General features: G+C 73.6%; 43 protein-coding genes (2 of these 43 running past the window's edge). 17 read left to right on the top strand and 26 right to left on the bottom strand.

Translation table 11 applies throughout. The features are described from left to right. Together S1361_RS24020 and S1361_RS24015 are read right to left on the bottom strand one after the other, a co-directional pair. Positions 1-2,072: the 5' portion of a DUF5682 family protein gene (locus S1361_RS24020; protein ID WP_243769277.1), read on the bottom strand. 757 nt of this gene lie to the left of the window's left edge; only the first 2,072 of its 2,829 coding nucleotides appear in the window; it begins with the start codon at positions 2,070-2,072; the stop codon falls past the left edge of the window. Next, complete coding sequence (locus tag S1361_RS24015) at positions 2,069-3,199, bottom strand: ATP-binding protein (RefSeq protein ID WP_208033837.1); 1,131 nt, start codon at positions 3,197-3,199, stop codon at positions 2,069-2,071. The genes S1361_RS24020 and S1361_RS24015 overlap by 4 nt, the downstream gene beginning before the upstream one ends. A 132-nt stretch (positions 3,200-3,331) precedes the next feature. On the opposite strand from S1361_RS24015, the gene S1361_RS24010 reads away from it, so the two are divergent. Beyond that, complete coding sequence (locus S1361_RS24010) at positions 3,332-4,690, top strand: SWIM zinc finger family protein (protein ID WP_208033836.1); 1,359 nt, start codon at positions 3,332-3,334, stop codon at positions 4,688-4,690. A gap of 50 nt (positions 4,691-4,740) precedes the next feature. Next, the gene (locus tag S1361_RS24005) at positions 4,741-6,579 is read left to right on the top strand and encodes a DUF5691 domain-containing protein (protein ID WP_243769276.1); all 1,839 of its coding nucleotides are present in this window, start codon (positions 4,741-4,743) and stop codon (positions 6,577-6,579) included. On the opposite strand, the gene icmB is transcribed toward S1361_RS24005, so the two are convergent. Then, positions 6,555-6,977: a coenzyme B12-dependent isobutyryl CoA mutase small subunit gene (icmB, locus tag S1361_RS24000; RefSeq protein WP_208033835.1), complete on the bottom strand. Its 423-nt coding sequence runs from the start codon at positions 6,975-6,977 to the stop codon at positions 6,555-6,557. The genes S1361_RS24005 and icmB overlap by 25 nt on opposite strands. 224 nt (positions 6,978-7,201) lie before the next feature. Between icmB and S1361_RS23995 the strand changes: the two genes are divergently transcribed. Both S1361_RS23995 and S1361_RS23990 read left to right on the top strand, forming a co-directional pair. After that, complete coding sequence (locus S1361_RS23995) at positions 7,202-8,053, top strand: esterase/lipase family protein (RefSeq protein ID WP_208033834.1); 852 nt, start codon at positions 7,202-7,204, stop codon at positions 8,051-8,053. A 303-nt stretch (positions 8,054-8,356) separates the two neighbouring features. After that, a complete protein-coding gene (locus S1361_RS23990) occupies positions 8,357-9,853 on the top strand; it encodes a M23 family metallopeptidase (RefSeq protein ID WP_243769275.1) in 1,497 nt (498 codons plus the stop codon). A gap of 180 nt (positions 9,854-10,033) precedes the next feature. On the opposite strand, the gene pcrA is transcribed toward S1361_RS23990, so the two are convergent. After that, positions 10,034-12,520 (bottom strand): DNA helicase PcrA, encoded by a 2,487-nt coding sequence (gene pcrA / locus S1361_RS23985; protein ID WP_208033832.1) that lies wholly within the window; start codon positions 12,518-12,520, stop codon positions 10,034-10,036. A gap of 470 nt (positions 12,521-12,990) precedes the next feature. Between pcrA and S1361_RS39350 the strand changes: the two genes are divergently transcribed. Continuing rightward, positions 12,991-14,610: a C40 family peptidase gene (locus tag S1361_RS39350; RefSeq protein WP_243769274.1), complete on the top strand. Its 1,620-nt coding sequence runs from the start codon at positions 12,991-12,993 to the stop codon at positions 14,608-14,610. 19 nt (positions 14,611-14,629) lie between these two features. Here S1361_RS39350 and S1361_RS23970 read toward each other — a convergent pair whose 3' ends face one another. Continuing rightward, positions 14,630-14,983: a hypothetical protein gene (locus S1361_RS23970; protein WP_208033831.1), complete on the bottom strand. Its 354-nt coding sequence runs from the start codon at positions 14,981-14,983 to the stop codon at positions 14,630-14,632. 461 nt (positions 14,984-15,444) lie between these two features. Here S1361_RS23970 and S1361_RS23965 point away from each other — a divergent pair, with 461 nt between their 5' ends. Then, positions 15,445-16,512 (top strand): C40 family peptidase, encoded by a 1,068-nt coding sequence (locus S1361_RS23965; RefSeq protein ID WP_208036737.1) that lies wholly within the window; start codon positions 15,445-15,447, stop codon positions 16,510-16,512. Between the two features lie 37 nt (positions 16,513-16,549). On the opposite strand, the gene S1361_RS23960 is transcribed toward S1361_RS23965, so the two are convergent. Continuing rightward, on the bottom strand, positions 16,550-17,278 hold the full coding sequence (locus S1361_RS23960) for a LuxR C-terminal-related transcriptional regulator (protein ID WP_208033830.1): 729 nt from the start codon (positions 17,276-17,278) through the stop codon (positions 16,550-16,552). After that, positions 17,275-18,564 carry an ATP-binding protein gene (locus S1361_RS23955; RefSeq protein ID WP_208033829.1) on the bottom strand — a complete coding sequence of 430 codons (1,290 nt, stop codon included), beginning with the start codon at positions 18,562-18,564 and terminating at the stop codon, positions 17,275-17,277. Before S1361_RS23955 ends, S1361_RS23960 begins: the two co-directional genes overlap by 4 nt. Positions 18,565-18,777: 213 nt before the next feature. On the opposite strand from S1361_RS23955, the gene S1361_RS23950 reads away from it, so the two are divergent. Both S1361_RS23950 and S1361_RS23945 read left to right on the top strand, forming a co-directional pair. Continuing rightward, entirely contained in the window at positions 18,778-20,220 is a 1,443-nt protein-coding gene (locus tag S1361_RS23950) for a PspC domain-containing protein (protein ID WP_208033828.1), read from the top strand. Further along, on the top strand, positions 20,207-20,431 hold the full coding sequence (locus tag S1361_RS23945; RefSeq protein WP_208033827.1) for a hypothetical protein: 225 nt from the start codon (positions 20,207-20,209) through the stop codon (positions 20,429-20,431). Before S1361_RS23950 ends, S1361_RS23945 begins: the two co-directional genes overlap by 14 nt. On the opposite strand, the gene S1361_RS23940 is transcribed toward S1361_RS23945, so the two are convergent. Continuing rightward, on the bottom strand, positions 20,422-20,949 hold the full coding sequence (locus S1361_RS23940) for a DoxX family membrane protein (RefSeq protein WP_208033826.1): 528 nt from the start codon (positions 20,947-20,949) through the stop codon (positions 20,422-20,424). The two genes, S1361_RS23945 and S1361_RS23940, sit on opposite strands and share 10 nt — an antisense overlap. Positions 20,950-21,075: 126 nt before the next feature. Then, positions 21,076-22,356, bottom strand: coding sequence for a hypothetical protein (locus tag S1361_RS23935; protein WP_208033825.1), 1,281 nt, complete (start codon positions 22,354-22,356; stop codon positions 21,076-21,078). A 188-nt stretch (positions 22,357-22,544) separates the two neighbouring features. Here S1361_RS23935 and S1361_RS23930 point away from each other — a divergent pair, with 188 nt between their 5' ends. Beyond that, the gene (locus tag S1361_RS23930) at positions 22,545-23,459 is read left to right on the top strand and encodes a DUF4429 domain-containing protein (protein ID WP_208033824.1); all 915 of its coding nucleotides are present in this window, start codon (positions 22,545-22,547) and stop codon (positions 23,457-23,459) included. On the opposite strand, the gene S1361_RS23925 is transcribed toward S1361_RS23930, so the two are convergent. Continuing rightward, entirely contained in the window at positions 23,452-24,246 is a 795-nt protein-coding gene (locus S1361_RS23925) for a class II aldolase/adducin family protein (RefSeq protein ID WP_208033823.1), read from the bottom strand. The two genes, S1361_RS23930 and S1361_RS23925, sit on opposite strands and share 8 nt — an antisense overlap. Before the next feature lie 149 nt (positions 24,247-24,395). On the opposite strand from S1361_RS23925, the gene S1361_RS23920 reads away from it, so the two are divergent. After that, the gene (locus tag S1361_RS23920) at positions 24,396-24,863 is read left to right on the top strand and encodes a pyridoxamine 5'-phosphate oxidase family protein (protein WP_208036736.1); all 468 of its coding nucleotides are present in this window, start codon (positions 24,396-24,398) and stop codon (positions 24,861-24,863) included. Positions 24,864-24,872: 9 nt separating this feature from the next. On the opposite strand, the gene guaA is transcribed toward S1361_RS23920, so the two are convergent. After that, positions 24,873-26,453 (bottom strand): glutamine-hydrolyzing GMP synthase, encoded by a 1,581-nt coding sequence (gene guaA / locus S1361_RS23915; protein ID WP_208033822.1) that lies wholly within the window; start codon positions 26,451-26,453, stop codon positions 24,873-24,875. A 283-nt stretch (positions 26,454-26,736) separates the two neighbouring features. Between guaA and S1361_RS23910 the strand changes: the two genes are divergently transcribed. Next, positions 26,737-27,012: a chorismate mutase gene (locus S1361_RS23910; protein ID WP_208033821.1), complete on the top strand. Its 276-nt coding sequence runs from the start codon at positions 26,737-26,739 to the stop codon at positions 27,010-27,012. A 583-nt stretch (positions 27,013-27,595) separates the two neighbouring features. Here S1361_RS23910 and S1361_RS23905 read toward each other — a convergent pair. From S1361_RS23905 to S1361_RS23890, 4 genes are all read right to left on the bottom strand, one after another. Beyond that, on the bottom strand, positions 27,596-29,401 hold the full coding sequence (locus S1361_RS23905) for a GMC family oxidoreductase N-terminal domain-containing protein (RefSeq protein WP_208033820.1): 1,806 nt from the start codon (positions 29,399-29,401) through the stop codon (positions 27,596-27,598). A gap of 42 nt (positions 29,402-29,443) precedes the next feature. Then, positions 29,444-31,057 carry a succinic semialdehyde dehydrogenase gene (locus S1361_RS23900; RefSeq protein WP_208033819.1) on the bottom strand — a complete coding sequence of 538 codons (1,614 nt, stop codon included), beginning with the start codon at positions 31,055-31,057 and terminating at the stop codon, positions 29,444-29,446. Positions 31,058-31,194: 137 nt separating this feature from the next. Then, positions 31,195-32,163, bottom strand: coding sequence for a serine/threonine-protein kinase (locus S1361_RS39905; protein WP_208033818.1), 969 nt, complete (start codon positions 32,161-32,163; stop codon positions 31,195-31,197). Positions 32,164-32,242: 79 nt separating this feature from the next. Next, entirely contained in the window at positions 32,243-33,145 is a 903-nt protein-coding gene (locus tag S1361_RS23890; protein WP_208033817.1) for an MBL fold metallo-hydrolase, read from the bottom strand. A 71-nt stretch (positions 33,146-33,216) separates the two neighbouring features. Here S1361_RS23890 and S1361_RS23885 point away from each other — a divergent pair, with 71 nt between their 5' ends. Further along, positions 33,217-34,128 (top strand): AraC family transcriptional regulator, encoded by a 912-nt coding sequence (locus S1361_RS23885; protein ID WP_208033816.1) that lies wholly within the window; start codon positions 33,217-33,219, stop codon positions 34,126-34,128. Here S1361_RS23885 and S1361_RS23880 read toward each other — a convergent pair. The 5 genes from S1361_RS23880 to S1361_RS23860 all read right to left on the bottom strand — a co-directional run bounded on the left by S1361_RS23880 (position 34,115) and on the right by S1361_RS23860 (position 44,450). Continuing rightward, complete coding sequence (locus tag S1361_RS23880; protein ID WP_208033815.1) at positions 34,115-35,719, bottom strand: serine/threonine-protein kinase; 1,605 nt, start codon at positions 35,717-35,719, stop codon at positions 34,115-34,117. The genes S1361_RS23885 and S1361_RS23880 overlap by 14 nt on opposite strands. Before the next feature lie 53 nt (positions 35,720-35,772). Then, positions 35,773-37,470 (bottom strand): protein kinase domain-containing protein, encoded by a 1,698-nt coding sequence (locus S1361_RS23875; RefSeq protein ID WP_208033814.1) that lies wholly within the window; start codon positions 37,468-37,470, stop codon positions 35,773-35,775. Between the two features lie 109 nt (positions 37,471-37,579). Continuing rightward, entirely contained in the window at positions 37,580-39,493 is a 1,914-nt protein-coding gene (locus S1361_RS23870) for a serine/threonine-protein kinase (RefSeq protein WP_208033813.1), read from the bottom strand. A gap of 162 nt (positions 39,494-39,655) precedes the next feature. Beyond that, complete coding sequence (locus S1361_RS23865) at positions 39,656-42,265, bottom strand: protein kinase (protein ID WP_208033812.1); 2,610 nt, start codon at positions 42,263-42,265, stop codon at positions 39,656-39,658. 133 nt (positions 42,266-42,398) lie between these two features. Beyond that, on the bottom strand, positions 42,399-44,450 hold the full coding sequence (locus S1361_RS23860; RefSeq protein ID WP_208033811.1) for a serine/threonine-protein kinase: 2,052 nt from the start codon (positions 44,448-44,450) through the stop codon (positions 42,399-42,401). Positions 44,451-44,621: 171 nt separating this feature from the next. Between S1361_RS23860 and S1361_RS23855 the strand changes: the two genes are divergently transcribed. Further along, complete coding sequence (locus tag S1361_RS23855) at positions 44,622-45,677, top strand: serine hydrolase domain-containing protein (protein ID WP_208033810.1); 1,056 nt, start codon at positions 44,622-44,624, stop codon at positions 45,675-45,677. A 150-nt stretch (positions 45,678-45,827) separates the two neighbouring features. On the opposite strand, the gene S1361_RS23850 is transcribed toward S1361_RS23855, so the two are convergent. Further along, the gene (locus S1361_RS23850; RefSeq protein WP_208033809.1) at positions 45,828-47,534 is read right to left on the bottom strand and encodes a glycerol-3-phosphate dehydrogenase/oxidase; all 1,707 of its coding nucleotides are present in this window, start codon (positions 47,532-47,534) and stop codon (positions 45,828-45,830) included. Between the two features lie 281 nt (positions 47,535-47,815). On the opposite strand from S1361_RS23850, the gene S1361_RS23845 reads away from it, so the two are divergent. Next, a complete protein-coding gene (locus S1361_RS23845; protein WP_208033808.1) occupies positions 47,816-49,024 on the top strand; it encodes a nucleotide sugar dehydrogenase in 1,209 nt (402 codons plus the stop codon). 454 nt (positions 49,025-49,478) lie between these two features. On the opposite strand, the gene S1361_RS23840 is transcribed toward S1361_RS23845, so the two are convergent. From S1361_RS23840 to S1361_RS23825, 4 genes are all read right to left on the bottom strand, one after another. Then, positions 49,479-50,603, bottom strand: a complete 1,125-nt coding sequence (locus S1361_RS23840; protein ID WP_208033807.1) for a GuaB3 family IMP dehydrogenase-related protein — start codon at positions 50,601-50,603, stop codon at positions 49,479-49,481. Positions 50,604-50,719: 116 nt separating this feature from the next. Further along, positions 50,720-52,228 (bottom strand): IMP dehydrogenase, encoded by a 1,509-nt coding sequence (guaB, locus tag S1361_RS23835; RefSeq protein ID WP_208033806.1) that lies wholly within the window; start codon positions 52,226-52,228, stop codon positions 50,720-50,722. 163 nt (positions 52,229-52,391) lie between these two features. Then, positions 52,392-52,979, bottom strand: a complete 588-nt coding sequence (locus S1361_RS23830) for a sigma-70 family RNA polymerase sigma factor (protein WP_121787335.1) — start codon at positions 52,977-52,979, stop codon at positions 52,392-52,394. A gap of 1,136 nt (positions 52,980-54,115) precedes the next feature. Next, positions 54,116-54,727: a response regulator transcription factor gene (locus S1361_RS23825; protein ID WP_003948568.1), complete on the bottom strand. Its 612-nt coding sequence runs from the start codon at positions 54,725-54,727 to the stop codon at positions 54,116-54,118. Between the two features lie 381 nt (positions 54,728-55,108). Between S1361_RS23825 and S1361_RS23820 the strand changes: the two genes are divergently transcribed. Next, positions 55,109-55,438 carry a WhiB family transcriptional regulator gene (locus tag S1361_RS23820; protein WP_208033805.1) on the top strand — a complete coding sequence of 110 codons (330 nt, stop codon included), beginning with the start codon at positions 55,109-55,111 and terminating at the stop codon, positions 55,436-55,438. A gap of 91 nt (positions 55,439-55,529) precedes the next feature. On the opposite strand, the gene S1361_RS23815 is transcribed toward S1361_RS23820, so the two are convergent. Further along, positions 55,530-56,438, bottom strand: a complete 909-nt coding sequence (locus tag S1361_RS23815) for a LysR family transcriptional regulator (protein ID WP_208033804.1) — start codon at positions 56,436-56,438, stop codon at positions 55,530-55,532. A gap of 80 nt (positions 56,439-56,518) precedes the next feature. Between S1361_RS23815 and S1361_RS23810 the strand changes: the two genes are divergently transcribed. Together S1361_RS23810 and S1361_RS23805 are read left to right on the top strand one after the other, a co-directional pair. Continuing rightward, positions 56,519-57,187, top strand: coding sequence for an MOSC domain-containing protein (locus S1361_RS23810; protein ID WP_208033803.1), 669 nt, complete (start codon positions 56,519-56,521; stop codon positions 57,185-57,187). Positions 57,188-57,261: 74 nt separating this feature from the next. Beyond that, on the top strand, positions 57,262-57,671 hold the 5' portion of the coding sequence (locus S1361_RS23805) for an SDR family NAD(P)-dependent oxidoreductase (protein WP_208033802.1). Its footprint extends 364 nt past the window's final position; 410 of the gene's 774 nt are visible here — the first part of the coding sequence; it begins with the start codon at positions 57,262-57,264; the stop codon falls past the right edge of the window.

The following is a 57,671-nucleotide window of genomic DNA, read 5'->3' as shown; positions in this document are numbered from 1 at the left end:
CGCCAACGCCCCCGAAGTCCGCCACCGCGCTCGTGCGCCCGGTGTCCCCCGTTCCCTCCGGCACCCCCGGCCGCCCCCTCCGCGCCGACCCGTTCGCCCGCCGACGCGCGGTCGCCGTCACCGGCGCCGGCCTCAGCGGCACCGGCCCTGTCCCCGTCGCTCCCCACCGGTGCCCCGGGCAGGCTCTCCGTCAGGAGGCCCACCGCCGTGTGCACGGCGTCCACGTGGCCGCGCATCTCCTCCGCCGCGTCCGTGTCGAGTGCGGCGCAGGCCGGGGGCAGGCCGACGAAGATGCGTTCGGCGAGGCCCGCAGCGACCTCGGCCAGCGCGCCGGTGTCGGTGCCACGCACGTCGCCGTAGCGCAGGGAGCGGACGAGGGCGGGCAGGGCCTGGGCGAGGTGGCCGACGTCGGTGTCCAGGGCCGCCCGGTCGGCGAGCACCCGCATGACCACGGGCAGCGCCTCCGGCAGCCCGGCCAGCAGGCACTGCTCCGCGAGCGCGGTGACGTCGGCCAGCGCGCGTGCCGCCACCGCGTCCGCCTCCGCCTTGGCCTGGGCCGCCGCCTGTACGGTCGTCCCCCACACCCCCGCCTCGGCGACCCGCACGGACAGCTCGGGCTCCCAGCGCAGCCGCCAGGTCTCCCGGAAGGTGCCCGTGCTCCCCCGGGACCGGCCCGGCTCGCCCCAGCCGACACCGAGCAGCCGCAGCCGGTGCAGCAACCTGCTGCGGCCGGCGTCGGTGTCCCCGCGCAGGTCCAGCTCCAGCTCGCGCTCCGACGCCTCGGGCTTGAGCCGCAGCGAGCGCTGCTGCCGGGCCAGGTCGCGCTGCAACGGCACCGCGGGCGCCGACTCCGGGACCTCGCCGAGGACGTCACCGACCACCAGCCGGTCGTGCACCAGCGCCAGCGGCACGTCCGAGCCCTCGCACAGCACCGCGCGCACCGCGTCGGTGGTCTCCCCGAGGCCGGGCAGCGGGCGGCCACGCAGCGCCGCCAGGGTCTCCGCGAGCCGTACGGCCTCGATGACGTGCGCGGAGGACACGATCCGGTCCTCCGCGCGCAGCAGCCCGGCCACCTTGGTCAGCCACCGCTCGACCGGCCGGTCCGGGGCGCGGAACAGGTGGCCGTACCAGCCCGGGGAGTCGATGCCGGCGCCGTATCCGCCGGCCCGGGCCAGCCTGCGGTGCGTCCACGGCACCCAGGTCAGGTCGGTCCTGACCTTGGGCAGGCCCCTGAGCAGCGCCCGGTCCGCGGTGACGGTGGTCTTCTCGCGCAGCGCCGGCACGTGCCAGGCCCCGCACACCACGGCCACGGCGTCCCCGAACTCCTTGCGCGCGTCGCGCAGCCGGAGCCGCATGTGCGCCTCGCGGACGAGGTCCCGGGAGTGCCCGCCGTCGCCGTACCGCTCGCGCAGCGCGGCCATCGCCTCCGCCACCGCCGCGAACGGCGCGAAGGGGTCGCGTGCGCCCGGCCCCCGGTGCTCGACGACGTCCTCCCACCAGCGCTCGGGGTCGTCGTACCCGGCCGTCTCGGCGAGCACGGCGAGGGGGTCGACGCGGACCTCGTCACCGTGATCGGACCGGGGGCCGTGACCGGACCGGCGGTCGGAACCGGAGTCGGGGCCGGTACCGGACTGCGGGTCGGCACCGACCTCGGGTCCAGGACCGGACTCGGGTCCAGGACCGGCCTCAGGTCCGGGACCGGCCTCGCGCGGTCCCTGCTCCCACGCCAGGGTGTGCGTGGCCGGCAGGTCGATGAAGCGGGCCGGGACGCCCTGTTCCACGGCCCAGCGGATGGCCACCCACTCGGGGCTGAACTCGGCGAACGGCCAGAAGGCCGAGCGGCCGGGCTCGTCCACGGCGTGGGCGAGCAGCGCGACCGGGGGCCGCAGGCCCGGGTCGGCGGCGAGCGGGATCAGCTGGTCGGCCTCGGGCGGTCCCTCGATCAGCACGGCGGCCGGGCGCGCGGCGTCCAGCGCGGCCCGCACAGCGCGCGCGGAACCGGGCCCGTGGTGCCGTACACCGAGCAGCAGCGGCCCCGCGGCGTACGCCGTGCTCCCGCCGGTGCCGGTCATGCGCTCACCTCGCGGCAGGCGCGGTAGAAGTCGGTCCAGCCCGCGCGCTCGCGGACGACCGTCTCCAGGTACTCCTGCCAGATGACCCGGTCGGCCGCAGGGTCGCGGACGACGGCACCGAGGATGCCCGCGGCGACGTCGCCCGGGCGCAGCACGCCGTCGCCGAAGTGGGTGGCGAGCGCGAGGCCGTTGGTGACGACGGAGATCGCCTCCGCCGTGGACAGCGTGCCGCTGGGCGACTTCAGCTTCGTACGCCCGTCGGCGGTGATGCCGTCGCGCAGCTCACGGAAGACGGTGACGACCCGGCGGATCTCGTCGATGCCGTCGGGCGCGGCCGGCAGATCGAGGGAGCGGCCCAGCTGCTCGACCCGGCGGGTGACGATGTCGACCTCGGCGTCGGCGCTCTCCGGCAGCGGCAGCACGACGGTGTTGAAGCGGCGGCGCAGCGCGCTGGACAGCTCGTTGACCCCGCGGTCGCGGTCGTTGGCGGTGGCGATGAGGTTGAAGCCGCGGACCGCCTGGACCTCCTCGCCCAGTTCGGGGATGGGCAGGGTCTTCTCGGACAGGATCGTGATCAGCGTGTCCTGCACGTCCGCCGGGATCCGGGTCAGCTCCTCCACGCGGGCCGTCATGCCCTCGGCCATGGCCCGCATGACGGGACTGGGCACCAGGGCGCCGCGGCTCGGGCCGTGGGCGAGCAGCTGCGCGTAGTTCCAGCCGTACCGGATCGCCTCCTCCGGGGTGCCGGCCGTGCCCTGCACCAGCAGCGTCGAGTCACCGCTGACCGCGGCGGCCAGGTGCTCCGACACCCAGGTCTTGGCGGTGCCGGGCACGCCGAGCAACAGCAGGGCGCGGTCGGTGGCGAGCGTGGTGACGGCTACCTCGACGATGCGGCGCGGCCCCACGTACTTGGGTGTGATCACCGTGCCGTCCGGCAGGGTGCCGCCGAGCAGGTACGTCGCCACTGCCCACGGCGACAGCTTCCAGCGGGCCGGGCGCGGGCGGTCGTCCTGCGCGGCGAGCGCGGCGAGTTCGGCCGCGAAGGCGTGCTCGGCGTGCGGTCGCAACGCCTGTGCGGTCTCTTCGCGGTCGGGTGCGGCGGTCGTCGGTTCCACGGACACAGTCATGGCTGAGGCCCCCTCCAGCTCGGCCGGTTCGGATCTGGCATCCACCGTGCACCACGCCACTGACAATCGCTCTGACCTGCAGAAACGTGCTCGCCGGACCGATTGTCAGTGGCGGGACCTACCGTCGGTGGCATGACTGAGCAGGGGGTGCGCTGGACCGCGGAGCAGGTGCTGGCACTGGCGCCTGACGCCGCGTCACGCAAGGCGGGGAGCAAACTCGGCGCGGCCGGGCCGTGGTCCGGGACCGGGAGCGGAGAGGGGACGGTGTGGGGACTGTGCAAGGGCAGTGGCAGCAGGCCGTATCAGACGGTGGTGGACCTGGCCGACGCGGCCGGGCCGGCGTACAAGTGCAGTTGTCCGAGCCGTAAGTTCCCGTGCAAGCACGCGCTCGGCCTGCTCCTGCTGTGGGCGGGCGACGACGGCACGGTGCCGGCCGCCGCGCAGCCGCCGGACTGGGCCGGGCCGTGGCTCGCGGGCCGGCGCAGACGCGCCGGGACGAAGGCGACGCGCGCCGAGGGGGGTTGGGCCGCGGGGCCGCCCGCGGATCCGGAGGCGGCCCGGCGGCGGGCCGAGCGCCGCGCCGAGCGGGTCACGGCGGGGGCGAGCGAGCTGGAGCAGCGCCTGGCGGACCTGCTGCGCGGCGGTCTGGCCGCGGCCGATCAGGCGGGATACGGCCTGTGGGACGAGACGGCGGCCCGCATGGTCGACGCCCAGGCGCCGGGTCTGGCCGCGCGCGTGCGGGAACTGGGGGCGATCCCGGCGTCCGGCGCGGGCTGGCCGGCGCGGCTGCTGGAGGAGTGCGCGCTGCTGCATCTGCTCGACCAGGGCTGGCTGCGCCGCGACCGGCTGCCGGAGGCCCTCGCGGCCACGGTCCGCTCCCGGCTCGGTCTGCCCGCCACGCCGGACGGCCCGCCCCTGCGCGACCGCTGGCTGGTCCTCGCCCAGTACGACACCACCGACCCGAAACTGACGACACGCCGGATATGGCTGCACGGCGCCGAGTCCGGCAGGACGCGGCTGCTGCTGTCCTACGGCGCCGCGGGCCGGGCGCCGGAGCTGTCCCTGCCGGTCGGCCTGGCCCTGGACGCGGAGCTGACGGCGTATCCGGGCTCCGGTCAGGCCCGGGCCGCCCTGGGCGAGCGGTTCGCGCCGCCGGCCCCGGCCGCGTTCCGCCCGCCGGGCGTGACCACCACCGAGGCGGCGGCCCGCTACGGCGCGGCCCTGCGCGACGACCCCTGGCTGGACTCGGTCCCGGTCACCCTGGGCCGGGTGATACCGGTCCCGGACGGCGACCGGTGGCAGCTGGCCGACGCCGACACGGACACGGCCCTGCCGCTGAGCCGGGCCGCCCGCTCCCGGCCCGGCCTGTGGCGGCTGGTCGCGCTGTCCGGTGGCGCCCCCGTCACGGTCTTCGGCGAGTGCGGCCACCGCGGCTTCACCCCGCTCACGGCCTGGCCCGAGGAGGCGGGCGAGGCGGTGCCGCTGTGCTGACCGGCCGTACAGACACACACGCTCAGGCAGGAGTGAGGGAAGGAGACGTGATGAACGGGGCACCGACCGGCGGGGGCACCACGCCGCCGGAAAGCGCGGCGGAAAGTTCCTGGGAGGAGCTGGTGACCACCGCGCTGCTCGGCACGGACCGGCGCGCCCCGGCGCACGCCGCGCCCGGTCGGCCGGCCCCGGTGGCGCTGCTCGACGCGGCCGCCGTGGTGACCGTACGGCGGCGGGCCGGACTGCGGCCCGCGCGGGCGGCGCACCGGCCCGAGCGTGCGCCCGCCGACCCCCGCCCGGCACTGCCCGCACCAGCGGCGCGCCGGCTCACCACGCTGCTGGCCGACCGGTCCGGAGGCGGGTCCGGCGGCCGGCGGGGCAGCGCCCCTGACCTCATGGAGCTGCTCCCGCAGTGGCTCGCGGCGGCCAACGCCCACGGGTACGCGGCACCCCCGCAGGCGCTGCCCGCGCTGCTGGACGCGGCCCGGGGACGGACCGATCTGCGCCCGGCGGCCCTGGCGTTCGCGGGCCCGCGCGCGCTGTGGCTGGCCCGGCTGAACCCGGACTGGCGGTTCGCCCTGCGCGCCACCCCCGGCGGCGGCGCCGCACTGCCCGACCCGGAGGACGCCGAAGCGGTGCACCGGCTGTGGCAGGAAGGGCTGTTCGCCGAACGGGCCGCGCTGCTGGGCGCGCTGCGCGCCCGTACGCCCGCGCTGGGGCGCGAGCTGCTGGCGTCGACCTGGGCGACGGAGCGGGCGGAGGACCGGCTGATGTTCCTCGACTCGCTCCGCACGGGCCTGTCGGAGGCGGACGAGCCCTTCCTGGAGCAGGCGTTGGGCGACCGCAGCCGCAATGTCCGGGCGACGGCGGCGGACCTGCTGTCGGCGCTGCCGGGCTCGGCGCTCGCCGCGCGGATGGCCGTACGGGCCACGGCGTGTGTGGCCCTGGACCGTACGGGGAACGCGCCGGCCGTCGTGGTGGAGGCGCCGCACGAATGCGATGCCGGCATGGAGCGGGACGGCGTGGTGGCCGGCCCGCCCGCCGGTCGGGGGGAACGGTCCTGGTGGCTGGGGCAGTTGGTGGAGGCGGCTCCGCTCGGCATCTGGTCGCCGCGGCTCGGCGGGCGGACGGCCGAGGAGATCGTGGCACTGCCGGTGGCGGACGGCTGGCAGGGCGAACTGCACGCGGCCTGGTGCCGGGCGGCGGTGCGGCAGCGGGACGCCGCGTGGTCGCGGGCGCTGCTCGGCTCGCCGTCGGCACCGGAGGCGGGCGGCCCGGGGGCGGTGTCCCTGGCGGAGCGGGCGAAACTGCTGGCCGCGCTGGAACCGGCCGAACGGGCCGCGTGGGTCGCCGGGTTCATCGCCACGCACGGCCTGTCGGAGGCGTTCCAGCTGCTCGGGGTGTGCGCGGTCCCGTGGGCTCCCGCGCTCGGCCGGGCCGTCGTGGACGCCCTCAACATCGCTCGGGACGCGGGGAGTTATCCGTGGAGCTTCAGCGGGGTGATGGGGCTGGCCGAGCGCTGCCTGGACCCGGCGGAGGCCGTACGGCTGGAGGCGCTGCTGGCGATACCCGACGAGCGGGAGGACGCCGCTCCGGGGGCCGGCGGGTACTGGGCCGAGGCGTTCCAGCGGCTGGTCACGACGCTGCGGCTGCGGGCGGCGATGACGCGGGAACTGACCCCGCCCACACCACCCACCGAGCCACCGGACGCGGCCGGCCAGCCACTCCACGGGACCGTTCAGCAACGGGACGCGGCCGTACGGACGCCGGGCACAGCCATACAAGTGCCGGACGCAGCCGCTGAGCCTCCGCACGCGGCCGTTCAGGTGCCGGACGCGACCACCACGCCCGTGAAAACCGCTGCTCAGCCTCCGGACGCGGCGGGCTGACGGACGTTCTCCCGGACCCACTCCACGATCGACGCCGTCGTCGCGCCCGGGGTGAAGATCTCCGCGACACCCTTCTCCTTCAGCGGCGGGATGTCCTCCTCCGGGATGATGCCGCCGCCGAAGACGAGGATGTCCTCCGCCTCCCGCTCCTTGAGCAGGTCGATGACCGCGCCGAACAGCGTGTTGTGCGCGCCGGACAGGATGGACAGGCCGATCGCGTCGGCGTCCTCCTGGATGGCGGTGTCCACGATCTGTTCCGGCGTCTGGTGGAGCCCGGTGTAGATGACCTCCATGCCGGCGTCGCGCAGGGCACGCGCGATCACCTTGGCCCCACGATCGTGGCCGTCGAGCCCCGGCTTGGCGACCACCACGCGGATCGGACCGACTGCCACACCCATCACTGCCTCCATCAAGCGAGCCCGGAAGCGATCGGCTTCCGTCCGTACCGACAAGTACCGCACTTTTGGCGCGTCCCGCCACCGTCGCTAAGTGAACGAACGTTATCTCCAGCATCCCGCAACCGGCAGTTTTACGGGACGCGGCGAGGGGGAAATCACATGGTGGGACATGAGGGCACACGGGGGACCTACCCGTCCTCCGGTGTGCCGACAGGAGGTCGGCCATGAAGGTCACCGGGGTATTGCCGCTCTTTCTCCCGCTCTGCCGGCGCCTGTGGCCCGGCAGACTGGCCGGACTGTCCATGACGCTGCTGCGGGCGACCGCCCTGGAGGCCGCCATCCTGTGGGGTCACCTCCTGCTCTATCCGACCGGTCTGATCCAGGAACGCCGCTCCGGTTCCCTGCCCGACGGGGACGGCGCGACCCGGCTGCCGGTCCGCCCCGCCCCGCCGGTCGTCCTGCTGCACGGTTTCATCGACAACCGATCGGTGTTCGTCCTGCTCCGCCGCACCCTGGCCCAGCACGGCAGGCAGCGGGTGGAGTCGCTCAACTACTCCCCGCTGACCTGCGACATCCGTACGGCCGCCGAGCTGCTCGGCCGGCACATCGAGGAGATCTGCGAGCGCACCGGCAGCGCCCGGGTCGACATCGTGGGCCACAGCCTCGGCGGCCTGATCGCGCGGTACTACGTCCAGTGCCTGGGCGGTGACCTGCGGGTACGCACGCTGGTCACGCTCGGCACCCCGCACTCGGGAACACGGGTGGCGCCGCTGGCGGACGCGCATCCGATCGTGCGGCAGATGCGGCCCGGCTCGGCGGTCATCGAGGAGCTGGCCCGCCCCGCGCCCGGCTGCCGTACCCGCTTCGTGAGCTTCTGGAGCGACCTGGACTCCCTGATGGACCCGCTGGAGTCCGCCTGCCTGGAGCATCCCGACCTCGACGCGCAGAACGTCCGGGTGACCGGCATCGGCCACCTAGCGCTGCCCGTGCACCCCGCCGTGGCGGCCGGCATACGGGAGGCGCTGGAGGTCCCGCACCCCGGGGACCGGGCCGCGGGCGGCCTGACGGTGGCCTGAGAAGCACCGGAGACCGGAGAAGGACGGACGGCGACCTGAGGGCCGCCGACAGCGGCCCGGGGAGGGAGCGCACAGGCACAGCACAGTCACGGCACAGACGGCGCACGGCCGCCACATCGCCACTCGACATCGAACACTCTTCGAACGCCAGGCCAAGGGAGGGTCCGGGCTCCCCCGAAACACGGCCGAATGCCCGTTTCCGGCCCACGCGAAACAGGGCGAAGATTGTCGCGCCCAGGTACTGCCGGGTACAGTCGCCGCACTGCTCTGGCAGCCCCTGTTGTCGAGGCGAAAGAGAAGTTGGTGAACGACCGTCACCCGCCGGGGAACATGACCACCCCGGCCCCGGCTTCCGACGCCTCCACCGCGCACTACGCGCAGTACGGGGCACAGGACGCCCACTACGACGACCTCACCACGTACGGCGGCTATGACGCCACCGGTTTTGCCGGTGGTTCCGGAAGCATGACGACCTTCCACGCCGACCCGCTCTTCGGCAGCCTCCCGGGCAGCGAGCAGACCACCGGCGCGTACGACAGCACGCAGTGGCACACCGGCACCGTGCAGACCCCGGCCTACGACCCGTACGCGGCCCAGCACCACGCCGGATACGACTCCGGCGTCTACGACAGCACCGCCTGGACCGTTCCCGCGCAGTCCACGGGGAACGACACCAGCGGCCAGTGGGACGCCCACGCCTGGCTCCAGCCCGACCCCTCCGCCGGCGCCGACGCCACCCAGCAGTGGGAGTGGGGCGCCCAGGCCTTCGACACGGGCGCGTACGACGCCACGCAGTGGAACTCCGCAGGGGAGACCGTGCCGGCCCGGTCCGAGCCGGGTGGCGAACCGTTCGACCAGCAGGCCACCGCGACGTTCGAGGCGGCCGGCGGCCCGCAGACCGCGTTCGAGCAGGGCGCCTACGAGGGCGCCGAATTCGGCGAACAGACCTCCGGCACGGACGAGCCGAACTCCACCGGTGAACTGCCCGCCGTCACCGGCCTGCTGGACGACCAGGAGGAGATCAGCCCGGCGCCGGCGACCCGCGCGGGCTCGCGCAGCGGGGCGCGCTCCCGGCGTCGCACGCCCGCCAAACGTTCCGCGCTGCTGACCGTCGCCGTACCGTCGGCCTGTGTGATGGGGGTCGCCGGTGTCGCCGCCGCCTCGGTCGGCGCGCTCACCGACGGGTCCAAGGACTCCACCGCCAGCGCGGCGGACGCGCAGCCGGTCAAGCCGTCGGTCGCCAACAGCAAGCTGGACAGCCAGCTCAAGACGCTCTCGGCCGGCGCCACCGACTTCGCCGACCGGGCGAGCCGCACCCAGGAGCGGATCGACCTCAAGGCGCAGCAGGAGCTGGAGAAGAAGAAGGCGGCCGCGGAGGCCGCGCTCAAGGAGCGGCTGCGTCCCAAGTTCGCGCTGCCGGTCGCGCAGCACGGGCTGAGCGCCTACTTCGGCCAGGCGGGCATCAACTGGATGTCGGTGCACACCGGCATCGACTTCCCGGTCTCCTACGGCACCACGGTGATGGCCGCGACCGACGGCACCGTCACCACGAAGTGGAACAGCGCCTACGGCAACATGCTGATCCTCACCGCGAAGGACGGCACGGAGACCTGGTACTGCCACCTCTCCAGCTACCGCGTCGCCTCCGGTGCGACCGTCAAGGCCGGCCAGCCGATCGCCTACTCCGGCAACTCCGGCAACTCGACCGGCCCGCACCTGCACTTCGAGGTCCGGCCGGCCGGCGGTGCGGCCATAGACCCGCTGCCGTGGCTCCGCAGCCACGGGCTGGACCCGACCTAGTACTGACCGCGCAGGTTCGCCGGGCCGGCGGTCGTGCCGGTCGGGAACGGCCGCACGAAGGGTGCCCCGAGGCGCGTCCTCGCTGCCGAGGCGTGTCCACGGTCCTTTCCATGGTCATGCCCCGGTCGAGCACGGGACGTCCGAAAAGGGTCCTCGCCGGACGGCGAGGACCCCTTTGGCCTACAGCTTCTCCACCGGCGCGTACCGCAGCAGGAGCCGCTTCGGCTTGGCGTCGCCGAAGTCGATCGTCGCCTCCGCGTTCCCACCCGTGCCCTTCACCGCGACGACCGTGCCGAGCCCGAACTGGTCGTGCGTGACCCGGTCCCCGACGGCCAGTGCTACCACCGGCTTCTCCCCCGTGCGCCGCGTGGCGAACCCGGACGCACCCGACGCCGAGGAGCGCGAACGGCTGGACGACAGCGAGGCCGCGATCCCGGACGCCGGTCCGGAGGACACCGGCGCCGTCGCCCCCGTCCGCTTCCACTCCACGTGGGTGGCCGGGATCTCCTCCAGGAAGCGGGAGGGCGGGTTGTACGACGGCTGGCCCCAGGCGCTGCGCATCGCCGACCGCGTGAGATACAGCCGCTCCCGCGCGCGCGTGATGCCGACGTACGCCAGGCGGCGCTCCTCCTCCAGCTCCTTGGTCTGGCCGAGGGCGCGCATGTGCGGGAAGACGCCGTCCTCCATGCCGGTCAGGAACACGACCGGGAACTCCAGGCCCTTGGCGGTGTGCAGGGTCATCAGCGTGATGACGCCGTCGCCGTCCTCCTCGTCGGGGATCTGGTCGGAGTCGGCGACCAGGGCGACCTGCTCCAGGAAGTCGGCGAGCGTGCCCTGCTCGCCCTCGCCGCGCTCCTGCTCGAACTCCAGGGCGACGGCCGCGAGTTCCTGGAGGTTCTCGATCCGGGTCTCGTCCTGCGGGTCGGTGGACGCCTGCAACTCTGCCAGGTAGCCGGTGCGTTCGAGGACCGCTTCGAGGACGGTGGCCGGTCCGGCGCCGGACTCCACGATCGTACGCAGGTCCTCCATCAGCGTGTTGAACCGCTTGACGGCGTTGGTGGAGCGCGCGGCCATGCCGTACGCCTCGTCCACGCGCTTCAGGGCCTGCGGGAAGCTGATCTTCTCGCGCTGGGCGAGGGCGTCGACCATCGCCTCCGCGCGCTCGCCGATGCCCCGCTTGGGCACGTTGAGGATGCGGCGCAGCGGCACCGAGTCCTCGGGGTTGGCGAGGACGCGCAGGTAGGCCAGGACGTCCCGGACCTCCTTGCGCTCGTAGAAGCGGACCCCGCCGACGACCTTGTAGGGCAGGCCGACGCGGATGAAGACCTCTTCGAAGACACGCGACTGGGCGTTGGTGCGGTAGAAGACGGCGACGTCTCCCGCGCGTGCGTCACCCGCGTCGACCAGGCGGTCTATCTCGTCCGCGACGAACTGTGCCTCGTCGTGCTCGGTGTCGGCGACGTACCCGGTGATCCGGGCGCCCTGGCCGGCGTTGGTCCACAGGTTCTTCGGGCGGCGGGACTCGTTGCGCTCGATGACCGCGTTGGCGGCGGACAGGATGGTCTGCGTGGAGCGGTAGTTCTGCTCCAGCAGGATCGTCGTCGCGTCCGGGTAGTCCTCCTCGAACTGGAGGATGTTGCGGATCGTCGCGCCCCGGAAGGCGTAGATCGACTGGTCCGCGTCACCCACGACGCAGAGTTCGGCGGGCGGGATGTCGTACTCGCCGGGCGGGGTGCCGGCCTCCTCTGCGGCGCGGTCCCCCGTGCCGACGAGTTCCCGCACGAGCGCGTACTGCGCGTGGTTGGTGTCCTGGTACTCGTCCACCAGGACGTGCCGGAAGCGGCGGCGGTAGTGCTCGGCGACGTCCGGGAAGGCGCGCAGCAGGTTGACCGTCGTCATGATCAGGTCGTCGAAGTCGAGCGCGTTCGCCTCGCGCAGCCGCGACTGGTAGAGCGCGTAGGCCTGGGCGAGGGTCTTCTCGAAGCCGTCGGCGGCCTGGGCGGCGAAGTCCTCCTCGTCGATCAGCTCGTTCTTCAGGTTGCTGATCTTGGCGCTGAACGACTTGGGCGGGAAGCGCTTGGGGTCGAGGTCCAGGTCCCGGCAGACCAGGGCCATCAGGCGCTTGGAGTCGGCGGCGTCGTAGATCGAGAAGGACGAGGTGAAGCCGAGCTTCTTGCTCTCGCGGCGCAGGATGCGCACGCACGCGCTGTGGAAGGTCATCACCCACATCGCGTGCGCGCGGGGGCCGACGAGCTGCTCGACGCGCTCCTTCATCTCGCCCGCGGCCTTGTTGGTGAAGGTGATCGCGAGGATCTGGCCCGGGTGGACGCCCCGCTCGGCGAGCAGGTACGCGATGCGGTGGGTCAGCACGCGGGTCTTGCCCGAGCCGGCGCCGGCGACGATGAGCAGCGGGGAGCCGGCGTGCACGACCGCGGCGCGCTGGTTCTCGTTCAGCCCCTCCAGGAGTGCCGCCGAGTCGAGCGCGGGGCGCGGGGCGCCGTCGCGGTAGTGGGTGTCCCGGTCCGGCGGCACGTCGAACTTCCCGCCGAACAGATCGTCCGGGAGCGGCTCCGGAGCGTGATCGTCCTCGGGCGGCGGCGGGGGCTCCTCGTGCCCGCGAGGGGCCTGGAGGTCCGCCAGGAAGCTGTCGTCAAAGAGGCTGCTCATCGCTCTCCGAGTCTAGGGCGCCGCACCGACAACCGGTCACCGTCCCCGGAACCCGGCGGTGGCCCCGGCGAGTTGATCTTCGTACGGAAAGTGCGTTTCCGCCGGTCACACACCGGAAGCGTCTGGTCACGTCCGCGTGAAAGTGCCCTTAGGTCACGGAAATGTATCGGACATACCGCACACCAACCTTCACAGAAGACACAAGAGTTGGCTACGTTGCCGTCAGGCCGTACGACCCCCCTCCGGCGAACGTCGCCGGGCCGCACGGCCTCCGCCGAGTCCGGCGCGCCCCGCACGGTGCCCGGAGCCGGGGACCCACCGATCCTGGGGTGAATCGGCCGACTCCCGCCCGGGACGACGTCGTAGGGCGACCCTTCCGAGCATCCGCCCGAGCCCTCCCCCAGAGCCCTCGCGGCCTGGGGCCCCCACCGCTTCCCCGGTAGGCGGCAGTACGGAAGGAGTCGCCTCCCTTGGCGTCGCACCGCAAGCCGCGCCCCGGCGGGACCCCCGGAGCGGGCATCGGCACCCCCGCCCTCGCCACCGCCGCGCTCACCTCCGTGGCCGTGCTCTCCCAGACCGCCGCGGCCGCACCCACGGCCGGACACGCCGCGCCGAGCCCGGAAGAGATCGAGCGGAAGATCGACGACCTGTACCGCCGCGCGGAGTCGGCAGCCGAGGCATCCGCCACGGGCAAGGAGCGCGGCGGGCGCACCGACCGGGGGAACGGACGGGGCGATCGCGGTGCCGGGCGAGTCGAGCGGGGGGCCGAGCGTGCGGCCGGGGGGCCGACGCAGGCCTCCGGGCGGGGCGAAGGCTGGATCGGGCGGGGTGAGCGGGCCGAGAGGGCCGACGGCGCCGAGGCCCCGGCGGCGCGCCGTGCGGACAGCCTGCAGCGGCTGCGGGACGAGGTCGCCCGCCGCGCCCAGCACCGAGCCCTGCCGAACCTGCGCGGCATGATCCCGGCCCAGCGCGGCGCCGCACCGGCCGAGCGCGGCAAGGGCCTCGCCGGGGGTACGGGCGCCACACCGGCCCTTGGGGCTGCGGGCATGGCACCGACCGCCGGGAGCGGGCCCTCCGTCAGGGGCACGGGCATGGCGCCGTACGCCGCGATCACGGGCATCGCACCGGCCGTTGAGGGCACGGGCATCGCACCGGCCGCCGGAAGCACGGGCCTCTCCCCCTCCGCAGGGGGCACAGGCATCGCGCCGTCCGTCGCGGAGACGGCCGTCACCGGGATCACTCCGGACAGCGGAATCGCACGGCACGCCCACGACACGGGAGTCACTCAGCCCGCCCAGAACACCGGAATCGCCCGGCACGCCCGTGACACGGGAGTCGCTCACCCCGTCCCGGACACCGGAATCGCGTCGCCCACGAGGGACACGGCCGCCACCGCAGCGCTCGTTCCGGACAGCGGCGTCGGCGCAGCCGCCGGGGAAGCAGCTGCCACCGCGCTCACCGGAACCACCTCGGCCGCCGAGCCCACCGCCACGACAGCAGTCCCCCAGGCCGCTCCCGCCCCGAGGACAGCACTCCCCCGATCCGCCCAGAGGACAGCAGCCCCCGCGGTCGTTCAGGCCGCTCCCCTCACGGCCCCCACCACCAGCCGGCCGGACGCCGTCGCGAGCGGCCCGAAGGCCGCCAAGGCCGCCGTGCAGAAAAAGCTCGCCCACGCGCGCCTGCTGCTGTCGCAGCAGGCCTTGGCCGCCGCCACACCGTCCGGCACGTACGCGACCAAGGCCAGGAAGGCCATCGCCTTCGCCCGCGCCCAGCTCGGCAAGCCGTGCGTGTGGGGCGCCGCCGGGCCCGGCTCGTACGACTGCTCGGGCCTCGTCCAGGCCGCCTGGAAGTCCGCCGGCGTCACACTCCCGCGCACCGCGCGCGAGCAGGCCGAAGTGGGCACCCCGGTTCCGCCGGCCGACGCCCGCCCCGGTGACCTCGTCTTCTTCCACGACGACGTCAGCCATGTCGGGCTCTGCACGGGCGACGGCCTGATGATCCACGCCCCCAGGCCGGGCGCCTACGTCAGCGAGGAGCCGGTCTCCGGCATCGGTGAGTCGGCCGTCCACAGCGTGGTGCGGCCGGGCTGACCCCGGGGCGCGCCGGGGGTCAGGTCCAGAGGACGGCGATGAAGATGTTGGCCGTGGTGAGCAGGCCGACCAGCCCGAAGAGGCCCTTGTCGACCCGTTCCTCGTCGCGCTTCACGTAGACCAGGCCGAGGATCACGATCAGCAGGGCCAGCTTCACGCCGATCTTGATGGTGTTGACGTGGTGGTCGTCGGCCTGGTTGAGGCCGACGAGGGCCACGCCGGTGACCAGCATGGTCAGCGCGCCGTGCAGCATCCCGGGCACGAACCGGGCCGTGCCCTGGCCCATCGCCTTCATCTGGGTGAGGAATCCGCCGAGCAGCGCGGCGATACCGACGATGTGCAGGCCGACGAAGAGATGGATGAGTACGTCCATGGGGCCGGAGCCTAGCCAGGGGCCTCCGGCCGCCCCGTCACCGGGCCCACCGAAGGAGTTCGCAAGGTTCCCTCGACACGGCCGCGGACTGACACTCGGGGCGCTTGGAAGTTCCGGCACTGAGGCGCGGTAGCACCCCACGCTCGCCACCATTCTCACTTTCCGCACTTCGATCACCACGCTACGTAAACACGACGACTCCCCTGCGTCCCTGCGATCACATACGGCCAAAACCCGGTCCGTCCGAACCAGTTCCGTACAGCGCGTTACCCACTTGTCACCGTCCGGCCTACCGTCCTCCCCCAGGTGACCGGCTCCCCACCGCCGCCCGGGCCATGGGCGGCAGTCGGCCACCACCGCCGAGAAAGGCCCGGCGGCGGCCCGCCTCCCCTGTGCGGGCCGCCGCGGGGCGTACTGACCGCTCGGTCGTACGAGTCGTACGGAAGGACGTGACAGTCCAGGTGGCAGCGCACCGCAAGCCCTCGCAACGCCCGTTCAGCGGCCATACGGCCCGGACGGCCGTCACGCTCGCCCTGGCGGGCGCGGCCACCGCGACGGGTTTCGACGGGACGGGACACGCCGAGCCACAGCTGACGCCGCAGCAGGTGAAGGCGAAGGTGGACACCCTGTACCGGGAGGCCGAGGCCGCCACCGAGAAATACCACGAGGCGAAGGAGAAGGCGGACACGTCCCAGCGGCGGCTGAACTCGCTCCAGGAGCAGGCCGCCCGCAAGCAGACGAAGCTCAACTCCGCCCGGGAGGCACTGGGTGGCGCCGCGGCGGCGCAGTACCGCGACGGCGGCATCGACCCGGCCTGGCAACTGGCCCTCTCCAGCGACCCAGACCGGTACCTGGACGGCGCCGCGCTCGCCGAGCGGGCCGGTGACCGGCAGGCCGCCGCCGTCTCACAGGTGCGCCGGCAACTGCGCGAGATCGAGCGGTTGCGCGGTGCCGCGCGCATCGAACTGACCTCGCTGCGGTCCCGGCAGGCCGAGCTGAACCGGCACAAGAAGACCCTCACCGGCAAGCTGGCCGAGGCCCGGCGGCTGCTGGCACGGCTGACTCCACGGCAGCGAGCCGAGGCCACCGGTGCCGGCGGTACGAGCGGACCGCGCGTCTCGCGGTCGGCCGTGGACCCGCGGGAGCCGCTGGAGCGGGCCGGGTCCGCCCCGGCCCCCACCACCCGCGCGGCGGCGGCCGTCGCCTACGCCTACGGCAAGCTCGGCAGCCCCTATGTGTGGGGAGCGACCGGCCCGAACGCCTTCGACTGCTCGGGCCTGGTCCAGGCCGCCTACCGTTCCGCCGGCATCTCCCTGCCGCGCACCACCTACGCCCAGATCAACGCGGGCCACCGGGTCTCCCGTTCCGAACTCCGCCCGGGGGACCTGGTGTTCTTCTACTCCGGGATCAGCCACGTCGGCATCTACGTGGGCAACGGCCGGATGATCCACGCCCCGAACCCGTCGGCACCGGTCCGCGTGGCCCCGATCGACCAGATGCCCTTCGCGGGGGCTACCAGGGTCGCCTGAGGCCGGAAGCAGGTGGGGCGAGGGTGAGCCGTAGGGGTCAGACCAGCCGGCGTGCGGTGGCCCAGCGGGTCAGCTCGTGCCGGTTCGACAACTGGAGCTTGCGCAGGACCGCCGAGACATGGGACTCGACCGTCTTCACCGAGATGAACAGCTGCTTGGCGATCTCCTTGTACGCATAGCCACGGGCGATCAGGCGCAGCACCTCGCGTTCCCGCTGGGTGAGGCGGTCCAGGTCCTCGTCCACCGGCGGGGCGTCCGTGGAGGCGAAGGCGTCGAGCACGAACCCGGCGAGCCGCGGGGAGAAGACGGCGTCGCCCTCCTGGACGCGGAAGATCGAGTCGACCAGGTCCGCGCCGGTGATGGTCTTGGTGACATAGCCCCGGGCGCCGCCGCGGATCACCCCGATCACGTCCTCCGCCGCGTCCGACACGGACAGCGCGAGGAAACGGACGGGCTGTTCGGCGTCCGCGGTCAACGCCGCGCAGCGGCGCAGCACTTCGACCCCACCGCCGCCCGGCAGGTGGACGTCGAGGAGGACGACCTCGGGCCGGGTGGCGGTGATGACCGCGACCGCCTGGTCGACGTCCGCGGCCTCGCCGACCACCTCGACGCCGGTCTCGGCGGTCCGGCCGATCTCGGCCTGGACGCCGGCGCGGAACATCCGGTGGTCGTCCACGAGGACCACCCGTACGTGCCGCCCGCCCGCGCCGCCGGGCAGTCCGGACTCCGCCGCCCCCGTGCCGTTCGCCTCGGTCGCGTCGCTCATGACGTCTTCTCCGCCCTCTCCATCTCCAGCTCGACCTCGGTGCCGCCGCCGGGCACCGCCCGCAGCCGGGCCGTGCCGCCGTTGCGTTCCATGCGGCCGATGATCGATTCTCTGACACCCATGCGGTCGGTGGGTATCGCGTCGAGGTCGAAGCCGGGGCCGCGGTCCCGTACGGACACGAAGACCGTCTTCCCCTCGACTTCGGCGTAGACCTGTACGGCACCGCCCTCGCCACCGTACTTGGCGGCGTTCACCATCGCCTCGCGCGCGGCTTGCATCTGCGCTCCGGTCCTCTCGTCCAGCGGGCAGTCGCCCACGATCACGACCTCGATGGGCACCCCGTGCTTGTCCTCCACCTCGGCGGCGTTGCGGCGCACCGCCTCGGCGACCGTGTCCGGCTCGTCCGCCTCGTCCTTGCCGGTGCCCTCCGGCTTGTACAGCCAGGCACGCAGTTCCCGCTCCTGCGCGCGGGCGAGGCGGCGCACCTCGCCAGCCTGGTCGGCGTTGCGCTGGATCAGGGTGAGGGTGTGCAGCACGGAGTCGTGGACGTGGGCGGCGACTTCAGCGCGTTCCTGGGCACGGATGCGCATCAGCCGCTCCTCGGACAGGTCCTGGGTCATGCGGACCAGGTAGGGGCCGGCGAGCAGGGTGATGCCGACGAGGACGGCGAGCGCGGCCTGCAGGACCGCGCCCAGGTGGGCGGCCGAGCCCTGCAGGACGAAGACGACGGTGACACCGGCCGTGACCAGCAGGACGCCGCCGGCGGTGCGCAGCAGGGTGAGGGTGCGGCGCCGGCTGCCGACCTCGACCCAGCGGGCCCGCCGGGCGTTGTCCGCCTGACGCCAGACGAGGGCGACACCGGCCGCGACGAGGACGGCGGGCACCAGATATGCCTTGGCCGCGCTGTCCAGGTCGACGCTGCCCACGAAGACCATCGACACGATGACCATGAGGAGCAGCGCGACGATCTGGCCCCGGTCCGGTTTGCGGGCGACGAGCCTGCGGCGCCCGTCGGGCCAGCTCTCGGTGCCCACCAGCGAGGGCTTCTGGTCGCCGACGCCGCCGACACCGAGCGGGACGAAGAACCAGAACGCGGCGTACAGCAGCGCTCCGAGGCCGTCGGCCATGAACAGGCCGACGAAGACGAGCCGCACCCAGACGACGGGCAGCCCGAGGTGCCCGGCGAGGCCCCGCGCCACTCCGCCGAGCCAGCGTCCGTCGCTGCTGCGGTAGAGCTTGCGCGGTGGCCGCGGGTCGTCGAGTGGCAGGCTTGCGGCTTCCGGCATGCCAACGATGGTCACACGGCCGGGCGGAGGGGGCATCAGGGTCGGCCCCCGAGACACCCCTGATCTTCCGTCCGGAGCCGGTCCGGGTGAGGGGACCGGCGGGCGGTGCGCGCCGGTCGAACGCTTCCCCGCCTCGTCTCAGGGCCGATTTCAGGGTTCGCCCAGGGTCGTCCCGGCTGCCGTCGCGGCGGCCGGGCCGTCACCATGGAACGCATGACGGATCACGAGCACGCCGCGACGGGTCCGGGACCCGGCCCCGGCCCGCGCCCGGCCCCGGGCACCGGGCCGACGGATGCCGCGCCCGCCGCGACGCAAGAGACGGGAGCGGCCGGCGCCGGCACCCCTTCCTCCCCGGACGGGCCCGCGCAGCAGGAGGGCGCCGGAGCACCCGCCCGGCTCCGGCGCGACCGCCGGCACAAGATGATCGCGGGCGTGTGCGCGGGACTGGGGCGGCAGACCGACATGGATCCGGTGATCTTCCGGATCACGCTGGCCGTGCTGTCGGCGACCGGCGGCCTGGGCCTGATCTTCTATGGCTTCGTCTGGCTCCTGGTGCCGTACGAGGACGAGGAGGAGAACGAGCTGCGCAAGCTCTTCACGGCCCGGGTCGACGGCCAGGCGCTGGCCGCCGTGCTGTTCACGCTGGTCGGCTGCGGGATCCTCCTGACCCTGCTGAAGAACGGCGGGGTGCTGGCGTTCGCCACGGTGCTCTCGCTGCTGCTGGCGGGCGCGGGGTACTGGTCGCCGCGCCGTGGCACCCCCGGCCCCGACCCGCTGGCCGCGCAGGCCGCCGCCGACGCCCCGCCGGAGGCCCAGGCGCCGCCGGTCGTCACCACCTACCCGTCGTGGTGGCGGGACCCGATCGTCAAGGACGGCTCCCATGTCGGCGGGACCGGCTATCTGTGGGGGCCGGGCGATGCCCGCGAGCGGGACCTCCTCTCAGCGGTGGACGTCGGCATGGCCACCCCCTGGACGCACCCGGGGCCGATACGGCCGCCGCAGGCCGCGCCTCCGAGACCACGCGGCCCGCGCTGGATCGGCGGCTGGGTGTTCCTGCTGGCCTTGCTGGCGGGCGGCCTGGGCACCGGGCTCGGCTGGCACACGCACCCGCTGGGCACCAGCCTGCAGACCGGGCTGGCGTGCGCGCTGGCGGTGTTCGGACTGGGCATCGCGCTCAGCGCGGTCCTGGGCCGGACGGGGGCCGGGACGGTGTTCCTGGCGCTGGTCACGGCGGCGCTGCTCGCCGGGGCGGCGGCCCTGCCCCGGGACATCACCACCGACTGGCGGAAGACGTCCTGGAAGCCGGCCGCGGCGGCCCAGGTGCGGTCCGGGTACGACCTCGGCACCGGCCGGGGCACCCTCGACCTGACCCGGGTGCATCCGGCCAAGGGGCAGACGGTCTCGACGGACGCCCGGGTGGGGGCGGGAGAGCTGAAGGTGGTGGTGCCGGCCGACGCGACCGTGCGGATGAGCATCGACGTGGGGATGGGCGACATCCGGTTGCCCGGGGACAGTGCGAGAGACGTGGACGTGCAGCCGGGCAGGCACAAAGAGGTGACGCTGGCGCCGGCCGAAGGTGCCGGGAAGGCCGGCACCCTGGATCTGACGCTCGGCGTCGGAGTGGGACAGGTGGAGGTCAGCCGTGCTGCGTCATGAGTTCCAGCCCGGGAGGCTGGTCGCCGGGCTCTTCCTCACCGCCACCGCCGCGGTGTACGCGGGGGACGCGGGCGGTCTGTGGGACGCCCCGTGGTTCGCGGTCGTGCCGCTGGTGGTGGGCGGGCTCTGTCTGGCCGGGGCGACGGCCGTGCTGACCCGGGGGATACGCAGACGGGGCGGCACGGAGGGGGCGGAGGGCGGTCAGAGATAGCCGCCGGCCCGCCGGCGCCGCGCCCGCCAGGCCGCGTCCACGGAGAGGTAGGGGGTGCCGGCGAGGACGAGGGGGAGCCAGGCCATCAGGTAGGCGAGGTCGTTGCCGTAGTAGTACGGGGTGCTCGCCCAGCTCACGGTCAGCCAGAGACTGAGCGAGATCAGCGCGCCGCCGAGTGCGGCCAGCCGGCCGAGCAGTCCGAGGAGGGTGCCGATGCCGACGGCCAGCTCCCCGAGGGCGACGGCGTAGCCGAAGCCGACCGGGCTCTTCAGGGCCAGGTCGACCAGGGCCGGGATGGCGGCGGAGTCGCGGGCCGCGCGCATGGTCTCGCCGATCGAGCCGGTGCCGGCGGACTGCATGAACGCGCTGTCGGTGAGCTTGTCCAGACCGGCGTAGACGAAGGTGACGCCCAGGAAGACGCGCAGGGGCAGCAGGGCGTAGTGGGCTGCGGTGTCCCGCCAGGAGCGGGGGTCGTGCACCCCGGTGGTGTGTGTCTGGGTCCGCATGCCGTGAGTCATCGCCGCAGCCGCCTCTCGCCCGCCGTGCCACCCCTCGATTGACATACGTATGACGAAGGGAGTCGGTTCAATCCTGTCGCGGACGATTTTCCGGGTCTCGGGCGCCCGCGCGGGCGTGTCCGGTGCTCACTCGGTCACCTGGAGGGGGTAGCGGTTGGTCGCCACGCCGGCCGCGGTCACCACCTGGACGTCCACGGTGCCGGGCTCGACGTCGGCGGGTACGGGCACGGTCAGGGCGTGGTCCGTGGGGTTGCGGAAGCCGCCCGCGACGGGGACCAGGGGGACGTGGACGTCGACCGCGCCGATCCGGACGACCATGCGGCAGAGCCGGTCGGCGGTCTGGGCGCCGGGCGGGATGAAGCCGCTGCCGCGGATCTCGATGTCGTCGCCGGTGCGGATCGGGCCGTCCAGGTCGCCGGGTTCGCGGGCGCGGACCACCGAGAGGATCACCGGCCGGCCACCCTCGGAGTACTTGCCGGCCAGGTAGGTGGCGGCCGAGATCAGCACGACCACGGCCAGGCCCCAGGGCAGGTCGGGCAGCTGGTCGGGGCGGCGGGCCAGCCGTACGGCGGCGAAGAGCAGGGCGACGGCGCTGACGGCGACGTACTGGATGTCGGCGAAGGCGCCCTTGCCGGAGTCGTCGGTGAGCAGGTCGGCGGCGCGCGGGCGGTGGGCCGGCACCTTCTGCAGCCGCTGGGCGAGGACGCGCAGGCCCACCACCCGGCGGACCAGGACGGCGATGCCGCACACCACGGCGAGGACGGTCACCACGCCCGCGCCGCGCGCGAGATCGAGGCCGGAGATCAGCGCGTCGCGTTCGGCGTGGTCGGAGGCGGCGGCCAGGCGGGCGGCCAGCAGCAGGACGGCGTAACCGACGAACAGCACCCAGCAGGCGGCGACGGTACGGGAGGTGGACATGCGGTTGTCCTCGCCGATCACCGGGGCGAGCGCTCCGCCGCGCGCCCGGTGCAGGAAGCAGGCGGCGGTCAGCGCGCCGGCGACGGCCAGTGCGGCGAGCAGGGCCGCGGTGCGGGCGCCGGTCCAGCCCGCGCCGATCGCGGTGAGCGCCTCGGCGAGCAGCAGTGCGACGACCGCGCCCCACACGGCGCACACCGTCCGCAGCCACAGCCGGGTGAGCCGGGCCGCGCCCTCGGCCCGGCCCTGTTCGGCGACGGCCTCGGCCCGCTGGGTCAGTTCCTCGGAGACCCACTGGCGGGACGCCGAGGCGGAGTGCGCCACGGCCGCCGGCAGTCCCCGGCCGGCGGCGAACTCGTCGCGCCGGCGCAGGAACGCGGCGACGGCCCGCCGGTGTCCCTCCCGGGCGCCGTGCGGGCAGTCCCCGCAGGTGCAGCCGCCCTCGTGGACGCTCTCGGCATCCGTGTCCCCTCTCGCCTCCTGCACCGCCACGCCCGACGCCCGCCTTCCCCACGACCTGCCGATCCGGCCGTCCGCCCCGGCGGGGCGCACGACGGCCGGGCAACTCCCCGGTGACGACAGCGAATTGTGCCCTATGCGGGGGCCTTCGGGGCGGTTGGGCCGGGTCAGCGCGAGTGAAGCCGGGGCCGCCGGGTTGACCCGGCTGCGAGAATCGCCGTATGGCCGAGATCATCCAGCGGGACGGGACCTGGGCCTTCGACGGCAGCACGATCCGGATCACCCCCGGGCCGCACCGCTCGGTGCCGCTGTTCCGGCAGACGTACGGGGAGATCGCCGTACCGCTGGAGGCGGTCTCGGGTGTGGTCTACGAGCCGGAGCGCAGGCGCGGCCGGCTGCGGATGCGGCTGCGCGAGGGCGCCGACCCCCTGTTGCAGGCCACCGGCGGCCGGCTGCCGGACGCGGCCGACCCGTACCGGCTGACGGTGGACGCGGACCGTTCGGGGGTCGCGCAGTACGTCGCCGAGGAGATCCGGCACGCGCTGCTCCTGGACCAGGTCCCCGAAGGGCCGACGGACGGCTATCTGCTGCCGGGGCCGCCGGTGCCGGTCTCGGTTCGGTCCTCCGACGGCACGGTGTCCTTCGACGGCAGCCAGGTGCGCATCGACTGGGCCGACACCTCCGACCGGGTCAAGCGCGCGACCGGCCCGCGGATCATCGCGCTCGGGGACGTGGTGCAGGTGGAGTGGCTGCCCAACTCGGGGTCCGAGGACGGCTTCCTGCGGTTCGTGACCCGGGAGACGGTGTTCTCCAGGCTGCCGCCCGAGCGGGACCCGTACGCCCTGGACCTGTGGGGCAGTGTCCGCCGGGATCTGCTGACGGCGCTGGTCGCGACGGCGGTCACCGCCCGGCTGCCGCATCCCTCCACCCGCGCCGACGGCTCGCCAGAGGACCGGCCCCGGTCCCCGGCCGGCGTGCCGGCGCGCGACGGCGGTCACGATGTGCTGCTGCGCCGCCTGCGGGAGCTGGGTGAGCTGCACCGGGACGGTGTGCTCACGGACGAGGAGTTCGGGAGGACCAAGGCGGTCATCCTCGGGGGCTTCGGATGCGGCTCCGGAGGCGGCGGCCTCAGCTGAGCAGGTCGGGTTCGCCGCGGCTGATGTCCTGCCACAGCGGCTGGTAGTTGATCCAGGCCACCAGGTCGCCGCCGAGCTGTTCGCGGGTGGCGACGGCGCGCTTGTGGTCGATGAGGACCGGCCGGCCGGCCGCCTTCGCCAGCAGCTGCACCTGGCAGGACCGCTCCAGGGACAGGAACCACCAGGCCGCCGCGTCCACCGAGTCGCCGACGGTGAGCAGGCCGTGGTTGCGCAGCACGAGTGCCTTGCGGGAGCCCAGCGCGGCGGCGATCCGGCGGCCCTCCTCGGCGTCCACGGTGACACCGGTGTAGGCGTCGTAGAGGGCGAGGTCCTCGTAGAAGGCGCAGCTCTCCTGGGTGATGGGGTCGATCAGGTCGCCGAGGGCGGCGAGGGCGCGGCCGTGCACCGAGTGGCAGTGGGCGACGGCGACGACGTCGGGCCGGGCGGCGTGCACCTGGGCGTGCACGGTGAACGCGGCCTGGTTGACGTGGTAGCGGCCCTCGACGACCTGTCCGTCCTGGTTGGCGAGGACGAGATCGCTGACGGTGACGTGCTTGAACGGCATCCCGAACGGATTGACCCAGAAGCAGTCGGTGAACTCCGGGTCCCGGGCGGTGATGTGCCCGGACACCCCGTCCTCGAACCCGGCCCGGCCGAAGATCCGCAGGGCGCCCGCGAGCCGCTCCTTGCGGTGCCGGCGTTCGTCCTCGGCCGACTCGTGCATCGGCGGCATGGCGAACTGCAGCCGGTCGGTGGGCAGCGGCAGGGGCGGAGTGGGCCCGTGCATAGATCCTCCCGTGCGGGGATTGCGGTACGGGCCGGAAGGTACCGTCGGCCGGCTCAAAAGGGCAGAGCTGGTCCGTGAAGATGCGGTGCGCCACACCATCCCGACAGAGGATGTCGGGATTCCGGGGGAGGCTGCCCGGCATGAACCGTATGAACTGGGGAGACTTCCGCACCGCCGTACCCGATCTGGCGCGGACCGCCGAGGAGCGCTTCGGCGCGTACCGGCACCACGTCCTCGCGACCCTCCGCAAGGACGGCTCGCCCCGCACCTGTGGGATCGAGGCCCGTTTTCTGCGCGGGGAGCTGTGGCTCGGCATGATGCCGGGCTCCCTCAAGGCCCTCGACCTGCGCCGCGACCCGCGTTTCGCCCTCCAGGCCAACCCCGGCGACGGTACGGGCATGGGCGGCGGCGACGTCCGGATCGGCGGACGGGCGTACGAGGTCGAGGACGGCGAGGCGAGGGCCGCGTACGTGGAAGAGGTGGAACCGCCGCAGCCGTTCCACCTCTTCCGCACCGAGCTGACGGAGGTCGTGCGGACCTACGTCGAGGACGACCGGTATCTGGTCACCCTGGTCTGGTGGCCCGGAGCGCCGGTGCGCACGCTCAAGCGGACCTGATCCGGGGGATCACTCCCACTCGATCGTGCCCGGCGGCTTGGAGGTCACGTCCAGGACGACCCGGTTGACGTCCCGGACCTCGTTGGTGATCCGGGTCGAGATGCGGCCGAGGACGTCGTAGGGCAGCCGGGACCAGTCGGCGGTCATGGCGTCCTCGGAGGAGACCGGGCGCAGGACGATCGGGTGGCCGTAGGTGCGGCCGTCGCCCTGCACGCCCACGCTGCGGACGTCGGCGAGCAGGACCACCGGGCACTGCCAGATGTCGCGGTCCAGGCCGGCCGCGGTCAGCTCCTCGCGGGCGATGGCGTCGGCCTCGCGGAGCAGGTCCAGCCGCTCCTTCGTCACCTCGCCGACGATCCGGATGCCCAGGCCGGGGCCGGGGAAGGGCTGGCGCTGGACGATCTCCTCGGGCAGGCCCAGCTCCTGGCCGACCATGCGGACCTCGTCCTTGAACAGCTTGCGCAGCGGCTCGATCAGCTTGAACTCGAGGTCCTCGGGCAGGCCGCCGACGTTGTGGTGCGACTTGATGTTGGCGGTGCCGGTGCCGCCGCCGGACTCGACCACGTCCGGGTACAGGGTGCCCTGGACCAGGAACTCCACGGCCGGGCCCTCGTCGGCGATGATCTCGGCCTGCGCCTGCTCGAAGACGCGGATGAACTCGCGGCCGATGATCTTCCGCTTCTCCTCGGGGTCGGTGACCCCGGCGAGGGCCTTGAGGAAGCGCTCCTCGGCGTCCACGACCTTCAGCTGGACGCCGGTGGCCGCGACGAAGTCCTTCTCGACCTGCTCGGTCTCGCCCTTGCGCATCAGGCCGTGGTCGACGTACACGCAGGTCAGCTGGGAGCCGATGGCCTTCTGGACCAGGGCGGCGGCCACGGCGGAGTCGACACCGCCGGACAGGCCGCAGATCGCGCGCTTGTCGCCGACCAGCGCGCGGATGGCCTCGACCTGCTCCTCGATCACGTTGCCGGTGGTCCAGTTCGGCTTCAGGCCGGCACCGCGGTAGAGGAAGTGCTCCAGCACCTGCTGGCCGTGCGTGGAGTGCATGACCTCGGGGTGGTACTGGACGCCGTACAGCTTCTTGTCGTCGTTCTCGAAGGCGGCGACCGGGACGACGTCCGTGGACGCGGTCACCGTGAAGCCCTCGGGGGCGGCGGAGCAGGCGTCGCCGTGCGACATCCACACGTGCTGCTCGTCCGGGGTGCCCTCGAAGAGGGTGGAGGAGTTCCTGCAGACGTGCAGGTCGGTACGGCCGTACTCGCGGGCGCCGGTGTTGTCGACGGTGCCGCCGAGGGACTGCGCCATGAGCTGGAAGCCGTAGCACATGCCGAAGACGGGGACGCCGGCCTCGAAGATCTCGCGGTCGAGGGTGGGAGCGCCCTCCTCGTACACGGACGAGGGGCCGCCGGAGAGGATGATCGCCGCGGGGTTCTTGGCGAGCATCTCGGCCACCGGCATGGTGCTGGGCACGATCTCGCTGTAGACCCGCGCCTCGCGGACGCGACGGGCGATGAGCTGGGCGTACTGCGCGCCGAAGTCGACGACCAGGACGGTGTCGGGGGTGGCGGCAGACTGGGTCGCTGATGACACGGGGTGCCTTCTGGTGGTCGGGCGGGGGTCTGTGCTTCCGATTCTAACGGGGCGGCCGCGCGACCTCCGAGACGAGCCGCCATGGCATACTGGCCCGCATGCGCAAGCACTCGACCTTCGTCTTTACCTATGGCATCCGGCCCGCCGGCTGCCATGGTCGTGCTGCTTGAGCGAACCGCCAAGCGACTTCCCAGGCGCCCCGGGCCGACAAGGCCCGGGGCGCCTGTCGTTTTCCGGGTCCTGTCGTCCCGGGGCGACCACCCTCCCGACAAGGAGCCCCGACATGACCACCACCAGCCCGGAAGCGGCCGCCGGCCCGGAGACGATCATCGCCGACGCCCGTGAGCGCATCGACGCGCTCGACGACCGGATCATCGGCCTCGTCCAGGAGCGGATGGCCGTCTCCGCCGTCGTCCAGCAGACCCGGATCGCCTCCGGCGGCCGGCGGGTGCACCTCTCCCGCGAGATGGAGATCCTCGCCCGCTACCGGGACGCCCTCGGCAAGCCCGGCACCAGCCTCGCCATGACTCTGCTGGAGCTGAGCCGGGGTCGTATCTGAGTTCGGTCCCGCTCTCACCCGTACGGCGCGTGACCGGCCCGTGCACCGCCTCGTTGAGCGGGGTGTCCGTGCCAGCCAGGGGCGGGCCCGACAGAACCACGCGTGGCTCGCTGGAGCGATGAGGCGTACGGGTCGTGCCGTACGCCGTGGGACCTCGCTCCGGCAGTGACCGGACGGCAGGGGACAGCAGCCCGGTCACCCAAGAGAACGGCCGGCTCCGGGGACGCCCGGGGCCGGCCGGCGGAGAACCGAAGACAGGCCACAGGGCACACGAACAGGCGGTGCAACCCCCGGCGCCGCTTCCCGGGCACCGGCGCTGCCCTGACGCCGGTGCTGACCGAGAGAAGGGCCCCGCGGCCTCTCCGTCCCGCGGGGCCCTTCGTCATGCCCGCGAACAGGCACCCAACACGGTGTGACCCGCCTCACACGAAAATCCCGGACCTCCGGAGCAACCCTTCTCGCTTTTCGCTGATCAAACCTGCCGGATCAAGAAACGGCGAGAGGGACCTGCCTTCGGAGGGGGATGCAGGTCCCTCTGTACCGCCGGGCCGCGGTCACCGTTGTGCCGCCCGGGCCGCCGTGGTCACTTCTTCGGGGGCACCGCCGGCATCCCCAGGAACGGCAGCCGCAGCGCGCCGAACGCGTCCGCCGGGACCACCGGGGCCTTCGGCTCCACCGGCGTCAGCCGCTCGTAGGCCGTCCCCGGCGCCGGCCGCGGATCCTCCTCGCCCTTGTTCGGCCAGAACGACATCGCCCGCTCGGCCTGCGCGGTGATCGTCAGCGAGGGGTTCACGCCCAGGTTCGCCGAGACCGCGGCGCCGTCCACGACCGAGATGCCGGGGTGGCCGTAGAGCCGGTGGTACGGGTCGATCACACCGGTCTCCGGGGAGTCGCCGATGGGGCAGCCGCCGAGGAAGTGCGCGGTGAGCGGGGTGCCCATCAGCTCGCCGACGTTGCTGCCGGCGAAGCCGTTGATCTCGGCGGCGAGCGCGGAGGCGGCCTCGCTCGCGGCCCTGATCTGCTTGGGGTTGGGCGCGCCGTGCCCCTGCCGCGCGGTGAGCAGGCCCCTGCCGATCCCGTCCGGCTTCAGGTACGTGGTCAGCGAGTTGTCCAGGGACTGCATGACCAGGCCGATGATGGTCCGCTCCGACCAGCGCCGGTTGGACAGCGAACGGGCGGCCAGCAGCGGGTGCCGGGCCGCGTTCGCCAGCCAGGCGAGGACACGCGAGGAGCCCTCCGCGTACGGCACCTGGAGGATCGACAGGCCGCCCATCGCGTTGGAGCCCCTGCCGTAGCGGACCGGCTCGATGTGGGTGTTCTCGTCGGGGTGGATCGAGGACGTGATGGCGACGCCCCGCGTGAAGTCGGCCTTCGGCGCGCCGGTGGCCCTGCGGTAGCGGCGGTTGTCGGTCTGCGCGCCGACCAGCGCCTCGGAGTTGGTGCGGGTGAGGTCGCCGAGCCGGGCGGACAGGTACGGCAGCTGCCGGCCGGCCTTCATGCGGTGCAGCAGGGTCTGGGTGCCGTAGGTGCCGGCCGCGAGGACCACCCTGCGGGCGGTGAAGATCCGGCCCTTGCCCTTCTTCCTCCGGTCGGTCGGCAGGGTCGCCACCGCGTAGCCGCCCCGCGAGTCGTCGGTGACGGACACGACCGTGGTCAGGGGGTGGACGACCGCGCCCGACTTCTCGGCGAGGTAGAGGTAGTTCTCGTTGAGGGTGTTCTTCGCGCCGTGCCGGCAGCCGGTCATGCACTCGCCGCACTCGGTGCAGGCGTTGCGGTCGGGGCCGGCGCCGCCGAAGTACGGGTCGCTCGCCTTCTCCCCGGGCCGGGCCTTCGTCGTGCCGTCGGCGTCCTTGCCGTCGCCGAAGAACACGCCGACCGGGGCCAGGTGGAAGGTGTCGCCGACGCCCATCCGCTGGGCCGCCGCCTTCAGGTGCACGTCGGAGGGGGTCATGGTGGGGTTGAGCCGCACGCCGAGCATGCGCTGGGCCTGGTCGTAGTACGGCTTCAGCTCCTCCTGCCAGTCGGTGATGTGCCGCCACTGGGGGTCGTCGAAGAAGGCCTTCGGCGGTACGTAGAGGGTGTTGGCGTAGTTGAGGGAGCCGCCGCCGACGCCGGCGCCCGCGAGGACCATGACGTTGCCCAGCAGGTGGATGCGCTGGATGCCGTACATGCCGAGCTTCGGGGCCCAGAGGTAGTTCTTCAGGTCCCAGGAGTTCTTGGGCAGCGTGGCGCGCGTGAAGCGGCGTCCGGCTTCGAGTACGCCGACTCTGTACCCCTTCTCGGTGAGCCGAAGGGCGGACACCGAGCCGCCGAACCCGGATCCGACGACGATCACGTCGTAGTCGTACCCGTCCTCGTCCCGGGTCTGGACAGACTTCTCCTGCGACACGTGCTCTCCTCGTCGAGAACGGGTGTTTGCGAACTGATGCCTCTAGCGGAACCGGAAGGCCTTCATCAGCTTCAGGCTCGTACTCATGAAGCGGGCGTAGGACTCGTCGTCCATCCCCAGCGAGGGCGCCATCGGCAGCAGCCGCTGCTGGGCCACCGTCTGGGCCTCGGTGTACTTGAGGATGCCCTCGGAGCCGTGGCGGCGGCCGAGGCCGGAGTCCTTCATGCCGCCCATCGGGGACTGGGCGCTGCCGTAGGCGGGCGCGTAGCCCTCGTTGACGTTGACCGTACCGGTGCGCAGGCGGGCGGCGACGTCCCGGCCGCGGCGGGCGTTCGTCGTCCACACGGAGGCGTTGAGGCCGTAGGGCGTGGCGTTGGCCCGTTCGACGGCCTCGTCGTCGCTCGTGAAGCGGTAGACCGAGACGACCGGGCCGAAGGTCTCCTCCTCGCAGACGGCCATGGAGGGCTCGACGCCGTCGAGGATGGTGGGCTCGAAGAAGTAGGGGCCGATGTCGGGGCGGGCCACGCCGCCCGTGACCACCTTCGCGCCCTTGGCGACGGCTTCCCGCACATGCCGTTCGACGGTCTCCAGCTGGCGCTCGCCGACCAGCGAGCCCATGTCGGCGCCGTAGGCGAGGGAGGTGCCGAGCCGCATGGCCCTGGTGCGGGCGGCGAACCGCTCCAGGAAGGCGTCGGCGACCGACTCGTGGACGTAGAGCCGCTCGATGGAGATGCACAGCTGGCCGGCGGAGGAGAAGCAGGCCCGTACGGCGCCGGCGGCGGCCTTCTCGATGTCGGCGTCGTCCAGCACCAGCATGGCGTTCTTGCCGCCGAGTTCCAGGGAGACACCGACCAGGCGGGCGGCGGCGCCGACGGCGACCTCGCGGCCGGTGCGGGTGGAGCCGGTGAAGGAGACGTAGTCGGCGTGCTTGACCAGCTCCGGGCCGACGACCGGGCCCTCGCCGAGGACGACCTGGAACACACCGTCGGGCAGCCCGGCCTCGATCAGCAGGTCACGGGCCCACAGCGCGGTGAGGCAGGTCTCGGTGTCCGGCTTCATCACGACGGCGTTGCCGGCGGCGAAGGCGGGCAGGGCGTCGCCGACGGACAGCTCCAGCGGGTAGTTCCAGGGGGCGATCTGGCCCACGACCCCGCGCGGGTGGCGCAGTTCGGTGACCTTCGTCAGGGTCGGCATGGCGCCGGCGTGCCGCTTGGGCTTGAGATACGCGGCGGCCCGGCGGCCGTAGTGGCGCGCCGCGACGGCGACGGCCTGGACCTCCTCGTGCGCGTGCAGACGGGCCTTGCCGGTCTCCAGCTGGACCAGGTCCAGGACCTCGGCCTGCCGCTCCAGCAGCAGGTCGTGGAAGCGGAGCAGCACGGCGGCCCGCTGCCGGACCGGGACCTTCGCCCATACGGCCTGGGCGGCGCGGGCCGCCTCGAAGGCGTTGCCGACGTCCTCGGGGGTGGACTCGGGCAGGTCGGCCAGCTTCTCGCCGGTGAACGGGGTGTGGTTGGCGGTCCGGCCGGAGCCGACGACGCCCTTGGTGAGCTGCGCCACCAACTCCGGGGTGACCACGTCGGCGGCGGTGCGGGCGCCTTCCGGGGCGGGCGCGAGCGGGTTGGTACCGGCGATGTCCGGGGCCTGCGTGTCCGTCATGACGCGCAGGGTATGCCGCGGCGGGGGCTTTGTGTACCCGTCGGTAACGGGGATTCACGGACCGCTCACACACTGCCAGTGATCACTGGCAGAGAACGCGCTGATCAGGGCGTTGAGGGGGCAGGCAGCGGGAACGATCAGTCGGCTTCGCTTTTTCTCGCGAGGAGCAGGCCGAGCGCGGCCAGGGGGGTGCGGCGGGACGCCGGAGCGGGCGGCGCGGCGGCGGGGGCCTCGGGGGCGGTACCTGCGGACACGGGGTCGGGGGTGGCCGACTCGGGGGCGGTGCCCGCGGACACGGGGTCGGCCGGGGCAGGGGCGGTGCCCGCGGGCGCAGGGCCGGGGCCGGCCGGCGGTTGCGGTACGGCGGTGAGGCCCAGGTAGGCGCGGAGTGCGGCCTCGGCCTCCGCCGCGTCCGGTCGCGCCGCCGGCTCGTCGGCCTGCAGCCGGTCCAGCAGCGGGCCCAGCGGGCCGGGGTCCGTGCCCCCCAGGGCCGCCCGCAGCAGCGCGCCCAGGGACCACAGGTCACTCGCCGGGCCGGCGCCGGGACCGGCCGCCCGCTCGGGAGCGGCGAAACCGGCGGGCGCGTCCGGCGCGTGCCCTCCGCAGATACCGAAGTCGGTGACGACGACCCGCCCGGTGCCGGACTCCAGCAGGACGTTGGCCGGCTTGACGTCCCGGTGCACGATGCCGACGGCGTGGGCGGCGCGCAGCGCGCCGAGCACCGCGAGCCCGATGCGCGCGGCCTCGGCGGGCGGAAGCGATCCCCGCCGCAGCACCTCGCGCAGGGACTCACCGGGCACCAGCTCCATGACGATCCAGGGGATTCCGGCCTCGGTGACGACGTCGTACACCGTCACCGCCGAGGGGTGCCGCACCCGGGTGGCGGCCCGGGCCTCGTGGTGCAGCCGGTGCGCGAGCCGCCCGACGATCTCGTCGGCGGCCGGATCGCCCGGCAGCAGCGGCTCCTTGACGGCGACCTCCCCCTGCCCCTGCTCGTCCCGGGCACGCCACACGATCCCGGCCGGCCCGGCGCCGAGGCGTCCGGCCAGCCGGTAACGGCCGCCGATCAGACGTGCGCCGGGCGGGTGTTCGCCGTCTTCGGTCATGCCCCATGAGTACCGCGCGCGGCGGGCCGTTGTCGAAGCGGGGGCTCGCGAAGCGGGGCCGGCGGACGGGGGCGGGCGGTCAGGCGGCCCACCGGTGCAGGCTGAAGCCGTGCGCGGCCTCCCGCACCTCCACCGCCCCGGCCCCGCCGAAGTGCGCCGGCACCACCAACGCCCGTTCCCGCGCCGCCCGTTGCAGGACCCGCTGCCGAGTCCGCGCCGCCTGCCCCGGGTCGAGGCAGAAGCAGCTGCTGCACTCGGGCCGCAGGATCTGCACCGGGCTGTGCAGCATGTCGCCGACGAACACGGCGCGTTCGCCGCGGGACTCGACCCGCAGGACGGCGGAGCCCGGCGTGTGCCCGGGGGCGGACTCCAGCACGAGGTGCTCGTCGACGCGGTACGTGTCCTCCCACACCACCGCCTGCCCGGACCGGTGCACGGGCGCGACGCTGTCCTCGTAGACCAGCCGGTCCACGGGCCGCGCGCCGCCCCCGTAGCCGCCCGCCGGGCCGAAGTGGCGGTCGTCGGCGGCCGGGAGGAGATAACGGGCGCCCGGGAAGGACGGCACCCACTCACCGCCGGCGTCCAGGGTGTTCCAGCCGACGTGGTCGGCGTGCAGATGCGTGTTGATCACGACGTCGACGTCCTCCGGCCGGATGCCCGCACGCTGCAGCCGGGCCAGGAAGTCGCCCTGCCGCCGGTGGAAGAGCGGGTTGCCGGGGCGGTCGCGGCCGTTGCCGACCCCGGTGTCGACCAGCACGGTCCGTCCGCCGGTACGCAGCACCCAGGTCTGTAGCGTCACCACCGCCCGGTCCCCGCCCGCCTCCCGGTGGTCGGGGACGAGCTGCGCCGCATGGGCCTCCCACACCTCCGGCCCGCACCCCGGCACCAGGTCGGCGGCGGGCACGTAGGGCCCCTGCCACTCGACGATGCGGAGCACCTCGACGTCACCGATCTGGAAACCCTGCACGTGGTCATCAGTCATACCCATGACCCTAGGAGCCCGCGATGAGCGTTTCCATGCGCGACAGGCTCGTTCGCATACGCTGTCGTCTCATGGATGTGGTCAGTGATGCGATCGCGGCGGTACGGGTGGGCAGCCCCTCCTCGAACCGGCTGCGGGTGGCCGGTGCCTGGTGCGTCCGGCTGGCGCCGTACGAGGGCGCGGGCTTCCACGTGGTGCTGGGCGGCTCCTGCCTGCTCCTGCCGGACGGGGGCGGCGCGCCGGTCGCCCTCGGCCCGGGGGACGTGGTGCTGCTGCCGCACGGCGCCGGGCACGTGCTGGCGCACGCGGCGGCGGAGCCGGCGGAGGTCCGGCGGGCGGTGCCCTTCGAGGAGGTGCGGGACACGGCCGTACGGCCTCCCGGGCCCGGCCCCGAGGTGGAGCTGCTGTGCGGCAAGTACCGTCTCGACCGCAGCCGTACCCATCCGCTGATGGCGGAGCTGCCGCAGGTGGTGCATCTGCCCCACCGGGCGGGCGCCCACCCGGAACTGCGTGCGGCCGTCGACCTGTTGGCGCGCGAGCTGGCGGATCGCCGGCCCGGTGGCTGCCTCGCCCTGCCCAGCCTGCTGGACCTGCTCCTGGTCTACCTGGTCCGGGCGTGGATGGCCGAGGCGGAGACGGGGGCGTGGCCGGCGGTGCTGAACGACCCGGTGACGACGGCCGCGCTGCGCGCCGTGCACTCCGAACCGGCGGCGCCCTGGACGGCCGGACGGCTGGCCGCCGAGGCGGGCGTGTCCCGGGCCACGCTGGCGCGCCGCTTCACCGCGCTGGTCGGCCGGCCTCCGATGGCGTACCTCACCTGGTGGCGGCTGACGCTGGCGGCGACCCGGCTGCGCGAGACCGACGCGCCGCTCGCGACGGTGGCGCGGGAGACGGGGTACGGCAGCCCGTACGCCCTGTCGCACGCGTTCAGCCGGGAGTTCGGGATCACCCCGAGCGCCTATCGGGGGCTCAGGGCCTCCTGATCTCCAGGTTGGCGATCGCCGCCTTCGCCACCTCCCGGCCCCGGGCGGTGAAGTCGCCCTTGGCCGGGTAGCCGACGGCCAGTTCGTACATGTCGCCGGAGGTGCTGCGGTAGTAGAAGATGCTCAGTTCCCGGGGGCGTCTGTACTGGTCGGCGCCCGGGTAGGTGACGGTGTTCCGGGCGGCCTGCCGGCCGTGGTACGTGGCCTCCGCGTCCGGGACCGTCTTCGTGGCCTGGTTCATGCCCAGGCTGTAGTCGCCCTGGCTCTTGAACTTCTCGTTGTCGTCGTACATCTGGGCCCGCGCGCTGGACCTGATCCGGGCCAGGGAGTCGTCCGCCTTGCGGTCCAGGTGCAGCCGGACCCAGATGCTCCCGCTCCAGTCCCAGTACGTCACCCAGTTCCGGTCGCTGTCGTCCTTGCCGGGCCGGGCGACCTGGTAGCCCGCCGGGACGGCGAGCGTGACGCCGAGTCCGCCCTCCCGCTTCCTCGTCCAGCCGTCGGGCAGCGGCCCCGTGGAGGGACCGGCGAGCAGGAGGTACGCGGTGACCGCTACCGCGACCGCCACCGCACCGGCCGAGAGCCAGGCGATCCGGCCCCGGCGGCGGGAGCGGGGGGCGGCCGGGGGCGCCGTCGGGGCGGGGGGCGCCGGGGGCTCGGCCGCCCGCGTCAGCAGCGCGCGGACCCGGTCGGCGGACGGGCGGTGGGCGGGGTCCTTGTGGAGCAGCCCGCCGACGACCTCGGCCAGCGGGCCGGCGGCGGACGCGGACGGGGCCGGGACGGCGTTGAGGACGGACTGGAGTGTGGCCGGCGTGTTGCTGCGCCGGAACGGCGACACGCCCTCCGTCGCCGTGTACAGCACCACGCCCAGGGACCACAGGTCGCTCGCCGGGCCGGGCCGCTGCCCGAGCACCCGTTCCGGCGCGATGAACTCGGGCGAGCCGACGAAGCCGCCGGTGTCCGTCAGCCGCGGGTCGCCCTCGATCTGCGCGATGCCGAAGTCCGTGAGCACCACCCGGTCGTGCCGGCCGAGCAGGATGTTCTCGGGCTTGACGTCCCGGTGCAGGACGCCCGCCGCGTGCGCCGCCTCCAGCGCGCCGAGCACCTGGAGGCCGATCCGGGCCGCGTCGCGCGGGTCCAGCGTGCCGTCCCGCAGCACGCTGCCGAGGGTGCGGCCGTGGACCAGCTCCATCACGATCCAGGGGCGGCCGTCGACGACCGCGACGTCGTACACGTTCACCACGGCGGGGTGGTCGAGACGGGCCGCCGCGCGGGCCTCGCGGCGCATCCGCTCGAAGGCGTTGGCCCGTTCCCGTTCGGGGAGGTGGTCCGGTACCCGGGGCTCCTTGACGGCGACCTCACGGTCCATCATCTCGTCCTTGGCCCGCCACACGGTGCCCATGCCGCCGTGCCCCAGCTTGCCCAGCAGCCGGTAACGGCCCGCGACGAGCCGGCCGGTGCCCGGGTCCTCGGGAGGTTCCGCGGCCGGCCCGGGCTGCGGCTGGGGCTGCAAACCGGTCCGTGGCCGGGGCGGTTGCAGAACGAAGCTCGTCGTGTCGTCGGCCGCGTGGCCGGTTCCCCCGTCACTGCTCATGCGTCATCTCTACCGTGCCCCCGCCGCCCGCAGCCACCACGACGGCGAACCGGTCACACACCCGTGACCGAGAAGGTGCCGACCGCCACGTCGAAGTACTCCCGGGCCTCCCGCACCTTCCCGACCGGCGCCGACACCCACACGTCGTACAGCAGCCCGTTCTCCTCCCAGCACAGGTCGTAGGTGTGCCGCGGGCCCTCGGCCGCGCTGAAGCCGTCCCAGGTGAACTCCCAGAGCGCGGCCGGGTGTCCGTCGTGTGTGGTCCGGATGACCCGGCCGTCGTGGTAACCGGGGTTGGTGGAGGGGCCGTCGGCGGCGGCGCGGCTCATCGCCGCCTCCGGGCCGCCCGGCTGGGAGCCGCCGACCCGGACGCCCAGGCGGAAGGTCTGGCCCGGCGAGAGGTAGAAGACGCGCTGCCCCTGCGGACTGCGGGTGAAGTCCTCCGGTACGGCGAGGGAGAAGCCGGCCGGGTCCCGGGCCGTGCGGTACCCGGAGGGCGCGGTGTGCGAGTCGGCGCTGGGGGTGGGCGTCGGTGCCGGCCGGGTCCCGGTCGGCGTGGGCGACCCGGCCGTACCTCCCGTGCCGGTCCGGGTCGCCGGGGTCGTCGCCGTACCGCCCGGGGTGCCGCCGCCCCCGTCCCCGCCCCGGTGCAGCAGCAGCGCGGCGGCCGACACGCCGGCACCGGCCAGCGCGGCGACGAGCAGCGCCGCCACCAGGACCGCGCGCCGGGAGGACCGGGCCGGGGCCGCGTCCCCGGGTGTCCGGGCCGGGGCGGGCGGCTGCGGGGTGCCGTACGGCAGGTCCAGCTGGGTCGGCGAGTAGGGCGCCGGGGGCTTCGGCGTGCGGCCGGCGCCGATCCGGTGGATGAGCCCGCCGCCGTGCGCCCCCGTGGTGCTCCGGCCCGGCGCGTCCGGCGTCCGGCCGGTCTCCAGGTAGGTCCGCAGCATCCGCTCGGCGTCCGCCGCGCCCAGCCGCCGGTCCGGGTCCCGCTCCAACAGGCCCAGTACGACGGGCAGCAGCGGCTCGGCCTCGGCCGGCGGGCGGATGTCGTCGGTGACGACGGCGTGCAGGATGCCGCCGAGCGAGTCGCGCCGGAACGGCGACTCGCCGCTGAGCGCCGTGCACAGCAGCGCCCCCAGCGACCACAGGTCGGACTCCGGCCCGGTGCGCAGCCCGGACATCCGCTCCGGCGCGGTGTACTCGGGCGAGCCGACGAAGGAGCCGGTCTCGGTGAGCGTGGTGGCGCCCTCGACCTGCGCGATCCCGAAGTCGGTGAGGACGACCCGGTCGGTGCCGGACTCGATCAGGACGTTCGCGGGCTTGATGTCCCGGTGCAGCACCCCCGCCTCGTGCGCGGTGCGCACCGCGCTCAGCAGGGCGACCCCGATCCGCGCGGCCTCGGCGGCGTCCACCGGGCCGTGCCGGGCGACCCGTTCGGCGAGCGAGCCGCCGTCGATCAGCTCCATGACGAGGTACGGCCGTCCGTCCTGCTCGACCACGTCGTGCACGACGATGATGTGCGGGTGCCGCAACTGGCAGACCGCGCGGGCCTCGCGGAACGTACGGTCACGGCGGCGGCGCGCGTCGTCGTCCGGGAGCGCGTCGTCCGGGAGGAGTTCCTTGACCGCCACCTGGCGCCCCAGCACCTGGTCGCTCGCCCGCCACACGACGCCCATGCCGCCGCGCCCGATGCGTTCTTCCAGGCGGTAACGGCCCGCGATCAGCCGGAAGCCGGCTCCCTCGGTCCCCATGCGCCCCATCATGCCGCACGGGACGCCCGCCCTCCGGGGCACCGCCCGGCCAAGACACACCGCGCAGCCAGCCATTTTCGGCCGACTCGGGCGCGCCGGCCCGGCGGGCTCAGCCCTCGTCGGGCTGCTGCCAGCTGCGCAGCACCCAGGTGAACTGCTTGCTGGTCGTCGCCCAGTCACCGGCCGGCGAGGACATGTAGATCGCGTACTCGGTGCCCTCGCGCGAGAAGTACGTCTCCTCGACCGCGTGGCGCGGACCGTCCACGAACGGCTCGTCCTTCTTCAGCGCGGTCCAGGTGTACTCCCAGCGCGCGCCCTTGCGGTCGCGGTAGAGGTTCTCCTCCATCGTGACGCGCCGGTAGTCGACCAGCCGGTGGAGCTGCTGCTCCAGGTCCTTCTGGTGGCTGAGGGCGTCGGCGAAGTCGGATGAGCGGTCGATGGCGACGCGGACGAAGTGGAGGCCCTTGTCGGGCGTGTAGTCGATCTGTTTGAGGTCGCCGTCGTCGCTGTACACCCTGCGCTTCCAGCCCTTGGGCAGGGACAGGCTGAAGCCCAGCGGGTCGTGGTACGTCGTCCAGCCGGCCGGGTTCGCGCCGTCGGCGCCGGGCGTGTCGCTGTCGGCGGGCGCCGGCGCCGGGCTCGTACCGCCGCGGGACCCGCTGTCCGTGCCGCCCCACTGCTGGATCACCACCGCGCCGGCACCGCCGAGCACCGCCGCGAGGGCGACGACCAGCGCGAGCGTGCGCAGCCGGCGGCGGGGGCGGGCCCGTGCCGGCCCACGGGCCGCGGACGCGCCGTCCGCCGGTGCGACGGCCGTCGGACCGGTCACGGAACGGCCCCCGCCGGCACCGGCCGTCCCGGCGCGGTAGCCGGGACCGGCCGCCCCGGAGCCGTAGCCGGAGGCGGCGGACCCGGCGCCGTACCCGGCGGCCGCGGCACCCGAGCCGTGTTCCGGGGCCGAAGTCCCGGAGCGGGGGCCGTACTCGACGGCCGCCGTCCCGGAACCGGAGCCGTAGTTCCCGCCCGAGGAGCCCGAGCCGTAGCCGGCACCCGGCATCCCGCTCCCGGCGCCGTAGGCCCCGCCCGACGTGCCCCGGCCCTGGCCGGCGGCCGGGGTGTCGCCGGGGGCGGGCGTGCCCGGGCCCCGGCCGAGGGACGTGTGGACACCAGAGCTCTGGGTCGGGAGGAACGCCTGTGCGGCGCGCGGGCGGCGGCCCTCCGCCGCCTCGGCGAGCATCTGCTCGGTCTCCTCCGCGCCCGGCCGCCCGGCCGGATCCTTGCGCAGCAGCGCGGCGATGACCGGGGCGAGCGGGCCGGCGTGCCGCGGCTCGTCCATGTCCTCCTCGACCACCGCCTGCATGGTGCTCAGCGGCGAGGTGCGCCGGAACGGCGAGCGCCCTTCGACCGCCGTGTACAGCGTGGCGCCGAGCGCCCACAGGTCGGAGGCCGGCCCGGGATCGTGGCCGCGCACCCGTTCGGGCGCCAGGTAGTCGACCGAGCCGACCACCTCCCCGGTGCGGGTGATGGTGGTGTCGCCCTCGATCTGGGCGATGCCGAAGTCGGTGAGCAGGACCCGGCCGTCGTCGCCGAGCAGCACGTTGCCCGGCTTGACGTCCCGGTGCAGCACCCCGGCGGAGTGCGCGGCGCGCAGCGCCCGCAGCACCCACAGCCCGATCCGCGCGGTCTCCCGCGGCTCGACCCGGCCCCGCGCCTTGACCGCGTCGGCCAGCGAGGCGCCCTCGACCAGCTCCATCACGATCCACGGGCGGCCGTCGTGTTCCAGTACGTCGTGCACGGTGACGACGGCGGAGTGGTTGATGCGAGCGGCGGCCCGTGCCTCGGCCCGGGTCCGGGCGAGCAGGACGGCCTGGTCGCTGTCGGAGACGTAGAGCGCGGCGGTCAACTCCTTGATGGCGACCTTTCGGTGCAACACCTCGTCGTGGGCGCGCCACACCCGGCCCATGCCGCCGCTGCCGATGGAGTCGGCGAGCCGGTAGCGGCCCGCTATGAGCAGGCCCTGCATCTGATTCACGTTGCCCCGCAATGCTCTTGACAGGGTCAGACTAAGGACCGTACTGCCCGCAGGGAACCAGCGGGGTGCCAAGGAAACCGCACTGTGACGATGGTCATTTCCGCGCGAGAAGGGGAACCGGAACGACTCCGTCCCACCGCGTGTACGCGCTGCTCAACCGGTGTAGCGATACGTCGCGGTAGCCTGCTCGTACAGCCGTGTCACCTCGTCGCGCTCGGCTTCCGGGCCGCGCAGCTGGACGACGTGGTAACGGCCGTTCAGCAGCAGCGCCATGTTCCGCACGAACAGGTCCCGGCCCTGCCCGTCGGTCCAGGTGAACTGGCCCTCGGCCATGGTCCGTCCGCCCACCTCGATGGTCCGCAGACCGGTGGCCGTGGCCCAGCTGGAGTCGCGGTACGGCTGCAGTTCGCGTTCCTTGTCCCGCTGGTAGACCATCGGATCGCTGCCGTACCCGGACGTGCCGTCCCGGCCCGGTACGACGATCAGCTCGAAGTTCCCGTGCGCGTACACCACCTGGCCGCTGCCGTTCTTGGGGCTGCGGCCCCAGCCCTCGGCGACGGCCACCTGGAAGCCGTCCGGGTCCTTGCGCAGGGTGAAGCCGTCGGGGACGGAGGGGTCGCCGCCGGTCTGTGTCTCGGTCGCGGGCGCGGAGGCGTCGCCGCCCGGCGCGCTCGGTCCGCCGGACGGCTGCCCGGTGTGCGAGGGCGCGGTACTCCCCTGTCCGGCATGGCCCGTACGGTCGCCGCCCGCCGCGCCGCTCGCGCCCTGCTTCGGCATGAACAGCATCGCGTACGCGATCGCGCCGGCCAGCAGGAGCAGGATCAGCAGGAGGAGGATCCGGCCGAGGCTGCGCGGTGAACGGGCGCCCTCCCGGGCCCGCTTGTGCCGGCCGTGCGGATGGGCCGCGGGCAGTCCGGCGCGCCGCCGGCGCACCAGCTCGCCGCGGCGCCGCACGATCGGCAGCCGGCTCGGGTCGGCGGGCGGCACCGGCACGACACGGGTACCGGCGTCCGGCTCGGGCGCGGACCGCACCAGCGACCGCAGCCAGCCGCTCAGCTCCTCCACGTCCGGCCGCTCGGTGGGGTCCTGACGCAGCAGCGACTCCACGACCGGGCGCAGCGGACCGCACTCCTCGGCGAAGGCGGGCGGCTCGGAGCACACCAGCTGCACCAGCTCGGCCGTCGACTCCTCCGGGTACGGCGCATGCCCCTGCACGGCCCGGAACAGCAGGGCGCCCAGCGCCCACAGATCGGTGGCCGGGCCGATCGGCGCCGCCAGCTGCCAGTTCTCGTGCACGGGCCCGGCCTGCTCCGGCGCCCAGCGCTCGGTCACCGGTCCCACCACGGTCATCCGCACCTGCCGCGCCCGCTCGGCGGCGAGGGCGGTCCCGGGCCCGCGGCGTACGGCACCCGGCTCGTCCCACCGGCCGCCCGTCCGGGCGGGCACGGCGGGGTCGGCGCCCTGATGGCCGGCCCCGGACGCCGGCTCGGCACCCGGGGGCTGCCCCGGGCCGTGACCCTGGCCCGGGACGGAGACGTGTCCCGGCCGGGGATCCGCCGCGGGCAGCCCCGGCGGGCGCGCACCGCCGCCCAGGGCCGGGGGCGTGCCGCCGGCTCCGGTGCGCGGTGCCGCGCCGTGCCAGGGGGCACCGCGGACCCCGTAGGGGTCGGCTATCCGACCGGGCGGCACGGCGCTGCCCGCATCCGGGGCGTACGGGTACGACGAGGGCCCCTCCGCCGCCCCCGCGCCACTGCCGCCCTCGACGGACGGACGGGCCCCGGGCAGGGCGGCGCGCCCGCTCTGCTGGGCCTCGTGCACGCGGGAGGCCGCGCGGGCGCCCGCGCGGTACGCGGCGATGGCTCCGGCCCGGGCGGCGCGTATGTCGGCGCCGCTCTCCAGGGCCGGCTGCGCCGCCGGACCGGACACCCCGTGCGCGTCCGGGACCGGGAGCCCGCCGGCCGCCCGCGCCTGGATGGCGGCCCGCCGGGCGGCCTCGGGGTCGAGGTCCGCGGCCGGGTCGCCGGGCACCCCGGTGGCTGCCGTGCCGGGGCCGAAGCCCAGGGGGTCGTCGGCGGGGGCCGGCTCACCGCCGAACCCCTCCGCCACGCCCTCGTCCGGCGCCGGCACCGGGTCGTACCCGCACAGCGCTTCCTCCGCCGCGCCGGCCGCCAGACCGGTGAGCATCACGCGGCCGTCGTCGCAGACCAGGACGGTGCGGGCGGTGATGTTGCGGTGCACCCAGCCGTGGGCGTGCAGCACCCGGAGCGCCATGAGCACATCGGAGGCGACCTCGGCCGCCCGGTACGGCGACAGCGGCTGCTGGGCGAGCAGTGCCGCCAGCGGTCGCGCGGCCACCAGTTCGCTGACGATCCACAGCGACCCGCCCTCGGCGAACACGTCGAAGACCTGGTCCAGACGCGGGTGGTCGGGGATGCCGGCCGCGGCCTGCGCGGCCTCGACGGCGCGCCGCACCGCCGGATCGGCCGGCTGCCGGGTGGCGCTCCTGGCCTCGGGCGCCCGGCGGCCGCGCTGCCGTGCGGTGAACCCCTCGGGCAGCCCCTCCGCGTCGAGCACCTCGGCCTCGACGACCTCCGGCAACGGCACCTGCCGGACGAGGACTTCCTGACCGCTGTAGGTGTCGAAGGCGCGGGTCTCGGTGAGCTCGTACTCGTCGGACGGCGGCAGTGGCAGGCGGTAGCGGTCGGCGAGCACCCGACCCGCGTAGTCGTCCACTGTGCCTCCCCCGGCCGCCCGGTTGGTCATCTCCGATCGCCTCACGGTCCGTTTCGCACACGCATGCGGCTGCGTACGGTCCGCGATCCTTCACGATACGTGCCGCAGGCAACCCGCATTGAGAGGATGACGGATTCTCACGCACCAAACCGGCTCCGTACGCCTACGACTTGGGCGCGAAGGACTTCGTCAACGTCTTCCACGTGTCCTTGCGCAGATCGCCGTGCCAGTCGGCGTCCTTCGCGGTGTACATCAGCGCGTAACCGAGGTGGTCGTTCACCACGAAACCCCGGTCGATCGTGCGGTAGCCGGTGCCCCCGTCGACGTACGTGAACTCCCAGTCGGCGGTGTTCCAGTCGCGGTAGTCCACCTTCTCGATACGGATCCGGTGGTACTGGGCCCGCACCATGTAGCGCTCCTGGTTCTTCCAGTCCGCCACCGGGTCGCCCTTGGGCGTGCCCGTCCAGGCGACGAGCAGCTTCTGCCCGTCGGGCCCGGTGTAACGGTCGCCGGTGCTCCCGGTGGACCGGAACTTCCACCCCTCGGGCAGCCCGATCGAGTAGCCCTGGCCGCCCTTGCGGGTGGAGACCACCGGGGCGGTCCCGCCGTCCTTGGACCCGGAGGAGCCGGACGTGTCGGAGTCGGAGCCTTCGGCGGACCGGCTCGCCTCGGCCTCCGCCGCGCCGTCCGGCCCCGCGCTACCGGCGGTCGCCGAACTCGCCCCGTCCGTCCGCTTCGCGGTGTCCGTGCCGCTCCCCGTCTTCTTGTCCCGCTTCACGGACGCACTGGCGCTGGTGGCGGCCTTGGCCCCGCTCTTGTCGCCCTTGCCGTCGTCGCCGCTCAGGGCGACGGCCAGGACGGTCCCGAGCACCGCGAGGATGACGATCACGGCGATGACGATCAGCGTGCGCCTGGGCACCACGTCGGTCAGCGGCGCCCTCGGCACCGGCCGCGGCGGCAGGTCCAGGTCCGGCGGCGGCACCACGGGCCAGCCGGAACTCGTCTTCCCCGCGCCGGAGTTCTGCGCACCCGCACCACCCGGCACCGGACCCCCGGGCCGGCCACCGGACCCGGCCACCGGCCCACCGGGCGCACCGGGCGCACCGGGTCGTGTCCCACCGGAGACCGCGCCCCCGGCGCCCAGCGTGCCGCTCGCACCCGGGGCGGCCGGCGCGTTGCTGCTCTTCGCCCGCGCCGACGCCGCGCCGGTGGCCACCCCGGCCGCCTTGCGGACCGACCGCAGCGCGCCGCGCAGCTTCTCCCCGGGCTCCTCGCCCCGCCTGCCCTCCGGCCCGCCGGGCTGCACCGGCAGCGGCACCACCCGCGTGGCGTCCATCGGCTCCGGCTCGGGCGCGCGTATCACCGCGTTGAGCATGGCCCGGGCCCCGGCGTCGTCGAGCCGCTTGGCCGGGTCCTTGGTCAGCAGGCCGTAGATGACGTCCCGCAGCGGGCCCGCGTTCTTCGGCTCCTCCAGCGGCTCGGTCATCACCGCGGTGAGCGTGGCGATCGCCGATCCCTTGTCGTAGGGCGGCGTGCCCTCGACGGCCGCGTACAGCAGACCGCCGAGCGACCAGAGGTCGGCCGCCGGGCCCGGCTTGTGGCCGCGGGCCCGCTCCGGCGAGATGTAGGAGGGGGCGCCGACGAGCATCCCGGTGGAGGTGATGGACGGGTCGCCCTCGACCTGCGCGATGCCGAAGTCGGTGAGCACGACCCGGCCGTCCTCGGCGATGAGGACGTTGGACGGCTTCACGTCCCGGTGCAGGATGCCCTCCCGGTGCGCCGAGCGCAGCACGTCGAGGATGGCGAGCCCCACCTCGGCGGCGCGCCTCGGCTCCAGCAGGCCGTCCTCGCGGATGACCTCGGCCAGGGACTTGCCCTCGACCAGCTCCATGACGATCCACGGCCGGTCGTCCTCGTCGACCACGTCGAAGACCGTCACCGCGCTGTTGTTGCGGATCCGGGCGATCGCCTTGGCCTCACGCAGGGTGCGCGTGATCAGGCGCCGTTTCTCCTCCTCGTCGATGTTCGACGGGAACCGCAGCTCCTTGACGGCGACCGTCCGGCCCAGAGTCTCGTCCTCGGCACGCCAGACCGTGCCCATACCGCCCCGGCCCAGCACGTCTCCCAGCCGGTACCGCCCGGCGAGGAGACGCCGCTCGCTCTTGTCCTGACGAGTCTCCTGACGAGATGTACCCGCCCGCTCCGCCTCCGACATGCGTCCCCTCATACAACCCGCCCTGACAGAGCCTCCATTGTCTCTCACCCGACAAGTGCCCGACGCCCAGGGTTGCCACTGGCCCCGCCCGGCCCTCCGCGGTTCCGGAGCCCCCCTGAAGATGGCATTCCGCTTACCGGGATGATGGGTCGTAAGAAGGGAGGAACCGGGATGCCGACGCTTCGGACAGTCCTGTCCATACCGGTGTGTCTGGCGCTGCTGCTGGCCCCGGCCGCCTCCCAGGACGCCACCCCGGCCGCCGCCACGGACTCGGTCCTGCCGTTCTTCACCGGCGACGGTGGCGCACCCGCCGCGGCCCTGCTGGTCCGGGACGCCGGCACGGACGGGGTGCGCCTGCGCTACGCGGCCGCCGGTGAGGGCATCGCCCGCGCCGACCACTTCCGGGCCGGCAGCATCACCAAGACCTTCGTCGCGACGGTGGTGCTCCAGCTGGCCGCGGAGCACCGGCTCTCCCTGTCCGACACCGTGGAGCAGCACCTGCCGGGACTGCTCCGCGGGCGCGGCGCCGACGGCCGGCGCATCACCCTGCGGTCCCTGCTCACGCACACCAGCGGGCTGGCCGACTTCACCGAAGCCACCGGAGGCACCGTGCCCCTGACTCCGCTTCAGGCGGTACGCATCGCGCTCTCCCTCCCTCCGGCCCGTCCGGGCCGCTACTCCTACTCCAGCACCAACTACGTCCTGCTCGGCCTGGTCGTCCGCCAGGTCACCGGTCACTCCTACGCCGCCGAGGCCAGGCGCCGCGTCATCGCTCCGCTGGGTCTGACCGGTACCTCCTTTCCCGGGTCCCGCCGGTCGCTGCCCTCGCCGCACGGCCGCGCCTACGCGGCCGACGGATCCGACGTCACCGAGCTCGACCCGCGCGTGGCCGGCGCGGCGGGTGAGCTGGTGACCACGCTGGCCGACCTCGACCGCTTCTACGCGGCCCTGCTCGGCGGCCGGCTGCTGCCCTCGCGCTGGCTGCGCGAGATGCTCGACACCCGTGCCGCACACGGCTCGTACGGCATGGGACTGTTTCCGGTGAAGCTGCCGTGCGGCACCTCCGTGTGGGGGCACAACGGCCGGATATCCGGGAGCTACGTGCGCAGCGCAGCCACCGCCGACGGCCGCCGTGTCCTCACCTTCCGGGTGACCACGGACGCGATCGCAGACCCCCGCCTCGAACCGGCCCTGCTCGCCGCCGAGTTCTGCCCTCGCACCCGGTAGAACGGCTGGGCACCGGGCGGAGATCCCGTGCCACGTCACTCGTCCGGGTGAAGCTCGGGGCGAGACCGGCTTCCGCGCCCGCACGGCCGGCCGACATGGAGCCATGCCCGGCCCGGCACCGGCGGTCACCACCGGCAGTGGAGGCGGGCGTTACAGCGGGACGATGTCCGGGGCTCCCAGCCTGGCCGCGTCCGCCGTCAGGTCGTCCGGCTGCAGCTGGGACTCGCGCTCGGCCTCCACCCGCTTCTCGTAGTGCTCGACCTCGCGCTCGATCTGGCCCTTGTCCCAGCCGAGGACCGGCGCCATCAGCTCGGCCGCCTCGCGGGCGCTGCGGGTGCCGCGGTCGAAGGTCTCGATGGAGATGCGGGTGCGGCGGGTGAGGACGTCGTCCAGGTGCCGGGCGCCCTCGTGCGAGGCGGCGTACACCACCTCCGCGCGCAGATAGTCGTCGGCGGCGTGCAGCGGCTCGCCGAGGGAGGGGTCGGCGGCGACGAGGTCCAGGAGTTCCTCGGTCAGGGAGCCGTAACGGTTCAGCAGGTGCTCCACGCGGACCACGTGCAGTCCGGTGCGCGCGGCGATCCGCGCTCGCGCGTTCCACAGCGCCTGGTAGCCCTCCGCGCCTATCAGCGGGGTCTCCTCCGTGACACAGTCGGCCACGCGCATGTCGAGCGCGTGCACGGCCTCGTCGACGGCGTCCTTGGCCATCACCCGGTACGTCGTGTACTTGCCGCCCGCCACCACCACGAGCCCCGGCACCGGATGGGCGACCGTGTGCTCGCGGGACAGCTTGCTGGTGGCGTCGGACTCGCCGGCCAGCAGCGGGCGCAGCCCCGCGTACACACCCTCGACGTCGTCGCGGCCGAGCGGCACGGCGAGCACCGAGTTGACGTGCTCCAGCAGGTAGTCGATGTCGGCGCTGGACGCGGCCGGGTGGGCCTTGTCCAGGTCCCATTCGGTGTCGGTGGTGCCGACGATCCAGTGCCGGCCCCAGGGGATGACGAAGAGAACGGACTTCTCGGTGCGCAGGATCAGGCCGGTGGTGGAGTGGATGCGGTCCTTGGGCACGACCAGGTGGATGCCCTTGGAGGCGCGGACGTGGAACTGCCCGCGCTCGCCCACCAGGGCCTGCGTGTCGTCGGTCCACACGCCGGTGGCGTTGACGACCTGCCGGGCGCGGATCTCGTACTCCCCGCCGGCCTCCACGTCCTGCACCCGGGCGCCGACGACCCGCTCACCCTCGCGCAGGAACCCGGTCACGCGCGCGCGGTTGGCCACCTTGGCGCCGTAGGACGCCGCCGTGCGCACCAGGGTGGCCACGAAGCGGGCGTCGTCCATCTGGGCGTCGTAGTACTGCAGGGCGCCGACCAGGGCGTCCTTCTTCAGGCAGGGAGCCACGCGCAGGGCGTGACGGCGGGTCAGGTGGCGGTGCACCGGAAGACCCCGGCCGTGGCCGCGGGCCATCGACATCGCGTCGTACAGCGCGACGCCCGAGCCGGCGTACACCCGCTCCCAGCCCTTGTGCTGGAGCGGGTAGAGGAACGGCACCGGCTTGACCAGGTGCGGGGCCAGGCGCTCCAGCAGCAGGCCGCGCTCCTTGAGGGCCTCGCGGACCAGGGCGAAGTCGAGCATCTCCAGATAGCGCAGACCGCCGTGGATCAGTTTGCTGGACCGGCTGGAGGTGCCGGAGGCCCAGTCCCGGGCCTCGACCAGGCCGGTGGACAAGCCGCGGGTGACGGCGTCCAGCGCGGTGCCGGCACCCACCACTCCGCCGCCGACCACCAGCACGTCCAGCTCGCGCTCCGCCATCGCCGCCAGTGCCTCGGCGCGCTGCGCCGGCCCCAGAGTCGCTGTCCTCACCGCTGCCTCCCGCTGTCGCACACTCGCTCGCGTCGGCCGCACCCGGAGGGCGAAGCCCCGTTCATCCCCTCCTCATGCCCAAATTCTGACCGGGTTGCCCGGCTTCAGCCACCACGGCCTCCCAGCCTGTGGACAACTCGCGCACAACCCCGGGAAGACACACAAACACAATCACACATAACGGTCATATGTGTACCTAGTCTGGCAGTGCACTCGCTCATCCTGTCCACAGCGGTTGCGCACCTGTCCCGCTTCGGCTACTGGGAAGGACGGCCCACGCCATGCCCGCAGACCTCGCCGTCATCGGACTCGGTCCCTACGGCTTGCCGCTCGCCCAGGCCGCCGTCGCCGCCGGTGTCTCCACCGTCGGCTATGCCACCGGCCCCGAGGCCGGCTCACTCAGCCCGGCGGAGCTGCGCCGTATGCACTCCGCCGGGTTCCGGCCGCTGAGCGACCCGGCCCAGCTCGGCCGGGTGCGCACCGCGGTGATCTGCGCGCCCACCCCGCGCGGCGCCGACGGCGCACTCGACCTCGGCCAGGTCGAGGCGGCGGCCCGCACCCTGGCCGCACGGCTCCGCCCGCACACCACGGTCATCCTGGAGTCGCCGGTGCTCCCCGGGACGACGGAGGAGTTCCTGCGCCCGCTGCTGGAGAAGGGCTCGGGTCTGCGTGCCGGCCGCGACTTCCACCTCGCCTACTCCCCCAGCCGGGTCGACCCCGGCAACCGCGACCACACGCCCGCCGGCACCCCCAAGGTCATCGGCGGCCTCACCCCCGCCTGCACCGAGTCGGCCGCCACGTTCTACGGCCGGCTCACCGACAAGGTCGTCCGCGCGCGCGGTCTGCGCGAGGCGGAGACCGTGCAGCTGCTGGAGACCAACTACCGGCACGTCAACATCGCGCTCGTCAACGAGATGGCCGTCCTCTGCCACGAGCTGGGCGTGGACCTGTGGGACGTCATCCGTTGCGCGGAGACCAAGCCCTTCGGCTTCCAGGCGTTCCGGCCCGGCCCCGGCGTCGGCGGGCACGGCGCGGCTCAGGACCTGACCGGGCACGCGACCCGCACCCTGCGCATGGTCGAGCTGGCCCAGCAGGTCAACAACCGGATGCCCCGGTACGTCGTCCAGCGCGCGGCCACGCTCCTGAACGAACACGGCAAGTCCGCGCGCGGGGCCCGCGTCCTGCTGCTCGGCGTCACCTACAAACCCGATCTCGCCGACCTGCAGGGCACGCCGGCGCAGGAGATCGCCGTACGGCTGATGGGGCTGGGCGCGGCCGTGAGCTACCACGACCCGTACGTGCCCGCGTGGAGCGTCCTGGACCGGCCGGTCCCGCGCGCGGACTCCCTGTACGAAGCCGCGGCCGACGCCGACCTCACGATCCTGCTCCAGCAGCACCGCACGTACGACCTGCAGGGCCTCTCGGTGAAGGCTCAGCTGCTGCTCGACACACGGGGCGCCACGCCCACGGGGGCGGCGCATCGGTTGTGAAGGGGGGCGCGTGGGGGCGCCGGGGCCGAGGGCTGGTGGCGCGGGGGGTTCGGCGCCGGTCCCTTTGGGACAGGTGGAGCCCACCGCAGAGGCCACTGCGGCGGACTCCGGGGAAGCGATCGGAGTGTCCACCCCTATTCCGTGTGGGGGTGGCCGCTCACTTCCCGTAGATCCACAAGACGCACCTCCTCCGGAACTTCACCAGCCGAAGCCGAATGCGGTCCCAGTGGGTGGGCTTGCGGTGGCGTCCCATGGGCGCCCCCTTCCACGAGCCGCCCAGTGGCCCGGTGGACGGTCCGTCGGATTCGGCCCAGGCCCCGAGGGCGGGGTCCGGTCCCCTCTCGCGCAACGCGCCCCTGTTCAGCTGTGTTCGGCCGCGCTCAGGCATGCGAAAGGGCCGGTCGTCCGCTCGGGACGGCCGGCCCTTCAGGCGTCGTGACGACCGCTGCGGCGACTACCGGCGGTGCTGGCTGTCCGCCACCGTCACCTCGACCCGCTGGAACTCCTTCAGCTCGCTGTAGCCGGTGGTGGCCATGGCGCGGCGCAGGGCTCCGAAGAAGTTCATCGAGCCGTCCGGGGTGTGGGACGGGCCCGTGAGGATCTCCTCGATCGTGCCGACCGTGCCGAGGTCGACCTTCTGGCCGCGCGGCAGCTCCTCGTTCACCGCCTCCATGCCCCAGTGATGGCCCTTGCCGGGCGCGTCCGTGCCCCGGGCCAGCGGGGAGCCCATCATCACGGCGTCGGCGCCGCAGGCGATCGCCTTGGGCAGGTCGCCGGACCAGCCGACGCCGCCGTCGGCGATCACGTGCACGTACCGGCCGCCGGACTCGTCCATGTAGTCCCGGCGGGCCGCGGCCACGTCCGCGACGGCCGTGGCCATCGGGACCTGGATGCCGAGCACGTTGCGCGTGGTGTGCGCGGCGCCGCCGCCGAAGCCGACGAGCACGCCCGCGGCACCCGTGCGCATCAGGTGCAGGGCCGCCGTGTAGGTGGCGCAGCCGCCGACGATCACCGGGACGTCCAGCTCGTAGATGAACTGCTTCAGGTTCAGCGGCTCGTGCGAGGACGAGACGTGCTCAGCCGAGACCGTCGTACCGCGGATGACGAAGATGTCCACGCCCGCGTCCACGACCGCCTTGGAGAACTGGGCGGTGCGCTGCGGGGAGAGCGCCGCGGCGGTGACCACGCCGGAGTCGCGGACCTCCTTGATGCGCGCACCGATCAGCTCCTCCTTGATCGGCGCCGCGTAGATCTCCTGCAGGCGGCGGGTCGCCTGCTCGGCGGGCAGCTCGGCGACCTCGTCCAGCAGCGGCTGCGGGTCCTCGTACCGCGTCCACAGGCCCTCGAGGTTGAGCACGCCGAGGCCGCCCAGCTCGCCGATGCGGATCGCGGTGGCCGGGGAGACCACGGAGTCCATGGGGGCGGCCAGGAAGGGCAGCTCGAAGCGGTAGGCGTCGATCTGCCAGGCGATCGAGACCTCCTTCGGGTCCCGCGTACGGCGGCTGGGGACGACGGCGATGTCGTCGAAGGCGTACGCCCGGCGGCCGCGCTTGCCGCGCCCGATCTCGATCTCAGTCACGTTGGTGGCCTTTCCCTATGCGTTGCAGCGCCTTCCAGTATCGCCGACGGGCACGACAACGGCGGCCCCGGATGCTCCGGGACCGCCGTGGTACGAGCCTCACGCGCGCGTGGGCGTCACCGCTTGCTGCTGTAGTTCGGCGCCTCGACCGTCATCTGGATGTCGTGCGGGTGGCTCTCCTTGAGACCCGCCGAGGTGATCCGCACGAACCGGCCGTTGGCCTGCAGCTCGGGGACCGTCCTGCCGCCGACGTAGAACATCGACTGGCGCAGACCGCCGACCAGCTGGTGGACGACGGAGGACAGCGGACCCCGGTAGGGCACCTGGCCCTCGATGCCCTCGGGGATCAGCTGCTCGTCGGAGGCGACGCCCTCCTGGAAGTAGCGGTCCTTGGAGAAGGACCTGCGGTCGCCGCGGGACTGCATGGCGCCGAGGGAGCCCATGCCGCGGTACGACTTGAACTGCTTGCCGTTGATGAACAGCAGCTCGCCCGGGGACTCCTCGCAGCCCGCGAGCAGCGAGCCGAGCATCACCGTGTCGGCGCCCGCGACCAGGGCCTTGGCGATGTCGCCGGAGTACTGCAGGCCACCGTCGCCGATGACCGGGACACCGGCCTCCTTCGCGGCGAGCGCGGCCTCGTAGATCGCGGTGACCTGGGGGACGCCGACGCCGGCGACCACACGGGTCGTGCAGATGGAGCCCGGTCCGACACCGACCTTGATGCCGTCGGCACCGGCGTCGACCAGCGCCTGCGCGCCGTCGCGCGTGGCGACGTTGCCGCCGATGACGTCGACGCCGGAGGAGTTCGACTTGATCTTGGCGATCATGTCGCCGACCAGACGGGAGTGGCCGTGCGCGGTGTCCACGACGATGAAGTCGACGCCCGCCTCGATCAGGGCCTGGGCGCGCTCGAAGGCGTCACCGGCGACACCGACCGCGGCGCCGACCAGCAGCCGGCCCTCGGCGTCCTTGGCGGCGTTCGGGTACTTCTCCGCCTTGACGAAGTCCTTGACCGTGATCAGGCCCTTGAGGACGCCCTCGTCGTCGACGAGCGGCAGCTTCTCGATCTTGTGCTTGCGCAGCAGCTCCATGGCCTCGGGGCCGGAGATGCCGACCTTGCCGGTGACCAGCGGCATCGGGGTCATGACCTCGTGCACGCGGCGGCTGCGGTCGCTCTCGAAGGCCATGTCCCGGTTGGTGACGATGCCGAGCAGCTTCTTGTCGCCGTCGGTCACCGGGACGCCGCTGATGCGGAACTTGGCGCACAGCGCGTCGGCCTCGGCGAGCGTGGCCTCCGGGTGGATGGTGATCGGGTCGGTGACCATGCCGGACTCGGAGCGCTTCACCAGGTCGACCTGGTTGGCCTGGTCCTCGATGGAGAGGTTGCGGTGCAGGACGCCGACGCCGCCCTGGCGGGCCATCGCGATCGCCATGCGGGACTCGGTCACCTTGTCCATGGCGGCGGACAGCAGCGGGATGTTGACCCGCACGTTCTTCGAGACGTACGAGGCGGTGTCGATCTCGTCGGGTGCCATGTCCGACGGGCCCGGCAGCAGCAGCACGTCGTCGTAGGTCAGCCCGAGTGTCGCGAATTTACCGGGCACTCCGTCGACGTTGGCAGTCATGACACCTTCCCCAAATGGCCTTGATCGGTGCGGATGTCCATGCTAACGGGAAGCGTCGCTAGCAAATTCCACGGTAGGGGGTCGCTTCCGGCTTCGTGTGTTCGTACGGAACCGGCCGCGTACCTGTTCAGCGCAGGAGCTACGGGGGCTCCCCGCACGGGGATTACTGTTCGGCGAGCGCCCTGAGGCGGCTCAGGGCCCGGTGCTGGGCCACGCGGACCGCGCCGGGTGACATTCCCAACATCTGCCCGGTCTCCTCCGCGGTCAAGCCCACGGCGATGCGCAGCAGGAGCAGCTCGCGCTGGTTCTCGGGCAGGTTGGCCAGCAGTTTCTTGGCCCACTCGGCGTCGCTGCTGAGCAGGGCGCGCTCCTCGGGGCCGAGGGAGTCGTCGGGCCGCTCGGGCATCTCGTCGGACGGCACCGCGGTCGACCCGGGGTGGCGCATCGCCGCCCGCTGGAGGTCGGCGACCTTGTGGGAGGCGATGGCGAAGACGAACGCCTCGAAGGGGCGGCCGGTGTCACGGTAGCGGGGCAGCGCGAGGAGGACCGCCACGCAGACCTCCTGGGCGAGGTCCTCCACGAAGTGGCGCGCGTCGCCGGGGAGCCGGGACAGACGGGTGCGGCAGTACCGCAAGGCCAGCGGGTGGACATGGGCGAGCAGATCGTGCGTGGCCTGCGCGTCCCCGTCGACGGCACGATGCACGAGCGCACCGATCGCCCCGTGGGCCGTGCCCGCCTCGTCGTCGCGCATCGGTCCATGGTGCCTTGCGGCCGTCCGGTCCGTCGCATCGTGCTCGTGGTTGTGCACCGAAGCGTTATGAGCAGGTGCGCCGGCACTCATTCCCTGCGCCCTCCCCTTCCGCTCGACCGACTCGTCCCCGAGAGACTCCACATCTCAAGGATGCGGCATCCGCGCCGAAACGAGCATCGCGCGTCCGGCGGGCCGCCTTGCACCGGCCCTTCCAGGCGGTACGGCGGTGTGGTGCGCCGGCGCGCTCGCACGCCGCACCGGGTCGCTTCGTGCGCCGGGAGGCATCGCCTCGCAGCGCGTACGGCATCGCCCGGCGGCGCGTACCACCGGAGCGCGGCGCGCACCTCCGGACGCCGGCATACGCGGGGGCGCACCTCCGGACGCCCCCCGAGCGAGGTGTGCACCCCTGGGCGTCACCGGAGCGCGGCGTGTACTGAGAAGCGCTGACGCGTACCGGCGGAACACCGGTTCGACGCCCTCGCAGGCAGGTGTGTACGGCGGTGTCCTACGTCCGGGCCGGCCGCAGGTCCGGGCAGGGACCCGACCGCCCCGTCGCCCGCAGCACGCCGAGGCCGCCTCCGGGCGCTCCGAGGCATGCCTCACCCGCCCCTGTCAGGACGCGAGCACGGCGCTTCTTTCGGCCACCGCGGGCCAGGGCCTGAGGCACCCGCCCGGGCACTGCCATGGAGCGCACGAGCACCGGGGGGTGACGCACCGCGAACGGAGGAGCGCACGAGCCCCCGACGGATGCCGGCGAGCGCACCGCCATGAAGGACGTACGGCATCTCCCGGCCGCCCCGGGCCTCCCCGACGGCGCCACACGCGAGCGCCGGACCACCGGTCCACCCGCCCACCGGACCGGCTCGGGCAAGCCGAGCCGCCGGCAGATCAGCCGTCGGCGAGCCGGCAGCCGGCGAACCGACCGTCCGCCAGGCCATCCACCAGTCATCCCTCGGCAAGCCGACCGCCGACCGCACACGCATCGGCGAACCACCCGCGCACCGCTCACCTCTCGGCGAGCCGCCTGCCGGCCGGACGGCCGTCGGCACGTCGGTCGGCCGGCCGTGTGGATGCCGCGTGCGGGAGCGGAACCGGGTGGTGACCGGTGCCGGGCGGCCCGCAGGGCCTGGCACCGGTTACCGGACCAGTCCCCAGCGGAAGCCGAGGGCCACCGCGTGGGCCCGGTCGGAGGCGCCGAGCTTCTTGAACAGGCGCCGGGCGTGGGTCTTGACGGTGTCCTCGGAGAGGAACAGCTCACGGCCGATCTCGGCGTTCGAGCGGCCGTGGCTCATCCCCTCCAGGACCTGGATCTCGCGCGCGGTGAGCGTGGGCGCGGCGCCCATCTCGGCCGAGCGCAGTCGGCGCGGGGCGAGCCGCCAGGTCGGGTCGGCGAGGGCCTGCGTCACCGTGGCGCGCAGCTCCGCGCGCGAGGCGTCCTTGTGCAGGTAGCCCCGCGCGCCGGCGGCGACCGCGAGGGCCACACCGTCGAGGTCCTCGGCAACGGTGAGCATGATGATGCGCGCGCCGGGGTCGGCCGACAGCAGCCGGCGCACGGTCTCGACGCCGCCCAGGCCGGGCATGCGCACGTCCATCAGAATGAGGTCGGAGCGGTCGGCGCCCCAGCGGCGGAGGACTTCCTCGCCGTTGGCCGCCGTCGTCACACGCTCGACACCGGGCACGGTCGCGACCGCGCGGCGCAGCGCTTCTCGGGCAAGCGGGGAGTCGTCGCAGACGAGGACGGATGTCATGACCGCCCTCCGCAGCTGATGCGCGTCACCTTGAGCCTCCAGGCTGGTACGGAATCGTCACCTGTGCGGTCGACCGTCTCGGACGCCTGCCCGAGCGCTTGTGTTTTCAACCGCCTCCGCACTCTCAACGACGGTCACTCGAAAGAGTTACGGGGCCGCGTGCCGTCTTCGGCACTCTACGTGAGGGGGTCGACACGGTGCAGACATGCCCGACGGACTCTCAACTTTTCATCACAACCTATGCCCCATTTGGCCCCTTTTCTTCCCGTTTCGCAGTGTCCGGAGCTAGATTCGCAATGAGTCATATTTTCATCTCCTTAGACCGGAGATGTACGGTCGTTGGCACCGTATCCGCCCAGAACGGCGACAAGGGGTCACGTAATGGCAGATTTCTCCCGCCTTCCCGGACCGAACGCGGACCTGTGGGACTGGCAGCTGCTCGCTGCCTGCCGCGGGGTGGACAGCTCGCTCTTCTTCCACCCGGAGGGCGAGCGCGGGGCGGCTCGGAGCGCTCGCGAGAACTCGGCCAAAGAGGTCTGCATGAGGTGCCCGGTCCGTGCGGAGTGCGCGGCGCACGCACTGGCGGTGCGCGAGCCGTACGGAGTCTGGGGCGGGCTGACCGAGGACGAGCGTGAGGAGTTGATGGGGCGGGCGCGCAACCGCCTGGTGGCGGCGTCGACCACCAGTGGGGAGACCGCCTCGGATCATTGAAGGAACGTTTCTTCATCCATTCGGAACCACGACCGGGCACGCGCGCGCGTGCCCGTGACTCGCTCCGCGTGACCCCTCACCGCAGCAGCCCCTAGCCGCGCCCGGCCGGACGTGCCGCCCGGGCCAGTTGCTCCAGCGTCGCCGACACGGCCGGTACCTGTGCCAGGTCCGGCAGGGTGAGGGCGACGATCTCCCGCCGTACCGCCGGTTCCAGCCGTACCGTGCGCACGCCCCGGGGCCGTACCGACTCCACGGCCAGCTGGGGCAGTACGGCGACGCCGAGGCCCGCTCCGACCAGGCCGACCACGGCCGGGTAGTCGTCGGTGGCGAAGTCGATGCGCGGCGTGAACCCGGCCCCCTCGCACACCTCGATCAGCTGGCCGCGGCAGCGCGGACAGCCCGCGATCCAGGGCTCCTGGGCCAGCTCCCCGATCGCGACGGCCTCCGCGCGCGCGAGCCGGTGCCGTTCGGGCACCAGGGCGACCAGGCGGTCGGTCAGCAGGGGGCGTACGACGAGGTCGTCCCAGTCCTCGGCGACCGCCGCGCCCTCGTACCTGAAGGCCAGGGCCAGGTCGCAGTCGCCTTCGCGGAGCAGTTCGACGGACCGCGGCGGCTCGGCCTCCTCCAGGGAGACCCGGGTGCCGGGATGGGCCGCGCGCAGGGCGGCCAGGGCGGTGGGCACCAGGGTGGAGCTGCCGCTGGGGAAGGAGACCAGCCGGACCCGGCCCGCGCGCAGCCCGGCGATGGCGGCGACCTCCTCCTCGGCCGCGGTGAGCCCCGCGAGGATGCCGGAGGCGTGCCGGACCAAGGCCTCGCCGGCCTGGGTGAGGCGCATCTCGCGGCCGGTGCGGACCAGCAGCGGGGTGCCGACCGAGGCCTCCAGCGCCTTCATCTGCTGGCTGACGGCCGGCTGGGTGCAGCCCAGCTGGCGCCCCGCCGCGGAGAAGGAGCCGGTGGTGGCGACGGCGCGCAGGACGCGGAGATGACGGGCCTCGATCACCTCTTGAGCATAAGACAGCCTTGGGTGCGAGCTCCGATACTGCGTCGACACTTTGGGCCTCGATCGCCTACCGTGCGTGCATGAGGCTTCTTTCCGTCAATCTGGGCAGCCCCCGGCAGGTCGCGTACACCAGCCAGCCGAAGGGCCTGACCGGCATCGACAAGCGTCCCGCCGGCGGACCGGTGCGGGTGTCGGCGCCCGGTCCCAGGGGCGTCGGCGCGAGCGGGCTCACCGGGGACGCGGTGTGCGACACGCGCTACCACGGCGGGGATGACCAGGCCGTGTACGCGTACGCCCGCGAGGACCTCGACGCCTGGGAGCAGGAACTCGGCAGATCGTTGGCCAATGGCTGCTTCGGCGAGAACCTCACGACGGACGGTCTGGACGTCTCCGGGGCGCTGGTCGGAGAGCGCTGGCGGATCGGTTCCACCGTGGTGCTGGAGGTGACCTCCGGCCGCATTCCGTGCGCCACCTTCCAGGGCCATCTGGGCGAGCGCGGCTGGGTCAGGAGGTTCACGCAGAAGGGCGCAACGGGTGCCTACCTCCGGGTGATCGAGCCGGGCGAGATCCGGGCGGGCGATCCGGTCGAGATCGTGCACCGGCCGGACCACGGGGTGACGGCGGCGATGCAGTTCCGCGCGGTCACCACCGAGCGGCATCTGCTGCCCCGGCTGCTCGCGGCGGGCGCGGCGCTGCACACGGAGACCCTGGCGAAGGCCCGGAAGTACGTCTCCGAGCACGGGGCCTGAGTTCCCGTCGGCAGGACACCGGGCACGGCGCGCGCGGACGGCGGTGGGCCGGCCCCGGTCACTACCCTTGGGCCATGACAACGTCTCTGATTACGGGATCGACCGCGGGGATCGGTGCCGCGTTCGCGCGCCGGCTGGCGGCGGACGGGCACGACCTCGTCCTGGTGGCCCGGGACACCAAGCGGCTGCGCGAGCAGGCGACGGAACTGCACGACCGGCACGGCATCGAGGTGGAGGTGCTGACCGCCGACCTGTCCGAGGACAAGGGCATCGAGGCGGTCGCCGACCGGCTCGGCGACCGGAGGAACCCGGTCGACCTGCTGATCAACAATGCCGGCTTCGGCAACAAGGGCCGCTATCTGGACGTCGCGATGGCGGACGAGCTGCGGATGCTCAAGGTGCACTGCGAGGCGGTGCTCCGGCTGACGTCGGCGGCGGCCGAGGCGATGCGCGAGCGCGGCCGGGGCGGGGTGGTGAACGTCGC

Source organism: Streptomyces cyanogenus, assembly GCF_017526105.1.
Lineage (GTDB): Bacteria > Actinomycetota > Actinomycetes > Streptomycetales > Streptomycetaceae > Streptomyces > Streptomyces cyanogenus.
Note: the sequence above shows the minus strand (reverse complement) of the source record. Positions and strands in the feature narration are given on the sequence as shown.

Excerpts from the sequence above, each read along its gene's own strand:
- S1361_RS23910 (WP_208033821.1), top strand. The coding sequence starts at position 26,737 with ATGACCACCACCAGCCCGGAAGCGGCCGCCGGCCCGGAGACGATCATC.
- S1361_RS23870 (WP_208033813.1), bottom strand. The coding sequence starts at position 39,493 with ATGCAGGGCCTGCTCATAGCGGGCCGCTACCGGCTCGCCGACTCCATC.
- S1361_RS23890 (WP_208033817.1), bottom strand. The coding sequence starts at position 33,145 with ATGACTGATGACCACGTGCAGGGTTTCCAGATCGGTGACGTCGAGGTG.
- S1361_RS23930 (WP_208033824.1), top strand. The coding sequence starts at position 22,545 with ATGGCCGAGATCATCCAGCGGGACGGGACCTGGGCCTTCGACGGCAGC.
- S1361_RS23925 (WP_208033823.1), bottom strand. The coding sequence starts at position 24,246 with ATGCACGGGCCCACTCCGCCCCTGCCGCTGCCCACCGACCGGCTGCAG.
- guaB (WP_208033806.1), bottom strand. The coding sequence starts at position 52,228 with ATGACTGCCAACGTCGACGGAGTGCCCGGTAAATTCGCGACACTCGGG.
- S1361_RS23885 (WP_208033816.1), top strand. The coding sequence starts at position 33,217 with ATGGATGTGGTCAGTGATGCGATCGCGGCGGTACGGGTGGGCAGCCCC.
- S1361_RS23875 (WP_208033814.1), bottom strand. The coding sequence starts at position 37,470 with ATGGGGACCGAGGGAGCCGGCTTCCGGCTGATCGCGGGCCGTTACCGC.
- S1361_RS23860 (WP_208033811.1), bottom strand. The coding sequence starts at position 44,450 with ATGTCGGAGGCGGAGCGGGCGGGTACATCTCGTCAGGAGACTCGTCAG.
- S1361_RS24005 (WP_243769276.1), top strand. The coding sequence starts at position 4,741 with ATGAACGGGGCACCGACCGGCGGGGGCACCACGCCGCCGGAAAGCGCG.
- S1361_RS23845 (WP_208033808.1), top strand. The coding sequence starts at position 47,816 with ATGCCCGCAGACCTCGCCGTCATCGGACTCGGTCCCTACGGCTTGCCG.
- S1361_RS23830 (WP_121787335.1), bottom strand. The coding sequence starts at position 52,979 with ATGCGCGACGACGAGGCGGGCACGGCCCACGGGGCGATCGGTGCGCTC.
- S1361_RS23880 (WP_208033815.1), bottom strand. The coding sequence starts at position 35,719 with ATGAGCAGTGACGGGGGAACCGGCCACGCGGCCGACGACACGACGAGC.
- S1361_RS24015 (WP_208033837.1), bottom strand. The coding sequence starts at position 3,199 with ATGACTGTGTCCGTGGAACCGACGACCGCCGCACCCGACCGCGAAGAG.
- S1361_RS23825 (WP_003948568.1), bottom strand. The coding sequence starts at position 54,727 with ATGACATCCGTCCTCGTCTGCGACGACTCCCCGCTTGCCCGAGAAGCG.
- S1361_RS23955 (WP_208033829.1), bottom strand. The coding sequence starts at position 18,564 with ATGCCGGAAGCCGCAAGCCTGCCACTCGACGACCCGCGGCCACCGCGC.
- pcrA (WP_208033832.1), bottom strand. The coding sequence starts at position 12,520 with ATGAGCAGCCTCTTTGACGACAGCTTCCTGGCGGACCTCCAGGCCCCT.
- S1361_RS24010 (WP_208033836.1), top strand. The coding sequence starts at position 3,332 with ATGACTGAGCAGGGGGTGCGCTGGACCGCGGAGCAGGTGCTGGCACTG.
- S1361_RS23855 (WP_208033810.1), top strand. The coding sequence starts at position 44,622 with ATGCCGACGCTTCGGACAGTCCTGTCCATACCGGTGTGTCTGGCGCTG.
- S1361_RS23950 (WP_208033828.1), top strand. The coding sequence starts at position 18,778 with ATGACGGATCACGAGCACGCCGCGACGGGTCCGGGACCCGGCCCCGGC.
- S1361_RS23995 (WP_208033834.1), top strand. The coding sequence starts at position 7,202 with ATGAAGGTCACCGGGGTATTGCCGCTCTTTCTCCCGCTCTGCCGGCGC.
- S1361_RS23920 (WP_208036736.1), top strand. The coding sequence starts at position 24,396 with ATGAACTGGGGAGACTTCCGCACCGCCGTACCCGATCTGGCGCGGACC.
- S1361_RS23970 (WP_208033831.1), bottom strand. The coding sequence starts at position 14,983 with ATGGACGTACTCATCCATCTCTTCGTCGGCCTGCACATCGTCGGTATC.
- S1361_RS23940 (WP_208033826.1), bottom strand. The coding sequence starts at position 20,949 with ATGACTCACGGCATGCGGACCCAGACACACACCACCGGGGTGCACGAC.
- S1361_RS23960 (WP_208033830.1), bottom strand. The coding sequence starts at position 17,278 with ATGAGCGACGCGACCGAGGCGAACGGCACGGGGGCGGCGGAGTCCGGA.
- S1361_RS23820 (WP_208033805.1), top strand. The coding sequence starts at position 55,109 with ATGGCAGATTTCTCCCGCCTTCCCGGACCGAACGCGGACCTGTGGGAC.
- S1361_RS23900 (WP_208033819.1), bottom strand. The coding sequence starts at position 31,057 with ATGACGGACACGCAGGCCCCGGACATCGCCGGTACCAACCCGCTCGCG.
- S1361_RS39905 (WP_208033818.1), bottom strand. The coding sequence starts at position 32,163 with ATGACCGAAGACGGCGAACACCCGCCCGGCGCACGTCTGATCGGCGGC.
- icmB (WP_208033835.1), bottom strand. The coding sequence starts at position 6,977 with ATGGGTGTGGCAGTCGGTCCGATCCGCGTGGTGGTCGCCAAGCCGGGG.
- S1361_RS23810 (WP_208033803.1), top strand. The coding sequence starts at position 56,519 with ATGAGGCTTCTTTCCGTCAATCTGGGCAGCCCCCGGCAGGTCGCGTAC.
- S1361_RS23865 (WP_208033812.1), bottom strand. The coding sequence starts at position 42,265 with ATGACCAACCGGGCGGCCGGGGGAGGCACAGTGGACGACTACGCGGGT.